Source organism: Camelimonas lactis (genome assembly GCF_004342915.1).
GTDB classification, from domain to species: Bacteria; Pseudomonadota; Alphaproteobacteria; order Rhizobiales; family Beijerinckiaceae; genus Camelimonas; species Camelimonas lactis.
Window position 1 is genome coordinate 1 of record NZ_SLWL01000010.1, and the last position, 56,842, is coordinate 56,842.

The 56,842-nt window shown below is 65.4% G+C and carries 49 protein-coding genes, 1 tRNA gene and 2 pseudogenes; 35 read left to right on the forward strand and 17 right to left on the reverse strand.

Features of this window, described 5'->3' with window-relative positions; all coding sequences use genetic code 11:
• Window positions 1-143 precede the first annotated feature (143 nt).
• Entirely contained in the window at window positions 144-1,037 is an 894-nt protein-coding gene (locus EV666_RS11640; RefSeq protein WP_132007905.1) for a glycosyltransferase family A protein, read from the forward strand.
• Window positions 1,038-1,180: 143 nt separating this feature from the next.
• Here EV666_RS11640 and EV666_RS11645 read toward each other — a convergent pair.
• A pseudogene (locus tag EV666_RS11645) lies at window positions 1,181-1,381 on the reverse strand (tyrosine-type recombinase/integrase); the annotation flags it as partial.
• Window positions 1,382-1,456: 75 nt separating this feature from the next.
• Here EV666_RS11645 and EV666_RS11650 point away from each other — a divergent pair.
• The 3 genes and pseudogenes from EV666_RS11650 to EV666_RS18450 form a co-directional block, all read left to right on the forward strand.
• A complete protein-coding gene (locus EV666_RS11650; RefSeq protein WP_245514377.1) occupies window positions 1,457-1,804 on the forward strand; it encodes a transposase in 348 nt (115 codons plus the stop codon).
• Window positions 1,770-2,102: an integrase gene (locus EV666_RS18445; protein ID WP_132007911.1), complete on the forward strand. Its 333-nt coding sequence runs from the start codon at window positions 1,770-1,772 to the stop codon at window positions 2,100-2,102. Before EV666_RS11650 ends, EV666_RS18445 begins: the two co-directional genes overlap by 35 nt.
• A 12-nt stretch (window positions 2,103-2,114) precedes the next feature.
• Window positions 2,115-2,591, forward strand: a pseudogene (locus tag EV666_RS18450) (transposase); the annotation flags it as partial.
• 209 nt (window positions 2,592-2,800) lie between these two features.
• On the opposite strand, the gene EV666_RS11665 reads toward EV666_RS18450, so the two are convergent.
• Window positions 2,801-3,508, reverse strand: coding sequence for a hypothetical protein (locus EV666_RS11665; protein ID WP_132007917.1), 708 nt, complete (start codon window positions 3,506-3,508; stop codon window positions 2,801-2,803).
• Between the two features lie 94 nt (window positions 3,509-3,602).
• Between EV666_RS11665 and dusA the strand changes: the two genes are divergently transcribed.
• Window positions 3,603-4,649, forward strand: coding sequence for a tRNA dihydrouridine(20/20a) synthase DusA (dusA, locus tag EV666_RS11670; RefSeq protein WP_132007920.1), 1,047 nt, complete (start codon window positions 3,603-3,605; stop codon window positions 4,647-4,649).
• A 150-nt stretch (window positions 4,650-4,799) separates the two neighbouring features.
• On the forward strand, window positions 4,800-5,300 hold the full coding sequence (locus EV666_RS11675) for a MaoC family dehydratase (protein WP_132007923.1): 501 nt from the start codon (window positions 4,800-4,802) through the stop codon (window positions 5,298-5,300).
• A gap of 191 nt (window positions 5,301-5,491) precedes the next feature.
• Here EV666_RS11675 and EV666_RS11680 read toward each other — a convergent pair whose 3' ends face one another.
• Complete coding sequence (locus EV666_RS11680) at window positions 5,492-7,351, reverse strand: autotransporter domain-containing protein (protein ID WP_132007926.1); 1,860 nt, start codon at window positions 7,349-7,351, stop codon at window positions 5,492-5,494.
• A 329-nt stretch (window positions 7,352-7,680) separates the two neighbouring features.
• Here EV666_RS11680 and cobT point away from each other — a divergent pair, with 329 nt between their 5' ends.
• From cobT to EV666_RS11700, 4 genes are all read left to right on the forward strand, one after another.
• Window positions 7,681-8,715, forward strand: coding sequence for a nicotinate-nucleotide--dimethylbenzimidazole phosphoribosyltransferase (gene cobT, locus EV666_RS11685; protein WP_132007929.1), 1,035 nt, complete (start codon window positions 7,681-7,683; stop codon window positions 8,713-8,715).
• The gene (locus EV666_RS11690) at window positions 8,712-9,260 is read left to right on the forward strand and encodes a thermonuclease family protein (protein WP_132007932.1); all 549 of its coding nucleotides are present in this window, start codon (window positions 8,712-8,714) and stop codon (window positions 9,258-9,260) included. The genes cobT and EV666_RS11690 overlap by 4 nt, the downstream gene beginning before the upstream one ends.
• Before the next feature lie 688 nt (window positions 9,261-9,948).
• Window positions 9,949-10,563, forward strand: coding sequence for a glutathione S-transferase family protein (locus tag EV666_RS11695; RefSeq protein ID WP_132007935.1), 615 nt, complete (start codon window positions 9,949-9,951; stop codon window positions 10,561-10,563).
• An 8-nt stretch (window positions 10,564-10,571) separates the two neighbouring features.
• A complete protein-coding gene (locus EV666_RS11700) occupies window positions 10,572-11,327 on the forward strand; it encodes an MBL fold metallo-hydrolase (protein ID WP_165909996.1) in 756 nt (251 codons plus the stop codon).
• 69 nt (window positions 11,328-11,396) lie between these two features.
• On the opposite strand, the gene EV666_RS11705 is transcribed toward EV666_RS11700, so the two are convergent.
• A complete protein-coding gene (locus tag EV666_RS11705; RefSeq protein ID WP_132007941.1) occupies window positions 11,397-12,275 on the reverse strand; it encodes an NAD(P)-dependent oxidoreductase in 879 nt (292 codons plus the stop codon).
• Window positions 12,276-12,644: 369 nt separating this feature from the next.
• Here EV666_RS11705 and EV666_RS11710 point away from each other — a divergent pair, with 369 nt between their 5' ends.
• Complete coding sequence (locus EV666_RS11710) at window positions 12,645-13,778, forward strand: Mrp/NBP35 family ATP-binding protein (RefSeq protein ID WP_132007944.1); 1,134 nt, start codon at window positions 12,645-12,647, stop codon at window positions 13,776-13,778.
• Between the two features lie 541 nt (window positions 13,779-14,319).
• Here EV666_RS11710 and EV666_RS11715 read toward each other — a convergent pair.
• On the reverse strand, window positions 14,320-14,871 hold the full coding sequence (locus EV666_RS11715; RefSeq protein WP_132007947.1) for a hypothetical protein: 552 nt from the start codon (window positions 14,869-14,871) through the stop codon (window positions 14,320-14,322).
• Between the two features lie 228 nt (window positions 14,872-15,099).
• Here EV666_RS11715 and EV666_RS11720 point away from each other — a divergent pair, with 228 nt between their 5' ends.
• Together EV666_RS11720 and EV666_RS11725 are read left to right on the forward strand one after the other, a co-directional pair.
• Complete coding sequence (locus EV666_RS11720) at window positions 15,100-16,191, forward strand: TRAP transporter substrate-binding protein (RefSeq protein WP_132007950.1); 1,092 nt, start codon at window positions 15,100-15,102, stop codon at window positions 16,189-16,191.
• A gap of 262 nt (window positions 16,192-16,453) precedes the next feature.
• On the forward strand, window positions 16,454-16,828 hold the full coding sequence (locus tag EV666_RS11725; protein WP_132007953.1) for a gamma-butyrobetaine hydroxylase family protein: 375 nt from the start codon (window positions 16,454-16,456) through the stop codon (window positions 16,826-16,828).
• A 181-nt stretch (window positions 16,829-17,009) separates the two neighbouring features.
• Here EV666_RS11725 and EV666_RS11730 read toward each other — a convergent pair whose 3' ends face one another.
• Complete coding sequence (locus EV666_RS11730) at window positions 17,010-17,594, reverse strand: L,D-transpeptidase (protein WP_132008293.1); 585 nt, start codon at window positions 17,592-17,594, stop codon at window positions 17,010-17,012.
• Between the two features lie 303 nt (window positions 17,595-17,897).
• Here EV666_RS11730 and EV666_RS11735 point away from each other — a divergent pair.
• Window positions 17,898-17,972, forward strand: a tRNA-Val gene (locus tag EV666_RS11735).
• A gap of 309 nt (window positions 17,973-18,281) precedes the next feature.
• On the opposite strand, the gene EV666_RS11740 is transcribed toward EV666_RS11735, so the two are convergent.
• On the reverse strand, window positions 18,282-18,920 hold the full coding sequence (locus EV666_RS11740; protein WP_132007956.1) for a MarC family protein: 639 nt from the start codon (window positions 18,918-18,920) through the stop codon (window positions 18,282-18,284).
• A 499-nt stretch (window positions 18,921-19,419) separates the two neighbouring features.
• Window positions 19,420-20,613, reverse strand: coding sequence for an ABC transporter substrate-binding protein (locus EV666_RS11745; RefSeq protein ID WP_245514388.1), 1,194 nt, complete (start codon window positions 20,611-20,613; stop codon window positions 19,420-19,422).
• Window positions 20,614-20,875: 262 nt separating this feature from the next.
• On the opposite strand from EV666_RS11745, the gene EV666_RS11750 reads away from it, so the two are divergent.
• On the forward strand, window positions 20,876-22,456 hold the full coding sequence (locus tag EV666_RS11750) for a DUF262 domain-containing protein (RefSeq protein WP_132007962.1): 1,581 nt from the start codon (window positions 20,876-20,878) through the stop codon (window positions 22,454-22,456).
• 59 nt (window positions 22,457-22,515) lie between these two features.
• Here the strand turns inward: EV666_RS11750 and EV666_RS11755 are convergent, their stop codons facing one another.
• The 4 genes from EV666_RS11755 to gph all read right to left on the reverse strand — a co-directional run bounded on the left by EV666_RS11755 (window position 22,516) and on the right by gph (window position 27,331).
• Window positions 22,516-23,715 carry an ABC transporter substrate-binding protein gene (locus EV666_RS11755; RefSeq protein WP_132007965.1) on the reverse strand — a complete coding sequence of 400 codons (1,200 nt, stop codon included), beginning with the start codon at window positions 23,713-23,715 and terminating at the stop codon, window positions 22,516-22,518.
• Window positions 23,716-23,985: 270 nt separating this feature from the next.
• Window positions 23,986-24,798: an enoyl-CoA hydratase/isomerase family protein gene (locus EV666_RS11760; protein ID WP_132007968.1), complete on the reverse strand. Its 813-nt coding sequence runs from the start codon at window positions 24,796-24,798 to the stop codon at window positions 23,986-23,988.
• Between the two features lie 80 nt (window positions 24,799-24,878).
• Window positions 24,879-26,480: a S1C family serine protease gene (locus EV666_RS11765; RefSeq protein ID WP_165909997.1), complete on the reverse strand. Its 1,602-nt coding sequence runs from the start codon at window positions 26,478-26,480 to the stop codon at window positions 24,879-24,881.
• A 155-nt stretch (window positions 26,481-26,635) separates the two neighbouring features.
• Complete coding sequence (gph, locus tag EV666_RS11770; RefSeq protein WP_132007974.1) at window positions 26,636-27,331, reverse strand: phosphoglycolate phosphatase; 696 nt, start codon at window positions 27,329-27,331, stop codon at window positions 26,636-26,638.
• A 218-nt stretch (window positions 27,332-27,549) separates the two neighbouring features.
• On the opposite strand from gph, the gene EV666_RS11775 reads away from it, so the two are divergent.
• The 7 genes from EV666_RS11775 to EV666_RS11805 all read left to right on the forward strand — a co-directional run bounded on the left by EV666_RS11775 (window position 27,550) and on the right by EV666_RS11805 (window position 34,499).
• Complete coding sequence (locus EV666_RS11775) at window positions 27,550-27,945, forward strand: hypothetical protein (RefSeq protein WP_132007977.1); 396 nt, start codon at window positions 27,550-27,552, stop codon at window positions 27,943-27,945.
• 182 nt (window positions 27,946-28,127) lie between these two features.
• Entirely contained in the window at window positions 28,128-28,823 is a 696-nt protein-coding gene (rpiA, locus tag EV666_RS11780) for a ribose-5-phosphate isomerase RpiA (RefSeq protein ID WP_132007980.1), read from the forward strand.
• Between the two features lie 2 nt (window positions 28,824-28,825).
• Window positions 28,826-29,380, forward strand: coding sequence for a GNAT family N-acetyltransferase (locus EV666_RS11785; RefSeq protein WP_207906402.1), 555 nt, complete (start codon window positions 28,826-28,828; stop codon window positions 29,378-29,380).
• A 161-nt stretch (window positions 29,381-29,541) separates the two neighbouring features.
• Window positions 29,542-30,048, forward strand: coding sequence for a DUF2059 domain-containing protein (locus tag EV666_RS11790; protein ID WP_132007983.1), 507 nt, complete (start codon window positions 29,542-29,544; stop codon window positions 30,046-30,048).
• 58 nt (window positions 30,049-30,106) lie between these two features.
• A complete protein-coding gene (locus EV666_RS11795) occupies window positions 30,107-31,399 on the forward strand; it encodes an O-antigen ligase family protein (RefSeq protein ID WP_132007986.1) in 1,293 nt (430 codons plus the stop codon).
• Between the two features lie 57 nt (window positions 31,400-31,456).
• On the forward strand, window positions 31,457-32,821 hold the full coding sequence (gor, locus tag EV666_RS11800; RefSeq protein WP_132007988.1) for a glutathione-disulfide reductase: 1,365 nt from the start codon (window positions 31,457-31,459) through the stop codon (window positions 32,819-32,821).
• Between the two features lie 292 nt (window positions 32,822-33,113).
• A complete protein-coding gene (locus EV666_RS11805) occupies window positions 33,114-34,499 on the forward strand; it encodes a class II 3-deoxy-7-phosphoheptulonate synthase (protein ID WP_132007991.1) in 1,386 nt (461 codons plus the stop codon).
• A 99-nt stretch (window positions 34,500-34,598) separates the two neighbouring features.
• Here EV666_RS11805 and EV666_RS11810 read toward each other — a convergent pair whose 3' ends face one another.
• The gene (locus EV666_RS11810) at window positions 34,599-35,177 is read right to left on the reverse strand and encodes a hypothetical protein (RefSeq protein ID WP_132007994.1); all 579 of its coding nucleotides are present in this window, start codon (window positions 35,175-35,177) and stop codon (window positions 34,599-34,601) included.
• A 179-nt stretch (window positions 35,178-35,356) separates the two neighbouring features.
• Between EV666_RS11810 and gltX the strand changes: the two genes are divergently transcribed.
• Window positions 35,357-36,691: a glutamate--tRNA ligase gene (gltX, locus tag EV666_RS11815; RefSeq protein ID WP_132008299.1), complete on the forward strand. Its 1,335-nt coding sequence runs from the start codon at window positions 35,357-35,359 to the stop codon at window positions 36,689-36,691.
• Window positions 36,692-37,043: 352 nt separating this feature from the next.
• Here gltX and EV666_RS11820 read toward each other — a convergent pair whose 3' ends face one another.
• Window positions 37,044-38,240: a DUF2865 domain-containing protein gene (locus EV666_RS11820; RefSeq protein WP_132007997.1), complete on the reverse strand. Its 1,197-nt coding sequence runs from the start codon at window positions 38,238-38,240 to the stop codon at window positions 37,044-37,046.
• 495 nt (window positions 38,241-38,735) lie between these two features.
• Between EV666_RS11820 and EV666_RS11825 the strand changes: the two genes are divergently transcribed.
• The 5 genes from EV666_RS11825 to EV666_RS11845 all read left to right on the forward strand — a co-directional run bounded on the left by EV666_RS11825 (window position 38,736) and on the right by EV666_RS11845 (window position 45,071).
• Window positions 38,736-39,305: a CreA family protein gene (locus EV666_RS11825; RefSeq protein WP_132008302.1), complete on the forward strand. Its 570-nt coding sequence runs from the start codon at window positions 38,736-38,738 to the stop codon at window positions 39,303-39,305.
• Between the two features lie 201 nt (window positions 39,306-39,506).
• Window positions 39,507-41,273 carry a cysteine--tRNA ligase gene (cysS, locus tag EV666_RS11830; RefSeq protein WP_245514389.1) on the forward strand — a complete coding sequence of 589 codons (1,767 nt, stop codon included), beginning with the start codon at window positions 39,507-39,509 and terminating at the stop codon, window positions 41,271-41,273.
• 9 nt (window positions 41,274-41,282) lie between these two features.
• Complete coding sequence (locus EV666_RS11835; RefSeq protein WP_132008000.1) at window positions 41,283-41,804, forward strand: GNAT family N-acetyltransferase; 522 nt, start codon at window positions 41,283-41,285, stop codon at window positions 41,802-41,804.
• Window positions 41,801-43,396 (forward strand): citramalate synthase, encoded by a 1,596-nt coding sequence (cimA, locus tag EV666_RS11840; RefSeq protein WP_132008003.1) that lies wholly within the window; start codon window positions 41,801-41,803, stop codon window positions 43,394-43,396. The genes EV666_RS11835 and cimA overlap by 4 nt, the downstream gene beginning before the upstream one ends.
• Window positions 43,397-44,726: 1,330 nt before the next feature.
• Window positions 44,727-45,071: a hypothetical protein gene (locus tag EV666_RS11845; protein ID WP_132008006.1), complete on the forward strand. Its 345-nt coding sequence runs from the start codon at window positions 44,727-44,729 to the stop codon at window positions 45,069-45,071.
• Window positions 45,072-46,161: 1,090 nt separating this feature from the next.
• Here the strand turns inward: EV666_RS11845 and EV666_RS11850 are convergent.
• Together EV666_RS11850 and EV666_RS11855 are read right to left on the reverse strand one after the other, a co-directional pair.
• Window positions 46,162-47,403, reverse strand: a complete 1,242-nt coding sequence (locus EV666_RS11850; RefSeq protein WP_207906403.1) for an ABC transporter substrate-binding protein — start codon at window positions 47,401-47,403, stop codon at window positions 46,162-46,164.
• Between the two features lie 227 nt (window positions 47,404-47,630).
• A complete protein-coding gene (locus EV666_RS11855) occupies window positions 47,631-48,281 on the reverse strand; it encodes an LOG family protein (RefSeq protein ID WP_132008009.1) in 651 nt (216 codons plus the stop codon).
• A gap of 100 nt (window positions 48,282-48,381) precedes the next feature.
• Between EV666_RS11855 and EV666_RS11860 the strand changes: the two genes are divergently transcribed.
• From EV666_RS11860 to yacG, 6 genes are all read left to right on the forward strand, one after another.
• Complete coding sequence (locus EV666_RS11860; RefSeq protein WP_132008012.1) at window positions 48,382-49,911, forward strand: LysM peptidoglycan-binding domain-containing protein; 1,530 nt, start codon at window positions 48,382-48,384, stop codon at window positions 49,909-49,911.
• 544 nt (window positions 49,912-50,455) lie between these two features.
• Window positions 50,456-52,378: an ABCB family ABC transporter ATP-binding protein/permease gene (locus EV666_RS11865; RefSeq protein WP_245514379.1), complete on the forward strand. Its 1,923-nt coding sequence runs from the start codon at window positions 50,456-50,458 to the stop codon at window positions 52,376-52,378.
• Between the two features lie 341 nt (window positions 52,379-52,719).
• Entirely contained in the window at window positions 52,720-53,418 is a 699-nt protein-coding gene (locus tag EV666_RS11870) for a phosphatidylserine decarboxylase (RefSeq protein ID WP_132008018.1), read from the forward strand.
• Window positions 53,419-53,434: 16 nt separating this feature from the next.
• Window positions 53,435-54,283, forward strand: coding sequence for a CDP-diacylglycerol--serine O-phosphatidyltransferase (gene pssA, locus EV666_RS11875; RefSeq protein ID WP_132008021.1), 849 nt, complete (start codon window positions 53,435-53,437; stop codon window positions 54,281-54,283).
• A gap of 49 nt (window positions 54,284-54,332) precedes the next feature.
• Window positions 54,333-54,965 carry a Maf-like protein gene (locus tag EV666_RS11880; RefSeq protein ID WP_132008024.1) on the forward strand — a complete coding sequence of 211 codons (633 nt, stop codon included), beginning with the start codon at window positions 54,333-54,335 and terminating at the stop codon, window positions 54,963-54,965.
• Window positions 54,966-54,986: 21 nt separating this feature from the next.
• Window positions 54,987-55,235, forward strand: coding sequence for a DNA gyrase inhibitor YacG (gene yacG / locus EV666_RS11885; RefSeq protein ID WP_132008027.1), 249 nt, complete (start codon window positions 54,987-54,989; stop codon window positions 55,233-55,235).
• A 68-nt stretch (window positions 55,236-55,303) separates the two neighbouring features.
• Here the strand turns inward: yacG and EV666_RS11890 are convergent, their stop codons facing one another.
• Window positions 55,304-55,564, reverse strand: coding sequence for a hypothetical protein (locus EV666_RS11890; RefSeq protein ID WP_132008030.1), 261 nt, complete (start codon window positions 55,562-55,564; stop codon window positions 55,304-55,306).
• 319 nt (window positions 55,565-55,883) lie between these two features.
• Here EV666_RS11890 and EV666_RS11895 point away from each other — a divergent pair, with 319 nt between their 5' ends.
• A complete protein-coding gene (locus EV666_RS11895; protein ID WP_132008033.1) occupies window positions 55,884-56,693 on the forward strand; it encodes an SDR family NAD(P)-dependent oxidoreductase in 810 nt (269 codons plus the stop codon).
• Window positions 56,694-56,842: the final 149 nt, after the last annotated feature.

Below are 56,842 nucleotides of genomic sequence, written 5' to 3' on the forward strand. Positions count from 1 at the left end.
GCCTCCGCCAAAAAACGGAGGTCTAGCAGGACTGGCATACTTTTATATCGGTGAGGCACGCCAGAAAATGGCGCACTTTATTCCCGGTGTTCTCAAAGGTAGCTATTGTTGTGCGTACGCAATTCAAGCGGCGGGAGTTGCTTTTGCGTACGCTTCAGACAATAGACGCATTCGTAGTTTCGTCTGGAAAAGGGGCGAAATTCAGTAAGTACATTGTGACGGATTCTTCGGATAATATTGATTTTTCATGGCCGGATACATCAATTATACGCTTTAGCCTAGCCGCCGCCGGTGATACGCGCTTCAAACTTGTGCGGCTTGCAGCAGAGTGCATTGACGCTGAATATTTGTGGTTTGTTGACGATGATGATTGGTTATTTCCAAATGAGGCGGGGCGGCTTGGGCTTATAATTAATGTGTCCCCAAGATCGGCTATTTTTTTTATCCGTACGCAACAGTTTCGAGAGGTAGCTTTTCCAACTGGCACGCCAGATGTCGTCGCACATTACACATCGTATCCTAGTCGCGTATTCGAGCCGTCCGATTTTTTTGACTCATTGAGCGGTCATAACCATACGCCTTTCTGCGGAGCCATTTTCCCCAGAGAAAGCATCTTGGAAATACCAAAGGCGGCGATACATTGCGTAACCTATTTCGAAGATTATCTTTGTATTCTGTGGGTGTTGCTTTCCGGGAAGGCCACGCCGGTGGTCTTCGATGCGCTCCTGGTTGGGATTTCAATTCGCGAATCCGGTAATTCTATCACGCTTACGGATCGTACCGAATGGAACAGATCCTTGGGAGAAATTGCTTCACTGGTGTGCAATTTGTCTGGAGGGCCAGATTTATTTTCCGCGTATATTAAATCTGGTCGGCAGACGGTGCACCAGTCCGGTGAGATCGAGGCGGTGAGGGCCGTACTTGCTTCCGTATATGCGTCCAGTTCTTGGCGCGTCACGCGACCATTGCGCGTAGTTGGACGAGTTGCAGCTGCCATTCGCAGGCGTCTCTTGGCGGGCGCATTGAAGCGTCATTGAGCTTGGTGCGCATGCATGGCAGATGCTTATAGGGGGCTTGCCAATTACAGGGCGGCCAAGACCTCTGGTTCCATGCGCTTGATGGCGTCGGTTGGGGCCGTCGATATCTATTGCGGCGGCTTCGCCACCACCTCCATCCATGGTCAGCCCTCATATTTGTCCGCGGTTTGGCGGATATGGGCGTAGCGCTTGAGCGTGTTCCAGCGGCGGTGTCCGCTAACGGTAGCGACGTTCGGGATGTTCCAGCCCATCTCGAACCGCCGCGAGATCCCCTCGTGGCGCATGTCATGGAAATGCAGATCCTCAATGCCCAGCGTCTTGCAGGCGCGGGCGTGTGATGAGGAATGTCGTGCGTCTGCTGCGCTTGCTGTGTAACGACCCAGTGAAAACCTACTCATGCTCCAATGGAGAAGGTAGCAATGAGTTTGACGATGGACGACGGCATTAAGCGCTGGACGGCGAAGCGTAAGACAGCGCTGGTGATTGAGGTCATTCAGGGCCAGACGACGGTGGCTGAGGCCAGTCGGTCATTTGACCTGTCGCCTTCGGAGATCGAGGGCTGGGTCGACGACGCCAAACGAGGGATGGAAAATTCCCTGCGCGCCAAACCGCTCGACATTCGCGAGCAATACGCGAAGCAACTGAAGGATCTGCAGGAGGCCTATGGTGAGGTCATGCTGGAGTTGCGCGCGCGAAAAAATACCAGGCCCTGCTGGATGCTGCGGACGACAAATGATCCAGAGCATCCAGCAGGGCCTTCTCGCTGAAGGCATCAAGGTTCCTCTGACCAGGCTTTGCGCCTGGTTTGGCGTGCCGCGCCGGACGGTTTATTACAGGGCCGCCAAAGCCGTTCCGAAGGTTGATCCGCGCTTTGCCGAGCCCATCAAGGCGATGATCGAGCAGGAACCGTCTTTCGGTTACCGGACCGTGGCCTGGCTCCTGGGGTTCAACAAGAACACGGTCCAGCGGGTATTTCAGCTCAAGGGATGGCAGGTTCGCAGGCGTCCTGTCGGCATGCGTCCGCGGATCGAGGCAATCCCGTCGGTCGCGACCGGGTCTAATTAGCGCTGGTCGACGGACATGTGTCGGGTCTGGGCAGGAAAGGACCGCTGGACCACGCTGGCGCTGGTCATCGACTGCCACACCCGCGAACTGCCGGGCTGGCATCTGTCACGCTCCGGCAAGGCCACGACAGCCGCCAGCGCCCTGGAACACGCGCTGATCAACAGGTTCGGTACGCTGGGTCGCGTCGCGAAGGAATTCCTGCTGAGATCTGACAACGGCCTTGTTTTTACCAGCCAGAAGTTCACGGCGCTGGTCCGCGGCTATGGCCTCAAGCAGGAGTTCATCACGCCGCACTGCCCGCAACAGAATGGCATGGTCGAGCGCGTCATCAGAACCCCGAAGGAGCAATGCGTTCATCGCCAGCGCTTCGACAGCATACAGCACGCTGCCCGCGCAATCGGGGACTGGACCGGCTTCTACAACCATCGCCGGCCGCATCAGGCCCTGAAAATGAAAAAGCCAGCACAGGCATTCGCCTTAGCGGCATAACCTGAGCAGATTCCGGTGGGGCATTACATCATGGAAATGCAGATCCTTAATGCCAAGCGTCTCGCAAGCGCGGGCGTGCGATGAGCCAGCAGATTCGCCATTCCATGGGAATATGCGCTCATCCGTCTTCGGCATCGCCTCAATAATGGCGCGCGCCTCGTCAGTCAGCGTCACGTGGGTATGGTTCCGCGCCTTGTTGCGCGGGTCTTTCATGGACCGGATGAGTATCCGGTTGCCCTCGTAGTCCTCCCAGCGGATCCGCGTAATTTCCTCGATCCGTCGCGTCGAGAAAATCGCGAAAGCGAGATGTGCGTCATGGGGGAGGCGTTGGCCCGCCGGTCCATGAAGTGCTTCATCAGTCGGTCGAGTTCGTCGAGGGTAGGGCGCCGGTCGCGCTCGTTGCTTCTGGCGATGAGGCCGAGACGCCGGGCCACCGCGAGGGCGTCGACCATGGCATGCTTGTCCAGAGGGTAGCTCCTTGCCGGCTTTGCGACTTCCATCACCGCAGACAGGCCGCTGGGATAGCCCGCGACTGTTGATGCCTTCCGCGTCTTTGCGAGGTCGCTCGCAAAGCCCACGATGCGCTGGCTTGTAATGTCATCGCACCGTGCCTGGGCGAATTCTGACTTGCTCAGGAAATCCATGACCTGAGCGCGCGACCGGCCGATGGATCGCTTGTTCTCGGCTGTAAATCTCTTGATGGCGTCGGCGAGCGTGATGACTGGCCGCGACGCCCGGTCGAGTGCTCCGGGTTCGCGCAGCTCCGTTTCCCGCTTGGCGATCCAGGCAGAGGCAACCTGACGCCTGTCAAATGTCTGGTTCTCGCGGTAGACGACCTCGCTCTGGCGTTTGATGGCGATCCTCGCCAGATAGGCGGTACTGCCGTCAGCGCGCTTCCGCGCCACGATGGTTCCCATATCGGTATCACACACCCCGCGCCAGTGTCACAATGTGATACCTAACCCGGAAGAATGCCCCCTGAAAGCCGAAAAATACGCAGCCATACGCACCATGACGGACGCCACGCACCAACCAGGAACCCAAGGAACGCCAACGATTCCCGCCAGTCCATCGCCCTGGCGGTTCTGCGTGGCTCCGATGATCGACTGGTCGGATCGGGAATGCCGGTTTTTTCACCGGCTGCTGAGCCGTCGCGCCCGTCTTTATACGGAGATGATCACCACCGGCGCCATCATACATGGCGACCGGGCGCGGTTGCTGGGGTACAGCCGGCAGGAGCATCCAGTCGCCGTCCAGCTGGGCGGCAATGATCCGGCGGCGTTGGCGCAGTGTGCCCGCGTTTGCGCTGACCTTGGCTATGACGAGGTCAACCTCAACGTAGGCTGCCCGTCGGATCGGGTGCAGGATGGGGCCTTTGGCGCCTGTCTGATGCGGCAGCCGGAGCTGGTGGGCGATTGCGTCGCCGCCATGAAGGCGGCGGCGCCCATTCCTGTCACCGTGAAGTGCCGCATTGGCGTCGATGATCAGGACCCCGAAGTTGCCCTTGAGGAACTGACCCGCGCGGTGGTTGCCGCCGGCGTCGACGCCCTCATCGTGCATGCGCGCAAGGCTTGGCTGCAGGGGCTTTCGCCGAAGGAAAACCGGGATATTCCGCCGCTCGATTACGATCGCGTGCATCGTCTGAAGCAGGCCTGGCCTGATCTGCCGGTCATCATCAATGGCGGCCTTGTGTCGATCGACGCCGCGAAAACGCAGTTGAAGGCGCTCGACGGCGTCATGCTGGGGCGCGCCGCGTACCAAAATCCGGGGCAGTTGTTGCAGGTCGATCCCGAACTGTTCGGCGAGGCGGCGCCTGTGGCTGGCGAGCGCGACGCCCTTGAGGCGCTCTTGCCCTATATTGATGAGCGCCTGCAAGCGGGTCTGCGTCTGTCGCAGATCACCCGTCACCTGCTGGGTCTGTTTCCCGGGCAGCCGGGCGCCCGGGCTTTCCGTCGCCATCTCGCCACGCACGCCACAAGGCCTGGCGCAGACCGGCAGGTGCTCATCGACGCCATGAACATGGTGCGGCCTTTCCCGGAACGTGTCGCGGCGCAGTAGGGCGGTTGCCGCTCGCCGGCAAGGCTGGCAGTCTCGCCAACAGGCATTGCCCGCGGCGATCATGTTCGCCTGTGGGGAAGTCGTCTCAGACAAAAATCAGGGTGATCCGGCGCTGAACGACCGGTTCGCCGGCGAAACAGGGAGAACGCCATGGTCGATGCAGCGCACGCCGATGCGGGGCGGCAACCGGAGTTCGATCCGCTATCGCGCCCGCTTGTTCCGCTGCGCGGATTTGATGAGCTGAAGGTGGGCGAACGTTATCCGTGCCCGGCGCGCACCATAACGATGGCGCACTTTTCCGCGTTTCAGGTGGTGAGCGGCGACAATCACCCGATCCACTACGACAGGGCCTATTGCCAGGCGACCGGCCACCCGGATCTGCTGGCCCATGGCCTTCAGGTGTTAAGCGCCACGGCGGCGGGGGCGGGGCTTTTCCCGCACGTGATAGGCCCGAAGCTGATTGGCTTTGTTGAGGTGCAGGCCAAATTTCTCAAGGGCGTGTTTCCGGACGACACCCTGTATCCGCTGCTGGAGATCACCGAACTGGTTCGCCAGCGCACCACGGGCCTGGTCCACATGCGCGCCACGGTGGAGAACCAGAAGGGCGAACTGGTGCTGGAGGGGCGGCACTCCTACCTGTTGCGGCTGTAGGGCCGGGCATGAACGGTGGGAGCGTTTCTGTCCGGCGCCTTGCATATGGCGCTTCACCAGGTCCGCGGATCTGTGTGCCTGTTCCGCGGGGCCGGACCGTGTTGCGCGGGCCGGCGCCGCCTGCTGGCCGCCCCATGATCTGGCGCCTCCGCTCCCTGCCGGCAGCGGGCGGCGCCATTGGGGGCGCGACGTCAGAAACGCATCGTCAGGCGGTCGGTCAGCGCCTGTTCCTGCCGCCCATCCCGGCCGATTGTTGTCGTCACGGAGAGGTCGTTGCTGATGAAGCCGGCGAGCATCACGTTGAGGCCGAGTTTCAGTTCGCCGAATGCGGCCCGTTCGGCGGGCGTCCGGTTGCGGATCACCAGGCCTGGCGCGCTGTGAAATGACGCGCTAACCGTATGCTCCGAAGCATCCGGCGCGATCGCGATGCGCAGATCGGCTGTTGGCGACACGACAAGATCGCCGAAAGCGGTCGTTGTATACCAGCCGCCCGACAGTTGCAGTCCCGCGTCCAGCACGGTGCGGTCAAGCCGGTCCTGCCCGACAGCCTGGGTCAGCAGGGGCAGGCCATGCTCGTCATAGCCCCTCATCCTGTAGCCGGTATGGCGCACGCCGGCGATTGGCGCCAGCGTCAGGCCGCCGCCGATATCGAAGCGCCGCCCCGTCTCCACGGCCAGCGTATAGCCTGTGCCTTTCGGGGCGCCGGTGATGAGATCGCCGGCCAGCAGGCCTGCGCGCGTTGTTTTCAGGTTGCTGTGGTTGACGCCAAGCACCGCGCTGGCGAACCAGCCCTGGTAGTCAACGCCGGCGAACAGCGCCGCGTGCAGGGCGTCGCCCTTCTGCCGGCTGATCGCCGCTGACGATTGCAGATCATCGCCGCCAAGGGCGATGCCCGCCCGCCAGTACTGGTTGAAGTCCACGCCGAAGCCCGCGGCAAGCGACTGGCGCTCGCCCCGATAACGCTCGCTGTCCCCGGCCTGCGGCGCGCGGGCGCGGGAAAGCTCGCCGCTGGCGAAGCTGAAAAGGCTCGGCCCGGCCAGTTGCGAGGGTCCCACCGGGGTAATTTTGCGCGCCGATCCCCACAATATGGAGCGGCTGAAAGCCTCGGCGGCCGCCACGCTGTCCCGTCCGGGCCGGTCAAGGCCGGCGCCGGCGCTCACATGGTTGGCGATGATCCGGGCGATGAGCCGGTGCGTCGCCGCCGTTGGGTGCAGGTCGTCGAAGAAGATATGCCGGTTCTGGACATCCGCGGGCGCCTTCGCGCAAGCCGGGTCGCCCATGCAGGCGTTTACGGTGTCGTCAAAGCCATAGCGGTGGGGATCCGCCAGGAACATGCGGAACGCCATATCCGCGTTGATAAAATAAAGGTTCATCCCGGTGCGGGCGTTGAGAAGTTGCAGCCCCTGCAACAGCGCCTGGTTGTGCGCGGCGCTCACGGCGTCAGCCAAGTCGCCCAGCGGCCCGCCATTCAGGATGGGCGCCTTGCCAAGCGGCGGCAGGCCAAGAATGACCGCGCGCCGGGCCCCAAGCGCGAACATGCTGCCGACGCCCTGGACGATATTTGTCGCCGCGCTCCGCACCACCGGCTCGAAAATGGCGCGTCGCTCCGCGTCGTCGCCAAACAGCAGATCCAGGATATGGGCCCGCGCCGCGTCGATATAGTCGTTGGCGCCAACCCATGTCACTGGCAGGTCGGAGGCGGAAAACCGTCCGCCGCCCGCGGCGAACTTCGCGATCTGCGCGGTAAAGCCGGGCAGGCCAGGCGCCTCATTGACCGTCGCGCCCGATGTGGCGCCGCCATAAGCCAGATCATTGCCAGCGCTCCAGCCCATGCCGAGGAGGCCAGGCAGGTTCTCGACAAAGGTTGGGCCATTGGAGTAGCGGCCGTGGAAATAGGGGGGCGACGCGGGCTCCCTGTCCCCGGTGGCGTGGTAGACATTGCCATTGTCGACAAGGCTGTCTCCAAAGCCGAATACCTGGCCAGGCGCGCGAGCCTGCGCCGCTGTCGCCGCCAGCGTGGCGGCGACGCCGATAATGACAAGTCGGAACATGGGAAACCTTCCAGCGGGTTATGAGCGTTCACTGGACGCTGGTTTCACGGCGCCGCCTATCCCCGGTTGGCGGCGCCCGGTTAACGCTATGTGATCAGGCGCGCTGTCGCCGACGGCAATGTGGACGGTGACGCGCGGCCGGCGAAACGTCATCCGGCGACAGCGCATCGCCCCGGCGGAAACGTCGTGCGCCAGCATGAGACTTCACCTCGCCGGCCCACGCGGGTATAGCTGCGCCCATCCGGCGCCAGTTGGCGCCCCCACTGTCATGCGCCCCGTCCCGGGCGCGCCGCGCCTGATTGTCTGGCGTGTTTTTCCGCAGGAACGCCATGGCCGCCAGCTTTACCGGACTTCCGTTCGACGACATCCGCCACATGATCCGCGAATTGCCAGGCCCGGACGTGGACGCCGCGGCCAACGTGCGCGAACGTGATGCGGAGCTGACCAAGCCGGCGGGATCGTTGGGGCGGCTTGAGTCGCTGGTGGAATGGCTGGCCGCCTGGCAGGGGCGCTCAAAACCATCGGTCAATCGCCCGGTGGTGTGTGTGTTCGCGGGCAATCACGGCGTGACCGCGCGCGGCGTCTCTGCCTATCCCCAGAGCGTCACCCGGCAGATGCTGGAGAACTTCGCCGCCGGCGGCGCGGCGATCAACCAGATTTGCGCCGCGTATGATCTTGGCTTCAAGGTGTTCGATCTGGCGCTGGACGTGCCGACCGGCGACATCACCTGTGAGGATGCGCTGGACGAGAAGTCCTGCGTCGCCACCATGGCCTTCGGCATGGAGGCCATCGCCGGTGGAACCGATCTGCTGTGTCTGGGCGAACTGGGCATCGGCAACACCACCGTCGCCGCCGCCATCTTCGCCGCGCTCTATGGCGGCGAGGCCGCCCATTGGGTCGGGCGCGGCAGCGGCCTCGATAACGCCGGCATGGCGCGCAAGGTCGCCGCTGTCGAGGCGGCCATGGCGCATCATGGCGCCAATCTGAAGGACCCGCTGGAAATTCTGCGCCGCATCGGCGGCAGGGAGATCGCGGCTACCGCCGGCGCCATCCTGGCGGCGCGGGCCCAGCGTATTCCGGTGGTGATCGACGGTTACGTCATCACCGCCGCCGCCGCCATCCTGCACGCGCTGGAGCCGACGCTGATCGATCATTGCGTCGCCGGCCACTGCTCCGCCGAGGGCGCCCACGCCGACGTTCTCGAGCGGCTTGGCAAGAAGCCGATCCTCGATCTGGGCATGCGCCTCGGCGAAGGCACCGGCGCGGCCCTGGCCGCCGGCGTCATCCGCGCCGCCGTCGCCTGTCACAACGACATGGCGACCTTTGCGACGGCCGGCGTCTCCGGCAAGGGCGACGCCGGATGAGCCGCCGGATGCGCCGGGGGGCGATTTTCTCCCCCAGGCGTTTCAGCGCCGCTGACCTGCTGCTTGCGGCGTCGCTGCTGGCCGCGTGCGCCGCTGTCGTCACCATGCTGCCCGAAAAAGAGAAGGGCGAACTGCTGCAGGGGCGGGCGCGCGCCGTTGATGGCGATTCCGTGCGCCTCAATGGCGTCGAGATCCGGCTTGCCGGGCTGGATGCGCCCGAACTGCGCCAGACCTGCGAACGTAATGGCCAGAGCTGGAACTGTGGCGAGGCCGCCCGCAGCTTTCTGGCCGCGCGGCTTGGCCGCGCCGATGCGAGTTGCCAAAGCCAGGGGCTGGATCGCTACGGCCGCACCCTGGCCGTCTGCTCTGTCGTCGGAGAGGAGGTCAACGCCGCGTTGGTCCGCGACGGCATGGCCGTGTCCTATGGCGCCTACGGGCGCGAAGAGGCGGAGGCGCGCGCCGCCCGGCGCGGCATATGGGCCGGGCAGTTCATGACGCCGCAGGAATGGCGGCGGCTGCATCCCCGCAACGACCGCAAACGTTAGGGCCAGTCGCCAGCGCCACCGCGTGCGATAGCCGTTGCCAGATCGGTATGCGTCCGATGCATGGCCTGAATTTGACTTCTGCATCGAGCGGCTACTTACCCAAGGTCATGTGCGCTGGCGCACGTACGTCAGGTCATGGGCGCCGTATGGTGGGTTCATCAAATCCCGACGACCTCCGTAGAGATTTGACACAGCCCCCCTGAAGGCGTCGCGTTCCCCCCACGCGGCGCCTTTTCTTTTGCCTGGGGCCGCGTTCGGCGGCGCTCGCCGGCGTGATGTACGAAGACCCGGCCCGCGCCGCTGGAAGCACGTATGCCCCAGCTGCATGCGCGCCAGGGAATGCCCCTGCCAGAAACGCAAAATTTTGCATTTCGGGCCATGGAAGTTTTCCGGTTTGGGGAACCTCATGGCGCTGTCGGCGTTAAGCATGGGATCGCAGGGATCATTCTGGTCCCGACCCCGATCTTGAGACCCCCCTGACTTCAGGGCATGTCACGGCATGGCGACCTGTCGCCTCGCGGTGCATGCCCTTTTTCTTTGCTTCCAGGGCCGAACGGGGCCGGCAGGCGCGCGGCGCGTCGCGCCCATGTGGGTAAAGGGGCAGGCGGGGTCCCGGGGCTTTGCTGGCCTGTTGACCTCACGTGGGCGTGATGCTCCCCTGACGCCAGAACCGTATTGGGAGCCAGGGATGAAGCTTTACGAAACGCCGCGCACGCCGAATCCACGCCGTGTGCACATTTTCATGGCTGAGAAGAACATCGACATCCCGCGCGTGGCCGTCAATCTGGCGACCGGGGAGCACAAGGGCGACGCTTTTCGGAAGGTGACGGCGGTGCAGCGGGTGCCGGCGCTGGAGCTGGACGATGGAACCGTGATCGCCGAGTCGGTGGCGATCTGCCGCTATCTTGAGGAGCTTCACCCCGAGCCCGCCCTGTTTGGCCGCGACGCCAGGGAGCGGGCGCTGGTCGAAATGTGGAGCCGCCACGTGGAGTTCTACCTGGCCCAGCCGATCTTCGCCGCCTTCCGCCACATCAACCCGGCCATGGCGAGCATGGAGCAGCCGCAGATCACCGAATGGGGCGAGGCCAACAAGCTCAAGGCCGTGGATTTCATGCGCGTGCTGGATCAGGAACTGGCGACCCGCGCCTTCATCGCCGGCGATGCGTTTTCCATCGCCGACATCACCGCCATTTGCGTGGTTGATTTCGGCAAGGTGGCGAAAATCACCGTTCCCGACGATCTGGCGAACTTCAACCGCTGGCGGGTGGAGGTTTCGGCCCGGCCAAGCGCCAGCGCGACCTGAACATGCGCGTGACGGTCGCCGGATGTGGCGATGCCTTTGGCGCCGGGGGCAGGTTCAACACCTGCTTCCTGGTCCACGCGGGCGGCCGGACGCTGGCGCTGGATTTTGGCGCGTCCTCGCTGATCGCCCTCAAGAAGCTGGGTCTGGCGTCGACCGATGTCGACGCCGTGGTGGTGTCGCATCTGCACGGCGACCATTATGGCGGGCTGCCGTTCCTGCTGCTGGACAGCCAGTATGAGGCGCGCCGGCGCCGGCCGCTGAAACTGCTCGGTCCGCCGGGCATGGGCGCCCGCCTGCCGGTGCTGATGGAAGCCATGTTCACCGGCACATGGCGGACGGCGTGGCGCTTCCCCATGTCGGTGGATGACCTGCCGTTGCGGACGCCGACGGAGATCGCCGGCTTCACCGTGGAAAGCTTCGAGGTGATACATCCCTCCGGCGCGCCGGCCACCGCATTGCGGGTGCGCCATGGCGAGCGGCTGCTTGCCTTCTCCGGCGACACCGCCTGGACCGACGCGCTGGTTGACGTCGCCGATGGCGCCGACCTGCTGATCCTCGAATGCATGGGCCGCGGCAAGGGCCGGTACGGCGTCGTGCCTTCGCACCTCGATATGGAAACCATTGAGGCGAAACGGAGCAGCCTGCGGGCGCGGCGCATCATGCTGACCCACATGGGGCCGGGCATGCTGACGGAAGAGGCGGCCGCCCATGCCCGCGCGCGCGGCTACATGCTGGCGCGGGACGGGCTGGTCGTCGAGGTGTGAGCCCACGCGAACTGACCGTCACCGGGCGAACCTGGGGCGTTCCCCGGTTCGCCAGGCAGGCCAGGTTGCTCAGGCCCCGCCGGCCTTCGGCAGGCGGGCGATGAGGCTTGAGGTGTCCCAGCGCGCCCCGCCCAGCGCCTGCACCTCGCCGTAGAACTGGTCCACCAGCGCCGTCACCGGCAGGCTGGCGCCGTTACGGCGGGCCTCGGCCAGGCAGATCGACAGGTCCTTGCGCATCCAGTCGACGGCGAAGCCGAAGTCGAACTGGCCGGCGTTCATGGTCTTGTGGCGGTTCTCCATCTGCCAGGACTGCGCCGCGCCCTTTGAGATCACATCCACCACGGCTTCCACGTCCAGCCCGGCGTGCTGGGCGAAGCTGACGCCCTCGGCCAGGGCCTGCACAAGACCGGCGATGCAGATCTGGTTGACCATCTTGGTCAACTGCCCGGCGCCGGCCGGCCCCATCAGCCGGCAGGCCCGCGCGAAGCTGGCGATGACAGGCTCCACCCGGGCGTATTGCCCGGCGTCGCCGCCGCACATGACGGTGAGGGCGCCATTCTCCGCCCCGGCCTGGCCGCCCGACACCGGCGCATCAATGAAGCCAAGTCCACGGGCCGTGGCCTCTGTCGCCAGCTCCCGCGCCACATCGGCGGAGGCGGTGGTGTGGTCAACGAAAATCGCGCCCGGCGTCATGCCATGAAAGGCGCCGTCCGCTCCGATGGTGACCTGGCGCAGGTCGTCGTCGTTGCCGACGCAGGCGAACACGAAATCGCAGCCGGCGGCGGCCTCGCGCGGCGTCGCGGCGGCGCGTCCGCCATGACGGGCGATCCACGCGTCCGCTTTGGCGGCGGTGCGATTGTAAACCGTCACCGCATGCCCGCTGGCCTGCAGATGCCCGGCCATGGGAAAGCCCATCACGCCCAGACCCAGAAACGCTGCCTTCGCCATGCCGGCCTCCTTGTTTGTCCGCCGGAGCAAAACCCGTTCGCGTGGCGCCGGAATCCTGCCCTGCCCATTGATTCAACGCGTTTGGTTTAGCGCATTTTCCGCGCGCAGGTGATATCCGCCCCGCCACCGGCGCGCCTTGGGGCCAGCGCCGTGACAATCCCGGGCAGGCTCGCCGGCCGTGAACGAAGAACAGGCATTCACCAGAATCAAGACGTGTTTCGCTGGTCGGGGCCTGGGGGCCTCATGCGCCTGCCCCTTCAAAGGGGCGTGCGCCCCTGAGACGGACGCCGGCGACGCCCGGACAGCACGCATCAGCCGCGCGCCACGGACGCATTGACCGCCCCGGGGACGGCGCCTCATACCAGCGCCATGATCACCAGGGACCAGGTGCTGGCGGCGCTCGCCCGCGTGCCCGGACCGGACGGCGTGACGCCGTTGCCGGAAACGGGCCTCATGTCGGATGTCGCCATCAATGGCGACCGCGTTTACGTGGCGATCCGCACGGAGCCGGCGCGGGCCGCCGCCATGGAGCCCCTGTGCCGGGCGGCCGAGCAGGCCATCGCCGCGTTGCCGGGCGTCGCCGGCGCCCTGGTGGCGCTCACCGCCGAGGCGTCGCCGGGCGCTGGCGGACGCCCGGCGCCCGCGCGCGCGGCCGGCCATGGGCCGGGCGCCTCGCGCGCCGCGGCCGGGCGCAATCGCGCCGCCGTTCCCGGCGTGCGCCATATCGTGGCGGTCGCGAGCGGCAAGGGCGGCGTCGGCAAGTCCACCACCGCCTGCAACCTGGCCCTGGCGCTCGCCGGTCTCGGCCTCAGCGTCGGCCTGCTCGACGCCGACATCTACGGCCCCTCGGCGCCGCGCCTGTTCGGCATTTCAGAAAAGCCGGAGATGCTTGAAAACCGCATGCTGAAGCCGCCGGTGCGGTGGGGCGTGAAGGTGATGTCCATCGGTTTTCTGGTCGACCCGGAGGCGGCCATCATCTGGCGCGGCCCCATGGTGATGTCGGCCCTGCAGCAGCTGCTGCGCGAGGTGGTCTGGGGCGATCTGGACGTGCTGGTGGTCGATATGCCGCCCGGCACGGGCGACGCCCAGCTGACCATGGCGCAGAACGTGCCGCTGGCAGGCGCGGTCATCGTCTCCACGCCGCAGGACCTGGCCCTGATCGACGCCCGGCGCGGCGTCGCCATGTTCGACAAGGTCGACGTGCCGGTGCTGGGGGTGGTGGAAAACATGTCCACCTTCATCTGCCCCGCCTGCGGAACCCGCTCGGACATTTTCGGCCATGGCGGCGCCCGCCATGAGGCGGAGCGTATTGGCGCGCCGTTCCTCGGCGAGATTCCGCTACACATGACCATCCGCGAAACCTCGGACGCCGGCCGCCCCGTGGTGATCTCGGAGCCGGAAGGACCGCACGCCGCGGCTTACCTTTCGATCGCCAAAGCGATCGCCAGTCGCTTGGCTGCGGGAGCATCGGCCCGCCAGGCGCCGCGCATCGTCATCGACTGAGGAGACGCGTCTGCCCCCATCTGCCGCGCCGGGACCGGGGCTGGACGGAGGGCGGTCTGGAGGGCGGTGCTGGATCGGTGCTCCTCCGCAAGTCACCGGGTCTGTCGCGCCGGGGCGAGGGGCGGGGCGAGGGGCGGGGGAGGCAGGGACCGGAGCTAAAGCGCGCCAGTCAGGGCAGGCGTGGGTAGCCCCGGTGCGCCGCGCTTCCCTGATCGCAAAGCCCGCCAGACCCGCCAGCATTCGCCCCAAACCCTGCCGGCATTCGCCGCCGGGCGCCTGGAGCCCATGGCATGATCGGGGAAATCCGGATCCTGGTTTCGTAGAGTGAAGCGCGGGCGCGCAATGCGCCAACCCTGGCGCGTTTTCCGTGAACCGGTGATTATCCAGGACGCCCTGGCGCCCGCTTCGCGCAGCCACCCCCATGAACACTGGCGGCGGACGCCGGACTGACGTGGCGCTCCCGGGCGCGTTGGCGGGAGCCCTGTCCGCGCTTCCCTTCAGCGTATCGCTCGATGGCCGCGCCCTGAATGATACATGCGTATTACACCGTATTGTCGCAGGTTATTTCTGAATGACCAACCTGTGACAGGAAATTTCTTTTCAGAATAATTATGATTTGGCGCGCGCAGATGTCGCGGCGCGCTCGATAGTTGGCGGCTTTACTGGCCGAGATGGTTTTCATAGCATGTGAAAGCAGGCGGCCCGGGCGCGAACGCCCTGGTCTTGCGGATACACGGGGCCTCGCGGCTGTGGGGAGCGTGGCCGCCAGCGTCAGATTCGCGTGGAAGAGGAGGCGCACATGCCAGGCCGCCACGATATTCCAGTTTCCGGTTTCAACCCGCCTGTCCCTGGCGTGAAACGTCGCCGCGTCTGGGCCCTCCGGCGCGCCGGGCGGCGGCGTTCGCCCGTGGTCGGAGCCGTTCTTCTGACGCTTGCCGGCGGTTATGGCGTTTTCACCGGCGAATCGCCGGGCGACCCGGCGCGCGAGGGGCTCGCTCCACATCCCGACGCCGTGGGCGTTCTCCGGGAGCCGCGGCGCACGCCGGTCGTGTTCCAGGAGCGGGGCGGGCGCATCCTGGCGGTCGCGCGCCATGGCGCCGCGTGGTCCCCCGTTCAAAACCGGTGAGAGCCAGCTTCTGGTTCACGGGCCGCGACATGGCGTGCGGATGAGGGGCGCCGGCGCGGCGGGCGGCAGCTTAATCCTGTACATTCCAACCAATGTATGATGCCGGGAATGGTAATTTCTGTTGCGTGATGCTGGGCGCGCTGGTTTTCTTTTGCACGTGAATGGTTCTGCGCCGATCCACGGGAGGAAAACGCGATGAAGCGTCGTCAGTTTTTGCAGGCCGCCAGCACAGGCGTTGTGGGCGCTGCGGTTGCTTCTCCAGCCATCGCCCAGTCTGCGCCAGAAGTGCGCTGGCGTTGTACGTCGAGTTTTCCCAAGTCGCTGGATACTATTTTCGGCGCGGCGGAAGATTTCGCCAGGGCCGTTTCGGATATGACCGACGGCAAGTTCCAGATCCACGTTTTTGCGTCGAATGAAATCGTCCCTGGTCTCCAGGCGCTGGACGCCGTACAGGCCAGCACCGTGGAGATGTGCCACACGGCTTCCTATTATTACGTCGGCAAGGATCCTACTTTTGCCTTTGGCTCGGCGATACCCTTTGGCCTCAACGCGCGCATGATCAACGCCTGGTTTCTTACCGGCGGCGGTCTCGACATGATGAATGAGTTCTACAAGAAATATAACGTGACCATGCTTCCTGGCGGCAACACCGGCACCCAGATGGGCGGCTGGTTTCGCAAGGAAATCAATTCGGTTCAGGACCTGAACGGGTTGAAGATGCGCATCGCCGGCATTGCGGGCCAGATTTTGCAGCGCCTTGGCGGCGTGCCGCAGCAGATCGCCGGCGGCGACATCTATCCGGCGCTGGAAAAGGGCACCATTGACGCCGCCGAATGGGTCGGCCCCTATGACGACGAAAAGCTCGGCTTCGCGCGCGTCGCCAAATATTACTACTATCCCGGCTGGTGGGAGGGCTGCGCCGCCCTGAACTTCTTCTTCAATCAGGCCAAATTCAACGAACTGCCGAAAACCTACCAGGCGGTGGTGCGCACGGCGGCGCTGATGGCCAACCAGCAGATGCAGGCGAATTACGACGCCAAGAACCCGGGCGCCATCAAGCGTCTGGTCGCCGGCGGCGCCCAGCTCCGGGCATTCCCACAGGACGTCATGGAGGCCTGTTACAAGGTTTCGAACCAGCTTTATGATGAGATTTCGGCCAAGAACCCCGAGTTCAAGAAGGTGTACGACGCCGTTCGCACCTTCCGCAACGACTCCTATCTGTGGTGGCAGGTGGCTGAATACACCTTCGACAATTTCATGATCCGCGCCCGCGCAAGGGGAGGGTAGGGCTGATTGATGATGGCCAGGCCATGGCGCCGGCCAGAGCAGGGAAAACGCCAGCTTCCTCGGGCTGGCGTTTTGCTTTTTGGGGCCGCGGGGGCCCGGAGCGCTGGCGCCGGATGCGCCGGATGTCTTGCACGGCGCCCCGGTGGAAAGGGCGTTGGCCTGACGTCAGCGTCGCGCGTTATGAGGCGTCCATTGGCGGGCGCTTTGCAGGCGGCGGGCGCGTCGCTATCTTCACCGCCCTGGTTCGGGTTGGAGAGCGGGCATGACTGGGCGCGGCGCGGGTGATGATGGAGCATGGCCGGAAGAGCTGCGGCTGCTTTCCGCCAGGGATGGGCTGGCCGTTACGTTTGACGATGGGGTCAGCGGCGTGTTGTCGGCCGAGTTCCTGCGCGTCTGGAGCCCGTCCGCCGAGGTGCGGGGCCATGGCGCAGCCGACCGCAAGACCGTTGGCGGCAAACGCGACGTGCGGATAGCGGCGCTGGAGCCCATAGGCAATTATGCGGTCCGCATCGTTTTCGACGATGGCCACGACACCGGCCTGTATGGCTGGCGCCTGTTGCGTCGCATGGTTGTGGAGCAGGACGCCATGTGGGCGGAGTACCTGGCCGAACTCGCCCACAAGGGCATGGGCCGCTAACCCGCCCGTCCGGACCGCCGGTTTGCCGTCATCGCCTTGCCGCGACGCGCGCCGGTTGGGGTGGCGAATGTTGGGCGGGAATGGATTGCCGGGACAGCCGCCGCCTGCGGTCGTTCGCCCACGAAAAAAGGGCCGGAAATTCCGGCCCTTTCTGCTTCTCTTGCGGCTGCCGGAAGCCGGCTCAGCGCATCACCACCACGCGGGTGCCAACGGGCACGCGGGCGTAGAGGTCAATCACATCCTCGTTCATCATGCGGATGCAGCCGGAGGAAACCGCCTGGCCAATCGTCTCCGGCTCGTTGGAGCCGTGGATGCGATAGAGGGTGTTGCCCAGATAGAGGGCGCGCGCGCCCATCGGATTGTCCTCGCCGCCGGGCATGAAGCGGGGCAGGTCGGGGCGACGCTTCAGCATGGAGGCGGGCGGCGTCCAGGTCGGCCACTCGCGCTTCATGGTGACGCGCTCGGTGCCGGCCCACGAGAAGCCTTCGCGTCCAACGCCGATGCCATAACGGATGGCCTTGCCGTCCGGCAGCACGAAGTACAGCCGGCGCTCCGAGGTGGAAATCACGATGGTGCCCGGCGCGTACTTGCCGGGAAACTCCACGACCGCGCGCGGGATATTCGTCGCCTTCGCCCTGAAGTTGGGAGCATCATAGACAAGAGGCTGGCGGGTGAGCGGATCGATCTCGGGATAGGCAAATGCAGACGGCGCGAACGACGCCAGTCCAGCCAACAGACCGACCATACCGAAAGTCAAGCGACGCATCATTGCCTCGTCCGGGGTGAAATGTGGCGTTCATATCGGGAAATACGCCGAAGGGGCGCAATGTTCCCTTGTTTGCGACAAAATGCTCAAGGTGGGGTTAACAGGCAATCCGGCGCGGCCTCCAGGGGGGCGATTGCCAGACGCGCGTGACGCATGGGCAACAGTTGCCGGCGGCCACGATGGGGCGCCAGAAGCAGCCATTGGGGAAACTGTGCATGACGGCGCGGCGGCCGCTTGACGGCATCCGCGGCGGCGCCTATGAGTGGCGCATTCCCGGCGACGGTAACGCGTCGCAACCGGTTAGGGCGGTTAGCTCAGCGGGAGAGCACACGCTTCACACGCGTGGGGTCACTGGTTCAATCCCAGTACCGCCCACCATTTTCCATTCAGCTGCATCCGTATTTGAAGGCTGGTTCCCGGATGGGAGCTGTCTGATTTCGCGCGAAGCCGACGCCATTCACATGGGTAGCGTCCATTGCGCCAGGGCGTGATGATATGGCTGGATGAGCCTGACCGATGGCAGGGCAGGCTTATGCGATGGCGGAGCATTTTCGCGGATTTTGTTCCGGCCCGTTGTCCTGTTTTGCACGCGCCGGCGGGGCTCTTGCTGATTTCGTCATGTTTGCGAACCGTCGTGTTCCAGTATGGCGGGGTGGGGCGGTATTTCAGGAAATGGCCGGTCCATGCTCAGATTGGCGGCAGTTCGAGCCAGCTGCCCACGGCCGCAAGGGTCGTATTGACCGCGACTGCTGCCAGCACCATGCCCAGAATGCGCCGCAGCAGATTGGCGCCGCCGTTTCCGATAGCGCGGGAGATACGATCGCCAAGCAGTAACGCGAGCAGCAGCAACGCCAGCACGGCGACCAGCACGCCCAGAACCTGCATGCGGCTGGCGTTGGCCGTGTTGTTCACGCCGTCCATCATCAGAACCATGCAGAGGAGCGCCGCCGGACCAGCGATCACAGGGACCGCCAGGGGGTAGATGGCGGTGTCAAACGGCGAGCCTGATTTACCCGCCCCGCTTTCGTGGGCGATCTCGCCGGAACCCAGAACCATGGTCATGGCGAACACCAACATGATGACGCCCCCGGCTATCTGGAACGATCGCAAGGATACGCCCATGGTTTTCAGCAGGGCCTGGCCGCCCAGCCCAAAGGCCGCGAGCACGAGGAACGCCGTGGCGACGCCGGTAATCGCGGCGGTCTGCTTCTGCCTGGGGCTGAAATGACCTGTCAGCGCAAGGAAAAGCGCCACATGGCTCAGTGGATCAAGAACCGTGAACAGTGTCACGAATTGTGTCGCAAGCAACTGTTGGTTATTATGCATTGTTTATCCAGTGATATATATGAATATATATGAGAATATTATCAGATTTTCCTGTATGACGTACAGGCATTATCATAAATTCAATAGGATTGTGTTCCTGTCATGACTCGCGCGCGGGCGCGCCGCCTGACGTCGGGGCGGGGCGGCCAGCCTGCGGCGCTCTTCTTGATCCGGAAAGCGCTCCTGGTCAGGCGCGCGTCACGCCAATACTTGCCCGCCGGGGCGCAGATATTGGGGCGTGTGCGCGCGTTGCGTGAGCGCGCGGTTACCGGAGGCGGAGCCCGACGGGATTCTGGCTGCCGGACGCGTGGCAAAAAAGATACGCGCCCGTGAATCGGGCGCGCGCCGGGGTTGGGCAGCCAGACTTCGCCCTGGGGCGCTTTCCCGAAAGGCCAGCTTCCACGTTTCGTGGGGGCAACGGGACAGGGCCAGCAGACCGCGCATCCCATGAGCCAGCATTCCTGAAGCGCGCCAGGGCGCCGGAGCTGTGCGGGCGAGGTTACTTCACCAGCGGACAGCCGCCGTCCTTGAGGGGGCGGAACGCCTGGTCGCCGGGCACTTCAGCGATGATCTTGTAATAATCCCAGGGCTTCTTCGATTCTTCCGGCTTCTTCACTTCCAGCAGCAGCATGGAGTGCACCATGCGGCCGTCCTGGCGCAGCACGCCATTGTCGGTGAACATGTCCTTCACCGGGGTTTCGCGCATCTTCGCCATCACCTTGTCGGCGTCGGTGGAGCCTACGGCCTTCACCGCCTTGAGGTAATGGGTGACAGCGCTCCAGTTCGCCGCCTGGTTCATGGTCGGCATGCGGCCGGTGCGCTTGAAGAAGCGGTTGGCGAACTCGCGGGTCTTCTCGTCCTTGTCCCAGTACCACGCCTCGGTAATCACCAGGCCCTGGGCGGTCTTCAGGCCCAGGCTGTGGATGTCGGAGATGAACATCACCAGGCCGGCGAGCTTCTGGCCGCTCTGCCCAAGGCCAAACTCAGCCGCCTGTTTGATGGAATTGATGGTGTCGCCGCCGCCATTGGCCAGGCCGACGATCTTCGCCTTCGAACTCTGGGCCTGGAGCAGGAAGGAGGAGAAGTCCTGGTTGTTGAGCGGGTGCCTGGCGCTGCCCAGCACCTTGCCGCCGGCCGCCTTGACGAATTCGCTGGTGTCGCGCTCCAGCGAGTGGCCAAACACATAGTCGGCGGTGATGAAGAACCAGGTGTCGCCGCCCTCTTTCACAATAGCCTGGCCGACGGTCTTGCCGTTGGCGTAAGTGTCCCAGGTCCAGTGGGCGGTGTAGGGCGAGCAGTGCTTGCCGGTGATGTCGGAGCTGCCGGCGCCCGTCACCATCACAATCTTCTTGCGATCATTGGCGATCTGCATGGTCGCCAGCGCCGTGGCCGATGTCGGCAGATCGAGAATGACGTCGACGCCGTCATTGTCATACCACTGGCGGGCGATGGCGGAGGCCTGGTCCGGCTTGTTGAGGCTGTCGGCCGCGACGAACGCGATCTTCTTGCCAAGCACCTCGCCGCCGAAGTCCTCGATGGCCATCTTGATGGCCTCGATGCCGCCCTTGCCGCCAATGTCTGAATACACCGACGCCAGGTCGCCCATCATGCCGATCTTCACCGGCCTGTCAGCGCCCTGCGCCGCCGCCGGCGCGGCGAACGCCGCCCCAAGCGTCGTTGCCCCAATAGCCATTGCCCCAACAGCCGTCGCGCCGAACAGCGCGGCGGCAAACGCCTTGCGGATAGTCGTCATGTTTCCTCCGGACCGTTTGTTCTGGTTCCGGAGGGATCATGGCGGAAGCTATGGAGGGGCGCAATGATGGGTATGAGAGGCTGGAAGCAGTGAATATTAGACTTTGGGATTATTTGGGATAGCTGTTGAGTTGATCAAGGTGCTATTGACATTCAGGCTGCCCTTCTGATTATTGAAAAATCAAATATATATTGGGGGGATTATGTCTGGTATCCATAAGATAACGCCATCAAATCCGCGCTTATCTGCATTGCTTAGCGATGTGGCGCGTGGCAATATTAAGATACCGGTCTTTCAGCGGCAATATGTATGGAGCGATGAGCAAATAATGAGTTTGCTTGATTCCATATATCGTGGATATCCAGTGGGGTCGTTGCTGCTTTGGTCGACTAAAATTACATTGGCTCATGAACGTAATGTCGGTGGTTTTCTTCTTCCTTCTACGCCGGCAGATTTTCCTGTAAGCTATGTGCTGGATGGTCAGCAGCGTCTTACGACTCTTTATGGGGTATTTAATTCAGAAGATGCAACTGCCGATGTCGAATTAGCGAGTCGATTTCGTGTTTGTTTTAACCCGTATACAGAAGAATTCATTCATGCTTCTGTTGCAGACCCGGAAAAAACCATAAATCTACGTGTGATTTTGGATACAACCAAACTATTGCCTGAGCTGGGGCGATTTGACAGTAGCGCGCAAGTTGTAATTGCACGTTTGACCGAGCGGTTTAAGGATTACGAATTTCCAGTTGTTACGATTAAGGATCGTACAAATCAGGAAGTTTGTCGTGTATTTCAGAGAATTAATTCTTCCGGTACGAGTTTGAGTACCTTGGAGTTGTTGGCTGCATGGACATGGTCTGATCAATTTGATTTACGTAAAGAAATTGAAGGGGTCGTAGATTCTTTATCGGATAAAGGTTATGAGGAATTGGACCAGACATTGCTTATGAGATGTTTGGCTGCGGTTTTGTTGAACAAAATTGACGCCGATGAGTTGGTTGACGTGGCTCCTGGGTTGCTTGTAGATGGAATGAAAAAGTTAAAAATTGGAGTATATTCTGCTGTAGATTTTCTCGAAAAGGAGTTAAAAATAAAAAATATTGTTTTTGTTCCGTTTCCAATTATGATTGTTCCGCTCGTTAAATTTTTTTCTCTGACGACGAAACCGACGGCGTCGCAACTTGTTGCATTAAAACGTTGGTTTTGGCACGTATCTTTTACGCAAAAATACAAGGCGGGCACTAATTCAGCAGTGATGCAGGATATCGATGCTGTGAGGCAGCTGGCCGATGGAAAGGGTGCGTTCGGAGATCTGAACTCGATTGTTGATCCCGGTTTATTTAAGAAAACTTGGCGAATTAATTCTGCGGTTGCCAAAGCTGCTATTTGTCTGTTGGCGCAGTTCTCGCTTCGTACATTTATTTCCGGTGCAGAGGTAGACCTTGGCAACGCGATGTCAGCATATAATAGTAGGGAATTTCATCACATTTACCCGAAGGCTTATTTGTTAAGAAGAGGCATTCCATTTCATCAGTCTAATGTAATAGCGAATGTGTGCTTTTTGAGTTCAGCTGATAATAGATCTATAAGCGATAACGCCCCAGCTATTTATATGTCACAAATTGACAGCAGCCATAGAACGGAAATTGCCAAAGCCAGCATCCTTCCTATCGATGCTATGGATGGTAATATGGAGTATGAGGATTTTATAAGGGTTCGTTCGCAAATGCTTGCTGAAACAGCAATGGCTTTGATTTCAAATGGAAAAATAGTCCACGCTTGACGGTGTTGGGATGTCGAGCGTTCGTCGGCATCCCGTACTGTTGCAACTAAGCTGCCGAATCACCCCTTCAACAGCTTGCACTCCGACTCCGAAACCGGCCGGAAGGCGTCCTTGCCGGCGATCGTGCCGGTGATTTCCATGTAGTCCCAAGGTTTCTTCGAGGCTTCAGGGGCTTTCACTTTCATCAGCCAGATATCGCGGACCAGCTTGCCGTCGGCGCGCAGTTCGCCATTCTTGATAAATGGCGCCTTGATCGGGCCGCTGCGCAGTTGCGCCAGCACCTTGTCGGTGTCCACGGATTTGGCTGCTTCCGCCGCGCGCAGCCACGCCAGCGTGCCGCTGTAGTTCATGGCCTGGGCCTCGGACGGCGGCCGGCCCATTTTTTTGGCGTAACGCTCGGAGAAGGCGCGGCTCTCATCATCCGCGTCCCAGTAGAAGATCGACGACACCGTGGTGTTCTGCGCCGCCTTCAGGCCCACCGAATGCACGTCGGACAGCAGCAGCGCCATGGCGGCGGCTTTGGTCTTGTCGTCGAAAATGCCGAACTCCTGGCCCTGCTTCAGCGCGTTCTGCTGGTCAGCGATGGCGCTGGCGATGGCGATGACATTGGCGCCGGAGTTCTTCGCCTGCATCAGGAAGGAGGAGAAATCGAGATTGTTGATCGGGTGGCGCACCGAGCCCAGCACCTTGCCGCCCATGGCCTCCACGTTCTTGCGGGTGTCGTTCTCCAGCGCATGGCCAAAGGCGTAATCGGCCGAGATGAAGAACCACTTGTCGCCGCCGGCCTTCACCACCGGGCCGGTGATGCCCTTGGCGAACTGGTAGGTGTCATAGCCCCACTGGATGGCGTTGGTGTTGCAATGCTTGTTGGTGAGTTCGCTGCTGGCGGCGCCGGTGGCGACGGAGAGGCGGTTCTTGTCTTTGGCGATATTCTGCACGGCGATGGCCACGGCGGAGCTGCCGAGATCCATGATCATCTGCACATTGCGGGTGTCGTACCAGTCACGGGCGATGGCCGCGCCGATATCGGCCTTGTTCTGGTGATCGGCGCCGATCACCTCGATCTTCTCGCCCAGCAACTTGCCGCCAAAGTCCTCCACCGCCATGCGCGTGGCTTCGACGGAGCCCGGCCCCTGGGCGTCGGAGAGCGGGCCAGCCATGTCGGTGAGCACGCCGATGCGGATGGTTTCCGCCTGGGCCGCCGCGACGCAGGTGATCAGGGCAAGCGCGGCGACGCCGGCTTTCAGCAGGTGCTTCATGGGTGCCTCCCGGGCCGGCGCCCGCCAGATGCAGGCCGCCGTCTCTTTGCATTTGTTGTGGATGCGCCGCGACATGCCGGGGATGCTTCCGTGCGGAAGCCGTCGGCCAGGCCGTGGCGGTCACATTTGTTTGATGATGAGGGTGGCCTGGGGCGGCGCCCGCCGTCAATGTCCGCCCCGTTTTTGAACACGGCTCTTTTGTACGCCGGCCTGTGGAACAGCGCGAAGCGCGCAAGCCTGTGGAGGGGCGCGCCTCGCTGGTCGCGGGCGTCAGCGGCCCTTGAACACCGCCGGACGCTTTTCCATGAAGGCCGTCATGCCTTCCGCCGCGTCTTCCGATTTGAACAGCGGCAGCAATTGCAGGAACACGTGGTGCACGTGGTCGTTGAACTGCTCGGAAAGGCCCATGCGCATCATGCGCTTGGAGGCCTGCACGGCGAGCGGGGCGTTGCCAGCGATATCCAGCGCCAGTTCGCGGGCTTTCGCCATCAGCTGGTCATCCTCCACCACATAGGAGGCGAGGCCCCATTCAACCGATTCTTCGGCTGAAAGCGTGCGGCCGGTGAAGATCAGCTCCGCCGCTTTCGACCAGCCGATCATGCGCGGCAGAAACCAGGTGCCGCCCGATTCCGGCACCACGCCGCGCCGGGTGAAGGCCGCCGCCAGCTTGGCCGATTTCGCCATGATGCGGATGTCGCAGCCCAGCGCCGTGTCCATGCCATAACCGGCCGCTCCGCCATTAACCGCGCAGATGATCGGCTTGTCCATGGCGTGCATCACCGTGGGCGGCGTATTGCGCAGGTTCAGGTTGGTGGGGGAGGAGGCCGAGCTCATCAGCCTGGCGCCGGCTTCCCCCTTGGGGCGCAGGTCAAGGCCGGCGCAGAAGGCGCGGCCCTTGCCGGTGAGGATGACGCAACGCACCTCCGGGTCCTCGTTGGCGCGCACCAGCAGCTGGGTCAGCTCATCCAGCATCGGGCCAGAGATGGTGTTCATCCGCTCCGGCGCGTTGAGGGTGATGGTCGCGACGTGGCTGTCGACCTCGTACAGAACTTCCTGAACCGTCGGCGCGGTGGCGGCGTCCATGGCGTGTCTCCCGTTGGGCGTTGTTTTCAGGCTTGCTTTGTCCCAGAAACAGCACGCCGCCCGCCCCCTGTCGAGAGGGGTTAACGCGCGCAGGTGACAAACACGCTGGCGCGCCGCGCCCGCTCCGCGAGATCGGCCGCCTCCAGCTTCCGTTCGCCCGGCCCGCCGGTGGCGTATTGAACCTGACGGGAATCCAGAAAACTCGCCGCCAGCGCCGATTTCACCGCGAAATTCACATTCTGCGGCAGGTCGCCGCTCGCCGCCATCACCTTGATGGCGTTGAGCTTGGCGGTGACGACGCCGACCAGATTGCCATACGCGTCAACCAACGGCCCGCCCGAGTTGCCGGATTGCACGGGCGCGGAAATCTGCAGGTAGCGGCTGTCGTCCCTCAGGCCAGACAGGGCGGTGACATTGCCGAGCGTGAAATTGCCGCTCGTCGCCAGCATGTCGCTATGGGGGAACCCGAATGCGGCCACCGCCTCGCCCAGGCGCACCCCTGGCCGCAACGGCAGGACTGCCGCTGATTCCGCAGGGGCGCCGGCGCGCAACAGCGCGAGATCGTTGGTTTCATCCCGCGCCAGCAGTTCTGCCGGCTGTGTCGCCAGATCAGCGCCGCGGATGGCGATGCTGCGGCAGCCGGACACCACATGGGCGTTGGTGAGGAAGTGGCCCGCCGTGGAAACGCCAAATCCGGAGCCGGTCGAGACGCTGCGACTGCTGTCGTCATCACGCTCCTGCGCCGTCGCCGGCGGCGCGGCTTGTGACGATGCGCGCGGCTCGCTGGCTGGGGAGTTTCCGGCAGGTGGAGGCGTCGCCGCATGGCTCCAGGGTTCGCTGGGGGAAGATTCTTGAGCAGGGGTTTCTTGTGCGGGAGTCTCGTCGCCCCGTGAGGGGGTGCGGAAAGGGCGATCGAGCCGGGGGAAGGGCGCGCCGGTCATCGACGCCCACAGCGAGCCGGAAACCAGGGTGGCCAGTCGCTCGCCATAGACCGGCGGTTCCTCGCCAGACCAGGTCATGTCGAAGCCAATCAGCCCGGAGCCGTCGTCATGATAGCGCACATAGCGCTGGTGTGGCCCCTGCCGGCCCGACACCACCATGAAGTCGCGCTTCAGCGTCTGGTACTGGATGCGGTCGCCGCCACGAATCATGGAGGTCAGGGTGGCTTCGTGGGCGCGGGTGAGATTCTGGCCGGGGAAATATTCAAAACGGATGCGCAGGCGGCTGCGCCAGGAGCGGGCTTCCAGCCCATCCGCCGTGCGGCTGAAATGGAGGTCAACGCCTGCCGGCAGCCAGATCCAGGCGCGGCGGGTGGGGTGGTCGACCCTGCGCATGTCCCAGCTGTGCAGCACCGACGAGGCGGAGCCGAGAATCTGCGTCACCTGGCTGCGCGTCAGCACGCCGGTTGGCGCTTCGCCCCGTTCCGCCTGAAGGCGTCGGGTCGCCTCGAACAGCCGCGTCGAATAGCCAATGTTGGGTACGGCTGGCCAGTGGCCGGCGCTGGTGAGAAAAATCTGGAACCACAGGCGCGTTTCCGGCTCCAGGGACAGAAACTGCCGCTGCGCTGTCCGGAAGTACGGGTCTTGCGGCCGCGCTTGCGTCTGGCCGCCGGCCAGCGCGATCCCCAGCAGCAGGGCGGCCGCTCCCGTGCGGGTCCAGACGGCCCTTCCAGGTCGTTTCATTGTCATTAGCCCCATCCGGCGCCGCCTGGCGTCCGGCCCCACCCGGATTGATCAGAAAGCGCCGTTTCCGCCGCAGGCGGTTCAGGCGCGTTTCGCTTCTGGATCGGGTTTTTTCCGCGCCGTTGCAAGCGGGTTCACCGCGCGCAGCGCCCCGGTCAGGCCCCTGCGGCTGCGATGCGGGCCGGCAACAGGCGGATGGCGGCGTCGTACAGGTCATCGAAGTGATCGAGCGTGGCGTCCGGGTTCAGTGCGACCACCGGAATGTCGGTGTATCCGAAGGTCATGCCGATCACCGGCACGCCCCCGGCCCTGGCGGCGTTGATGTCGGCGGCGCTGTCGCCCACCATCACCGCCCGCCCGGGTTCGCCGCCGGCCAGGCGCACCGTTTCCAGGATGTGTCCGGGATGCGGCTTGCGGAAGGCGAAGGTGTCGCCGCCGGCGATGGCGGCGAAGCGCGGCGTTAGCTCCAGCGCATCGAGCAGCAGGCGCGCCAGACCTTCCAGCTTGTTGGTGCAGACAGCCAGCCGCCAGCCGGCGTCGGAAAAACGCTGTAGCGCTTGCAGCGCGCCGGGGAATGGGCGCGAATGATCGGCGATATGCGCCGCGTAATAATCAATGAACGCGGCGAACAGCGCGTCCATCCGCTCTGGCCCGGCGACGACGCCGGCGGCCGCCATGCCGCGCTCAAGCAGCGCGCGGGCGCCGGCGCCGGTCATTGCCCGCACCTGGTCCAGGGTCACCGGCGGCAGGCGCTCGCCCGCCAGCACGGCGTTGAGCGTCGCCAGCAGGTCGGGGGCGGTGTCCACCAGCGTCCCATCCAGGTCCAGCACCAGGGTTGGCGGCGTGATCATGCGGGCTCCTGTGGAATTTGGCTGTGCGCCGGCCGCCGTGGGCGACGGCCTGCAAGGAGGGAACTGGCGGGCTTTTGGCGGGCGGGGCCGGGGCGGTCCAAATCGCGCCGGCCGAAATCGCGCTGGCCATGATATGGCCGTTTGCGACTCTGATACAGTAGCGCCGTCACGGTCCGCCAGCGGTCGATTCGTCGCTTCTTGTCACGGGGATTGGATTCATGTCGCAGAAGAAACGCGCCGCGTCGGCCAGTTTGCGGCGCGCGGTGTTCGCGGGGGCGCTGGCCGCATGCGCGCTGGGCGCCACGGCGGCGCGCGCCGGCAATTATGATTTCGCTCCAGCGCCGCAGGTCGATCTCAACCGCATTTATCGCGTCGAACGCGTTACCGGCGAGATGGGCGCCTGCCAGTATGGCCTGAAAGAGGGTTCTGTCGGCGTCACCCTGTGCTATGGACCGGGCGAAGGCGGCGGCGCGCAGACGCCGGGCGATTACCGGCTGGTGACCTCGCGTCACGAGCGGGAAGGCGGGGTGTTCCGCATCAACGATCGCACCGGCGAGATGAGCATCTGCTACGTCTTCAACGAAAAGGTGGTCTGCACGCCGCAGGCCAGGTAAGGCGCTTTGCGGCGACTGGACCCGGCCGATGTCGGCTCCACGTCGCGCGGCGGCGGCGCGAACGGCGTGCAAAGCCAGTGTTTCAGGGGCTGGAGCAGGCGTGGGTCTGGTGGACCGGGTTTTGCGCCAGGCGACCCGCCCCAGGCGGCAGGGCCGGGACAGGACGGCCGGGACAGGACAGGATGAGTTCAGAAGATCTGAAGCGCCAGGCGGCGGCGCGCGCCCTTGAAGCCGTGAGCGACGGCATGCGGCTGGGGCTGGGCACCGGCTCCACGGCCAGGCATTTCGTCGAACTGCTGGGCGACCGCGTGCGCGGCGGCCTCAAGGTGATCTGCGTCGCCACATCGGAGGCAACCCAGGCCCAGGCCGAGGGCGAGGGCATTCCCATGTCCACCCTGGACGAAACGCCTGAGCTTGACCTGGTGGTCGACGGCGCCGACGAACTGGACGAACAGCTGCGCCTGGTGAAGGGCGGCGGCGGCGCCCTGCTGCGGGAGAAGATCGTCGCCTCCGCCAGCAAGCGCATGATCGTCATTGCCGACGACAGCAAGAAGGTGGCCGTGCTTGGCAGGTTCCCGCTGCCGGTCGAGGTCAATCCCTTCGGTCTGGAGGTGACGCGCCGGCAGATCGCCGCCGCCGCCGCCCGCTGCGGCTGCACGGGGGAGCTGACGCTCCGCCAGCGTGACGGCAAGCCCTTCGTCACCGATGGCGGCCATTATATCATTGATTGCCACTTCGCCGTCCTGCCGCAGCCGGAGGCGCTGGCCGCGGCGCTCGTCGCCATTCCCGGCGTGGTGGAGCATGGCCTGTTCATTGGCCTGGCCACCGGCGTGGTGCTGGCGGCGCCCGGCGGGCTGGTTGAGCTCGGGCAGGTCTGAGCATGGCGGCGGCGGAGCCCGGCGGCTGGACCTGGCGGGCCATGACCGCCGGCGATCTGGCGGCGGTCATGGCGATCGCGGCGGAGGTTCACCCGGATTATCCCGAGGACGCCGCGGTGTTCGCCGAGCGCCTTGGCCTCTATCCACAGGGGTGCATGGTTCTCGAGACGCGGCAAGCCGCCGGCGCGCGCCCTGGCGGCTACCTCATTTCCCACCCATGGACCGTCGCCGCGCCGCCGGCGCTCAACAGCCTGCTTGGGGCGCTGCCGCCGTTCCCGGTCCTGTACTATCTGCATGATCTGGCGCTGGCGCCGGCGGCGCGCGGAACGGGCGCGGCGCGGGCGGCTGTCGCAAGGGCCGTCGCCATGGCGGAGCAGGGTGGCCTTGACCGGCTCGGTCTGGTGGCGGTGAACGGCGCGGAGGCGTTCTGGCGCCGGTGCGGCTTCACGCCGTCGGCGGATGAGGCGTTGCAGGCGGCGGCCCGCAAATATGACGCCGCCGCCACGTATATGACCCGCGATGTCGGCGCGCCGGGGCTGGATCCGGCGGATCGCTGAGACGGGCATGTTCCCTGGCGGGCGTCTTTCGGAACGGGACGCCAGGCGGAAAGGGGCGGTATTTCATTCCGTGTGATGGCATGTTGCCCGGGATGGTCGTATGAGATGGCGCCCCGGAAGCGTCGTTCCGGAGGCCGGAAACTGGTGAGCTGGAGAGACTGATGAACCGATTTGCCCGCCTTGCCGTCGTTGGCCTGATCGCGGTTGCGGCGCCTCTGGCCGCCGGCGCCGCCCTTGCGCAGGGCAAGGAGCCGACAGAAGCCCAGATGACCGTGGCCCGTGAGGTGGTGAAGGCTTCGGGCCTCGACCGCTCGTTCGAGGCGGTGATTCCCGGCCTGTTCGCCCAGGTGCGCGAGCAACTGGTGACGCGCCCTGAAATCAAGGCGGACGTCGAGGAAATCATCACCAAGATCACGCCGGAAATTAACGCCAAGACCAATGACATGGTCAACGTGGCGGCAAAAATCTTCGCCGAGCAGATTCCAGAAGCTGATCTTACGCAGATCGCCGCCTTCTTCACTTCGCCGGCCGGCGTGAAATATGTGCAGAGCCAGCCAGCCGTCATGCAGGAGATGATGACGCGCATGCAGGACTGGACCCAGTCCCTGTCGGGCGTCGTCGTCGAGCGCATCCGCAACGAACTGCGCCAGCGCGGCAAGACGTTCTGAGGCCGGGCGGCGGCAGGCCGTCCACGAAACGGCGAAAGACAGGGCGGGGACGCCAGACATGACGACAGCCGACGCCCCGAACCACACGCCAGCCTCTGCGTCCGGCCACTATCTGGAGCAGGCCGCCTGGGTGGTGCTGGCGGCCATGCCGCTGGCGCTGGCCTTCGCCGTGCGCTCATCGGCGGCGCTGATCGGCGTAGCCGCGCTGCTGGCTCTTGCCGGCGCCGTGGTTGCGGGCCGGGGACGGGCGCTCGCGGCCGACGCCTGGGCGCGCGCCCGGTCGCTGCCGGGCGCTTTTCTGCCCCTTTTCGCGGCCCTCGCCGCCGCTTCCCTGCTCTGGCATCCATTTCCCCGTCTGGGGCTGTTCGCCATGGGGGAGGCGTTCGCGCCCCTCGTCGCCGCGGCCATTCTTGGCCTCAGTCTTGGCCGGTTGCGGCGCCGCGCCGTGTTCATCCTGTTCGCCAGCCTGTTTGCCCTGGCCTGCGTCGAGGTGCTGGTCGAGCTGTTTACCGGCATGGCCTGGCGTTACGCCGTTGGCATGCGCCCGGCGTTGTTTGTCCTCAACAAGCCGGTGATCTGCTTCGTCGTGCTGTACTGGCCGCTGTGGAGCCTGTCGGAAGGCGCGCCGCGTCGCGGGCTGATGATGGGCGCGCTCGCCGTGCTGATGGCCGCCGCGGTGTTCAAATCCGTTTCCGGCGCCGCCATGCTGGCGCTGATATGCGGCGCCCTGACGTTTGGCCTGGCCCGTCTTGCGCCGCGTTTCGCCTGGGGGCTGGTGATGGCTGGCCTGTTCGCCGCGCTGGCGCTGGCGCCGGTGAAGGGCGATCTGGCCCAGCGCGCCGTGCCTGGCTGGGCGCTGGACCGTTTGCAATCCCTGCATGCCCGCGACCGCGTTGAAATCTGGCAGAGCTTTGGCGAGGTGACGCTGCTGCGGCCGTTCACCGGCGCCGGCTTCGGCGTCAGCCCGAAAATGGGCGACGCTCCGGTGGCGCTGCTGGTCCCCGGCGAGCATCGCACCCTGCTGGCCGTTGGCCATCCCCACGACATGTTCCTGCAGATCTGGGCGGAACTGGGCGTGCTTGGCGCGCTGCTGGCGGCTGTGGCTCTCGCCTGGCTGGGCAAGGCGCTGCTGGTTCTGCGCCGGCGCGAGGAGTTGCCGCCGGCGCTGGCGGCGATAGCCGCCGTCCTTGTCATCGCCGAGGTGGGCCATGGCGCCTGGCAGGGCTGGTGGCTGGCCATTCTCGGCGCGGCGGCCATCTGGTTTTGCAAATCCTTCGAAGCCGTGCGTTACGACACGGCGTCCGGCTCTCGCGCGGGTAAGAGTGGCCCCGGGCGGAACATTGACCAGTAGAACATTCTTGCGAAGCGGCCGCCGGCTTTGGGGCGCGCCGCCACAGGAGCTTGCCAGATGAGCGCGTATGACGTGGACCTGTTTGTCATTGGCGGTGGTTCCGGCGGCGTGCGCGCGGCGCGCGTCGCGGCGACCCACGGCGCCCGCGTCATGGTCGCCGAAGAGTTTCGCATGGGCGGCACCTGCGTCATTCGCGGCTGCGTGCCGAAGAAACTGCTGGTTTACGCCAGCCGTTTCGCGCACGAATTCGCCGACAGCGCCGGTTTCGGCTGGACGCTGCCCCAGGCCCCGGTGTTCGACTGGGCCAGCCTGATCGCCCGCAAGGACGCGGAAATCACCCGCCTTGAGGGGCTGTACCGCAACAATCTGGCCAATTCCGGCGTTGAGATTGTTGACGCCCGCGCCGTCGTCGCCGGCCCCAACGCTGTGCGCCTGCTGCCGGATGGGCGCATTGTCACGGCGGAGCGCATCCTCGTCGCCACCGGCGCCTGGCCGACGCAGCTTCCCGGCGCGCCTGGCGTCGAGCACGCCATCACCTCCAACGAGGCCCTGCACCTGCCGCGCCAGCCGCGCCGCATCATGGTCGTCGGCGCCGGTTATATCGCCGTGGAGTTCGCCGGCATTTTCGCTGGCCTCGGCAGCGCGGTGACGCTGGTGCATCGCGGCGACCGGCTGCTGCGCGGCTTCGATCACGACCTGCAGGATGGTCTCGTCGCCGCCCTCGGCCAGCAGATGGATCTGCGCCTCGGCCGTCAGCTGGCGCGCATCGATCGCACGGCCGATGGCCTGGACGTGGCGTTGACCGATGGTGAAACGGTTCAGGTCGACGCCGTGCTGCTGGCGATCGGCCGCCTGCCCAATACCCGCGGCCTCGGCCTGGAGGAGGCCGGCGTCAAGCTGGACGCGCTGGGCGCGGTGCAGGTGGACGACTACTCCTGCACCAGCGTTCCCTCCATTTACGCCGTGGGCGACGTGACCAACCGGGTCAATCTGACCCCGGTCGCCATCCGCGAGGGGCACGCCTTCGCCGACACCGTGTATGGCGGCCGCCCCACCACGGTTGACCACAGCCTCATTCCAACGGCGGTGTTCTCGACGCCGGAGATTGGAACCGTCGGCCTGACGGAAGAGCAGGCGCGCGCCCGCCATGGCGACCCGTTGATCTTCCGCACCGCGTTCCGCCCCATGAAGGCGACCCTCTCCGGCAGCGCCGAGCGGATGATGATGAAGATCATCGTCGATCGCGCCACGGACCGGGTGCTCGGCGTGCATATCCTTGGCGAAGGGGCGGGCGAGATGATCCAGGTGCTCGGCGTCGCCGTCGCCATGGGGGCCACCAAGGCGGATTTCGACCGGACCATCGCCGTGCATCCCACCGCGGCCGAGGAACTGGTCACCCTGCGCGCGCCGGTCAATCCGTAAGCCGGAACCGGAGAGCCAAACCTCCGTGATCCGGGGCGCCTCCGGGTGTTGGACGCCTTGAGGCCGCCCCGCCCGAAAGGCGCCGCGCAAAAGACTTCATTATTGTTAACTTAAGCGGTATAAGCCCCGCTTCTGGAGGTGTCCGTCGCGGCGCGGGACGTGCTGCGGGGTGACATTCCGACAATAACGGGCAGGGCGCCACAGCCAGCAAGGGCGGTCGCGTTGCAGACAAATGCCCGGGGGCAGTGCGGCGGCTGCCATCCACAAACGGCCCGCCGCGGGAGTGACGAAGATGAGTGAGCGGTGGACGCCCGCCTCATGGCGCCAGAAACCAGTGCAGCAGATGCCGGCCTATCCCGACGCCGCCGCCCTTGCGGCTGTCGAGGAGCAGCTGTCCGCGTTTCCGCCGCTGGTTTTTGCCGGTGAGGCGCGGCAACTGAAGCGCGCGCTCGGCAAGGTCGCTGCTGGCGAAGCTTTTCTGCTTCAGGGCGGCGATTGCGCCGAAGCATTTGCCGAACATAGCGCCGACAATATCCGCGACTTTTTCCGCGTCTTCCTGCAGATGGCGGTGGTGCTCACCTTCGCCGGCGCCTCGCCGGTGGTGAAGGTTGGCCGTGTCGCTGGCCAGTTCGCCAAGCCGCGTTCGGCCAACACCGAAACCATCGACGGCGTCGAGCTGCCGAGCTATCGCGGCGACATTGTCAACGACATCGGCTTCACCGCCGAAGCGCGTTCGCCGGACCCGCGTCGCCAGCTCATGGCCTTCCGCCAGTCGGCCGCGACGCTGAACCTGATCCGCGCCTTCGCCAACGGCGGTTACGCCAATCTGGACAACGTGCATCGCTGGATGCTGGGCTTCGTCAAGGACAGCCCGCAGTCGGGCCGTTACCAGGAGCTGGCCAACCGCATCACCGAGTCGCTCGACTTCATGCGGGCCATCGGCATCGATCCGGAAACCCATCCGGAGATGCGCTCGACCGAGTTTTACACCAGCCATGAGGCGCTGCTGCTCGGCTACGAACAGGCGCTGACCCGCGTCGATTCGACCACCGGCGACTGGTACGCCACCTCCGGCCACATGCTGTGGATCGGCGACCGCACCCGTCAGCTCGACCATGCCCACGTGGAGTATTTCCGCGGCGTGCAGAACCCCATTGGCGTCAAGTGCGGTCCTTCGCTCAGCGGCGACGAACTGCTGAAGCTGATCGACGTGCTGAACCCGGAGAACGAGCCTGGTCGCCTGACGCTGATCTGCCGCTTCGGCGCCGACAAGGCTGGCGATCATCTGCCGGGCCTGGTGCGGGCGGTGCAGCGCGAGGGCCGCTCGGTGGTGTGGTCGTGCGATCCGATGCACGGCAACACGGTGAAGGCTGGCTCGTTCAAGACCCGGCCGTTCGACCTCATCATGTCGGAAGTGAAAACCTTCTTCGACGTGCATGCGGCCGAGGGAACCTACGCCGGCGGCATCCATCTGGAGATGACCGGCAAGGACGTTACCGAATGCACCGGCGGCGCCCGCGCCATCTCCGAGGCTGGCCTGTCCGACCGCTACCACACCCACTGCGACCCGCGCCTCAACGCGGAGCAGGCGATCGAGCTGGCCTTCCTGGTCGCCGAGCGCCTGAAGCAGGAGCGGTCCGACAAGCTGCGCGACCAGCGCGCCGCCGCGGCCGAGTAAGGCCGGCAACGCGCCAGACAGGCAAAAGCCCCGGATCACGCCGATCCGGGGCTTTTTTGTGGTCAGGTTCTCCCGCCGGCTCGCCGGCTGCGGATGTTCTCAAAAATGGATAATGGCGAAATCCGCAATGTCCTCCAGACCCGTCAGATCGCTGGCGTGGCGTTCTTCAAACCGGTAGCCGGCGGATGGTTTGATTTTCCCGGCTATGGCGGCCCCCTTCTCCGCCCGGGGCATGGTCAGGGGTTCGGTGCGCAGGCGCTTCTGAAGCGCTCCCATATGGAATGGCGAGACGTACAGCACGCGCTCACCATCGGCGCGCACGCCCATGTTGACCATGACTTCGGTATCTGATCTGCGGTAACCTTCATGAAAAAGTTCGGAAAAATGCTTGAAATCTGAAATACTTATTGGACCATTTGCTTTTTCTATATAATCATTATGTATGAAATCATCCAGGTGAATGTGGCCGACAGATTTGTATCGCCTCTGATAGATGCGGTTAACGCCATCTTGCTGAAATGTCGTCATCGCCTTGTTCGTGTAAGCTTCTCGTGTGGCGCTGTCGGGGAAGGTCGGGGCTTTTGCCTGCAATGTCCGCATGCGAAGCGGCGTGCGTTGTTCGAGTGTTAATGTATTGGGATAGTGGAAATGTTGTGGAATTCTGGGGGAGAAGTTCATCGTTTTCGTTCCTGACATTTGTCCGGTAGTTTTGCAATTCTATACGGCTACGATGCGCTGGCCCCCATGATGCTGGAACGGGTGGCCTACGACGGCCAATGCTCATGGAGCGCGTTGCATCTGGTCGGTGGCTCGGTCATAAGCTGGCTGTGTCCGTCCAGCTTGAGCGCCATTTCCCCATGATCGTCCGTTTCGCCCCTTCGCCCACCGGCTATCTGCACATCGGCAATGCCCGCACGGCCTTGCTGAACGCGCTGCTGGCGCGGCGCGCTGGCGGGCGCTTTATCCTGCGCCTCGACGACACGGATCAGGAGCGCTCACGCGCCGAATACGCGGCGGCGATCCGTGAGGACCTCGCCTGGCTTGGCCTGGCCCCGGATCAGGAGTTCCGCCAGTCCGACCGCATGGCGGCCTATGAGGCGGCGGCGCAGCGTTTGCGCGACGCCGGCCGGCTGTATGCCTGCTACGAAACCGCCGACGAACTGGAGCGTCGCCGCAAGCGCCAGCTGGCGCGCGGGCTGCCGCCGGTTTACGACCGGGCGGCGCTGAAGCTGACCGACGCGGAAAAGGCCGATCTGGAAGCCCAGGGACGGCGTCCACACTGGCGCTTTCTGCTGGAGCCGGGCGTGGTGACCTGGACCGATCTGGTGCGCGGCGACTCGCGGGTCGAGAGCGGCTCGCTGTCCGATCCGGTGCTGATCCGCGAAGACGGCAGTTTCCTCTACACGCTGCCGTCGGTGGTCGACGACGCCGGGATGGGCGTCACCCATGTGGTGCGCGGTGAGGATCATGTCACCAACACCGCCGCCCAGATCCAGATTTTCGAGGCGCTGGGCGCGGCGCCGCCCCTGTTCGGGCACCATAACCTGCTCACCACGGCGAGCGGCGAGGGGCTGTCCAAGCGTCTTGGCCACCTCTCCCTGCGCGGCCTGCGCGACAGCGGCCTGGAGCCGATGGCGGTGGCCGCGCTGGCGGTTCTTGTCGGCACGGCGGAAGCGGTGCGTCCCGTCGCCGATCTCGACGCCCTGGCCGCCCTGGTCGATCTGTCCGGCATTTCCCGTGCGCCGGCGAAATTCGACGAAAACGAACTGGCCAGCCTTAACGCCCGGCTGCTGCACGATATGTCGTGGGCCGACGCAGCCCCGCGCCTGGCGGCGTTGGGGCTCCCCGCCAGCGAACCGCTGTGGCTGGCGGTGCGCGGCAATATCAGCCGCCTTGCCGAGGTCACGGACTGGGCGCGCGTCATCGCCTCAGGCCCGGATGGGACGGCGGATCCAGGCATGACCGACGCCTTCCGCGTCGCCGCCGCCAGCGCGCTGCCGGCTGAGCCATGGTCGACGGAGACGTGGAAACAGTGGACCAGCGCCATCCGCGACCAGACCGGCGCAAAGGGCAAGGCGCTGTTCATGCCGCTGCGCCTCGCGCTCACCGGCCGCGAACATGGTCCCGAACTGGCGGCGCTGCTGCCGCTGATCGGTCGCGCCGAAACCCTGCGCCGGCTTGGGGGCGCGTAAACGGCATGGCATCCGCCGTCTGTTGACCGCACGCAAACGCGCCGACGCATAACCGGCGCCGTCGTGGCCGGACAGGATCTGGCCCCATTCACATTGTGACGTCAGGCGAGGTGCGGCTGTATCGCATGAACGGCACACGCCACACGCTCTGGCGATGGCCGGCGCCGGCTGCTGGCTCACGGTGGTTGGCGCACAATGGCGGCGGTCATGAGCAGCCGATAGGCGGGCGATGGCGCGACTGGCGGCCTGCGGGGCGCGGCGACGGCGCGCGGTTGCCGCACGGTTGCCTGCAGCGCCGCGATGCGCGCTGTCGGTGATGTGTGCTGTGCTGGAGCTTGGCGCCCGGGCTGCCTCAGCGTTCCTTGCCTGGCGCGACCGGCTCGACAAAGATGTTTGGCGCCACCACGCGCACCTTGGCGCGCTGGCCGCCCTGGCCCACGGTTTCACGCACCTGGCCTTCGCGGGCGCCAACGGTCTGCTCCTCATTGATCGTCTGCGGACCGATGCCGGAGGACTCATTCGAGGCGGTGGGCAGGGTGGAGGGATCGACGGGGGCTTCCTCATCGGCCTCGGGGGCGGGCTCCGGCTTCCGGCTGGCGGCGACGGCCTTCGGCCGCGACAGCTCCTCGGACTTCTCTTCCGTGACGATCATGTCGCCCCGGCCGGATTTCAGCATGTTCTCGGCCGGCTGCAACGCCGTCGCCCAGCTCTCGTCCGCCTTGCGGCAGGTGCAGGCGGGATCGAAGGATTTCTTGTACTTCCCGGCGTTCGGCAGCTCCGTATAGGGTTTGCCCTCGCGGTTGCCGGCGCGTTCGATAACCCCGTCGCCGGACATGAAATACACCAGCGTCTGGGTGTTGGGGCACAGCGCCTGGCACATGTCCTCCGCGCCTTCGCGGCGGTTGGAGGGCAGCGGGAAGAAATAGCCGTCGCAGGCGCGCACGCAGACCACGCGGGAGCCGCCGTAGCGCGGCGAATTCTCGGTCGCCTGGCGGTGCGTGTTCATCTCGTACTGCTGCTGGTCCGGCGGCGGCGGCGCGGCCTGGCCGCCGCCGAACAGCCGCTCGAAGAAATTCGGTTCACGCTGGCCGCCGGGACTGCAATACCGGGCGATGGCCGCCATCAGCGCCTGACGGCGGGCGGGGTTGCCCTGGGCCTGGCTCTGGGCGTTGGCGTAGGCGCCCTGCAGCGCGCGCAGGCGGGCGTCGATCTGGCTGCATTGCGGCGGGCGGTCGCCAAAAAACAGGAAGCCGCGATCACAGCCAAATCGCGACCGTTGCGCCTGAAGCTGGATGATCTCGCCGCGAATCTGGCTGGCCTGGCCAGCCGCCTGCGGGTTGCCGCGCGACAGCGCCGAAAGCTCCGCCCGATACTGGTCGCAGGCCGGCGACTGGGCCGCCGCCACGCCGGCGCTGACCCCGAGCGCCACGGCGCCGGTGGCGATGAGCTTCAACACGCGCCGGCCCGTCGCCGACAGCCAGATACCGGCCCCGGAAAGGGCGGGGGCGTCGGTCAGGGCGTGGGAAGCAGGGGCGCGCCGCAGGTTCATCGAATCATCCCGCTAGTGCATTTTCAGGCGGGGCGTGCGCCACGCCGCATGGAGAAAATGCGCCAGAGCAAAAAGTTAGAGCATATGTCTGTCAGCCTGAACCTGATTTCAGGGTCGCTCGAGCCTGCAATCCGGTCAGTGTCCGTATGCTGATCATTCTATCTCGCCGTAAATGCGGCCGTTCGCAAGTTTTCCGGCCAGCCCGGCCCGCGCCGGAGGTTGACTGGCTGGCGTCCGTGGCCGCGCCGCCACGGATGAACGGCGGCGAACCCGTTGGCGTCGCCGTGCGATAACCGGTGGAGGGCTGCTTGCCGCCAGGGCGGGGCGTCGCCATCTGTGGTTCCGGCAGCCGCGCCGCCCCTTCCGGGCAGGCTGGCCGTTGGCGCCGAAGTTTTGCCCAGGCATTCTGGGTTAACGTATTTTCCGGCGACGGGGCGGGCCCCGGCCAGATGATGTCCCCCAGCGAGGAAACGAACGCACATGACCAGCGCCGCAATGACTTCCGACGATCAGCACGGCTCGCCGGCAGCCCGCCGCCGGGGCTGGACTACCTTGCGGGTTCTTGCCGCCGGCGTCGCCGCGCTCGCGGCGGCGGCCGCCGCCGCGCCAGCCGCCCTGGCCGACGGGCCGGACGTCATCCTGAAGAAATCCACGGTCTGGAAGTTCATGACCCCGGACGACAAGCTGGTGGTCTATGGCATCGACGACCCGCTGGTGGAGGGCGTCGCCTGCCACTACACCCTGCCGGAGCGCGGCGGCGTCAAGGGCATGCTGGGCGTCGCCGAGGAAGTCTCCGACATCTCGCTAGCCTGTAACCAGATCGGGCCGATCGCCATCAAGGAGAAGTTCACCCAGGGCGACGTGGTGTTCTCCGAGCGCCGCTCGCTGATCTTCAAGAAGATGCAGATCGTGCGCGCCTGCGATGCAAAGCGCAACACGCTGGTTTATCTGGTTTATTCCGACCGGTTGATTGAAGGCTCGCCCCAGAACGCCACCGCAGCCGTGCCGATTGCCCCCTGGGGCGGCCAGGGCGCGCCGGTAAAGTGCGCCGACTGGGTGAAATGAGCCGCGCCATTTGTCGGCCAGCGCTTGACGGCGCGCCCGCGCCGTCGCAAAACGGGCTCCATGACGACGGCCCGCATTATTATTGCGATCTGCATTATAACCGGCTAGCGCGCTGCGCGGCCCGGAGCCGTCCCCTTTTCAGAACCTGAAAATTGGATTGCACTCCCGGCCGCCGGCCTTGGGAGAGGTACGACCGTGCAAATCGATGCGCAGAATGACGCGCTGCGGCAGGCTGGCCCGGAAGATATCCAGGACAGGGGCCTGCGCCTGTACAACACCCTGACCCGCGCGAAGGACGACTTCCGTCCCATCGATCCGGCCAATGTGCGCATGTACGCCTGTGGCCCCACCGTCTACGACGACGCCCACATCGGCAACGCCCGCCCCATTATCGTCTTCGACACCCTGTTCCGCGTGCTGCGCCAGCTTTATGGCGCGGCCGCCGTCACCTACGTCCGCAACATCACGGACGTGGACGACAAGATCAACGCCCGCGCCGCCGAACGCGGCGTCACCATCCGCGACCTCACCGAAGTCACGGCGCGGCGCTTCCACGCCGACATTCGCGCCCTTGGCGTGCTGATGCCCGACCAGGTGAACGTGGAGGGCGAGCCGCCGCGCTTCATCGAGCCGCGCGCCACCGAGCACATCGTCGAGATGCGCGATCTCATCGGGCGCCTCATTGCCCGCGACATCGCCTATGTCGCTGAGGACCACGTGCTGTTCTCCGTCGCCGCCATGGGGCGCAAGGCGGGCATGCCGCGATATGGCGCCCTCGCCAACCGCACGCTGGACGAGATGCTGGCCGGCGCCCGCGTCGAGGTGGCGCCCTACAAGCGCGACCCGATGGATTTCGTGCTGTGGAAGCCGTCGAAGGAGAACGAGCCAGGCTGGCCGTCGCCGGGCGGCATCGCCGTTCCTGGGCGCCCCGGCTGGCATATCGAATGCTCGGCCATGTCGTGGAAGCACCTGATCCAGGGTTTTGCCGGGCGCATCGCCTGCGATCCGGCAGAGGCCAATGTCTTCGACATTCACGCCGGCGGCATCGACCTGGTGTTTCCGCACCATGAGGACGAGATTGCCCAGTCGTGCTGCGCCCTCGATGCGCCGCGCATGGCCAACTACTGGCTGCACAACGGCTTTCTTCAGGTCGAAGGCCAGAAGATGTCGAAGTCGCTCGGCAATTTCGTCACCATCCGCGACCTGCTGACCAGCGGCAAGTTCGGCGGCCCGTGGGCCGGGCCGGTGATCCGCTGGGCCATGCTGGAAACCCACTACCGCCAGCCCATCGACTGGACCGAGAAGCGCCTCGCCCGGGCGCAGACGGAGCTGGAGACGATCGCCGGCGCCATCGGCGCCCTGCAGGGCCGCTTCTTCGGCGGCTGCGACATCACCCTGCGGCGGTGGATCGCCGACCTGGACCAGGCGCCGCCGGCGCCGTTCCTCGGCTTCCTGATGGACGACCTCAACACCCCCGGCGCCATCGGCTGGGTGCGCGGGCTGATCGGCCGCATGGCCTCGGATCTGGAAGCCGCCGGCCAGGTGATCCGCGCCCTGTCGTTCCTCGGCCTGGTCAGCCGCCAGACGCCGCTGGCCCTGGCCGCGCCGCTTGGCTGCGGCCAGTTCAGCCCGGAAACCGGCATGTTCGGCTTCAGCATGAGCCGCATCTGGCGCACGGCGCACGTCAATGGCGACGCCCGCCTGCTGGAATCCACCCGCGAGGAGCTGGCGCGCAAGAAGATCGCCATCGAGACCGACGCCAATGGTCTGGTGTCCTTCCGCAGCGAGGCTGACGACGATCCCGCCCTGGCGCGGGTCAATGCGCTGGTCGCCGCCCGCGCCGACGCCCGCGCCCGCAAGGACTGGGCCGAGGCCGACCGCATTCGCGATGAACTCGCCGCCATGGGCGCCGTGGTCAAGGATACGAAGGACGGCGGCGTTTCCATCGAATGGGTCGCGGGGCAATAAGGGCCAGCCATGGGACAGCAATTCAACGCGGGCCTGCGCCCGTTTCTGCCCTCGGACGGCCCGGTGCTGGCCGAGATCTTTCGCGAGGCCATCCATGTGCTGGCCGGGGACGATTACGACGACGCCCAGCGCGACGCCTGGGCGTCCACCGCCGACGACGAAGAGGCGTTTGTCAGCCGCCTCGCCGGCAATCTCACCCTGGTTGCTGTCGTGGGCGGTTCGCCGGCCGGTTTCGCCTCGCTGCGCGGCAAGGACCACATCGACATGCTGTTCGTGCATCCGTCCGCCGCCGGGCAGGGCATTGGCGCGATGTTGCTCGGCGCCCTGGAGAAGCTGGCGACGGCGCGCGGCGCCGCGGCGTTGACCGCGGACGTCAGCGACGTCGCCTCGCACCTGTTCGGCAAGCTGGGGTTTGAGCCGCAGCGCCGCGAAACCGTGGATATCGACGGCGTCTGGCTTGGCCGCACCATGATGCGCAAGCAACTTGCCGGCAACAACGACAAAAACACTGCGCCTGGGGGGCGGCAATGACGCGGGAACGGCTGTATCTGTTCGACACCACGCTGCGCGACGGCGCCCAGACCACCGGGGTCGACTTCTCCCTCGACGACAAGCGCCAGATCGCCGGCATGCTCGACCGGCTAGGAATCGACTATGTGGAGGGGGGCTATCCAGGCGCCAATCCCACCGACACCGAGTTCTTCCAGGAAAAGCGCACGAAGAACGCGATCTTCACCGCTTTCGGCATGACCCGAAGGGCCGGCCGCTCCGCAGCCAACGATCCGGGCGTCGCCGCGCTGCTCGACAGCCGGGCGGACGCCATCTGCTTCGTCGCCAAGAGCTGGGACTACCAGGTGCACGTGGCCCTGGAAGTGCCGCTTGAGGAAAATATCGCCGGCATTCGCGACAGCGTCGCCGCCGCGAAAGCGGCCGGCCGTGAGGTCATGCTCGATTGCGAGCACTTCTTCGACGGCTACAAGGCCAACCCCGACTACGCCCTGGCCTGCGCGACGGCGGCGTACGAATCCGGCGCCCGCTGGGTGGTGCTGTGCGACACCAATGGCGGCACGCTGCCGGATGAGGTGGAGCGCATTGTCGGTGAGGTGGTGCGCCACATCCCTGGCGACCATGTCGGCGTCCACCCCCATGACGACACTGGCTGCGCCGTCGCCAATGCCCTGGCGGCCGTCCGCGCCGGCGCCCGGCAGATCCAGGGCACGCTCAACGGCCTGGGCGAGCGCTGCGGCAACGCCAACCTCGTCTCGCTGATTCCGACGCTGATGCTGAAAGAGCCCTACGCCTCGCGTTTCCAGCTGGGGGTGACGCAGGAGGGGCTGGCTGGTCTTACTCATGCCTCGCGGGCGCTGGATGAGGTGCTCAACCGGGCCCCCAACCGTCATGCGCCTTACGTTGGCGCCAGCGCCTTCGCCACCAAGGCCGGCATCCATGCCTCGGCGGTGCTCAAGGACCCGCGCACCTATGAGCACGTGGCGCCGGAAACCGTGGGCAACAGCCGCCAGTTGCTGGTGTCGTTGCAGGCCGGAAAATCCAACATCCTGGCCGAGCTTGAGCGGGTCGGCATCCATGTGGACAAGGATGACCGCCGCATTGGCCGCCTGCTGGAGGTGGTGAAGGAAAAGGAAGCCGCCGGCTACGCCTATGAGGGCGCTGACGCCTCGTTCTACCTGCTGGCCCGGCGCGTGCTGGGCGACCTGCCGCAGTTCTTCGACGTGGAGCGTTTCAGCGTCAGCATCGAGCGCCGCTTCAACGCCCTGGGCGAACAGGTGACGGTGGCCCAGGCGGTGGTGAAGGTCCGCGTTGGCGATGAGGAGCTGATTTCAGTGGGCGAGGGCAACGGCCCGGTCAACGCCCTCGACGTCGCCCTGCGCAAGGATCTGGGCAAGTACCAGCCGTTTATCGCCGGCCTCGGCCTGCGCGACTTCAAGGTGCGGGTGTTCCAGGGCGGCACGGATGCGGTGACCCGGGTGCTGATCGAAAGCGGCGACCGCAGCGGCGACAGCTGGGTGACGGTCGGCGTCAGCCCCAACATCATCGACGCCTCCTTCCAGGCCCTGACCGATTCCATCGTCTACAAGCTGGTGAAGAGCGGCGCCGGGGCATGAGCGGGTGACCGGCGCCGGGCTCAACGCGCCGTTCCAATGGGGCGCCCTGATTGAATGGGGCGCTCTCCCGATGCCGTCATTCGTAAAGTATACCGTCGATCAGACGAGCCCGGCGGGCTCCGTCAATGGCGGTGACCCTGCCAGCCCTGGCGATTTCCTCCGGCGCGGCCGCAGGCATGGATGAAGCTATCTGTCCTTCCGGACAGGCACGAGCCTGCGGTTCGTGCGCCAGATCACTGAGGGGAGACGCGGCGTAGTCGGCCGTCGTCGGAGGGGCGGGCTGGAGGGCATGCGGAGGGACACGAGGGCGGCCGCGCGGCGGCTTCGGCGGCGGTGCGCCAGGAATTTCAAGTAAGGCCCGCAGATCTTCCCGATCGGTTATCTCGGGGCGCCTTGCGAAGAGGTCGTTTGTCAGTTCGCCGCCCGAAGAGGCGGCGTCGCGGAGCGACGGGCCCAGGTTTTCATAGATCGGGCTGATGTTCCCATGGAGATCGCCTGCGGGAGTTGGAAATGGGCGATTGGAATCCTCCGCGCTTACGCCTGCTTCCTGCGAAGCCGACGGCTGATTCGGACCCATGAAAGTTGCTTTTGGTTGAACATGGTTCTCAGGGATTGCGCGGTTGACGCGCCGAATGCCGGTTGATGCGTCGGTCTGCCATTTTTGAGCATCTCTTCTTACAAGTCGCGTTGATCTGGCCATTTTTTATCCAAATCTATAAAATATTTATATATATTTTGATTAAACATTATGAAAAACGTCAGCATGCGGAGAATAAATCAGCTGTTCTACGTCTCAATGCCGGGGAAGTCCCCGGCGCTCGTAACTGGCCAGCCGGGTGACGGTCGGTGGCAGCCCCAACATGATCGACGCCTCCTTCCAGACCCTGGCTGGTTCCATCGTCTGCAGACTGGTGAAGTGCGGCGCCTGGGCGTGACCAGGCGACCGGCGTCAGGCCTGGGGCGGGCTTGCGGCTCGGGCTCACCGCGCGGGCTCCGATCGGACTGCCGTCCTGATTGAATGGGACGCTCTCCCGACTCCCGATGCTGCCATTAGAGGGACACATCCTCGATCACGTGAGAGATCCGGCCGCGGGCGCGCATGTAGGAGCTCCAACCACGGGGGCTGTCGGCCGCTGCGATTTCGCTCGGCGCGGCCGCAGGCATGGATGAGGGACCTATCCGCCCTGCCGGATAGGCCGGGGGCCTGCGGTTCGGCCAGATCACCGGAAGGCGGCGCGGTTGGGCGGGAGCCATGCGGAGGGATTGGCGGGGGGGCATGCGGAGGGACCGGCGGGGGAATTTCAGCACTGTCCAGAGAGGGAGGACGCAGATGTCCCGAAGCGGTTCTTTCGACGTGGATAACGACGCGGCCGCTTGCCGTTTCCTCGCCCAAAGGAAGGGCATCGCGGAGCTCCCGGACGACGTTGTCATAGGCAGGGCCAATGTTTTCATAAACAGGGTCGAGCGTCGCATAGGGAGGGGAGGCGCTGGGGGCAGCTGGAAGTGGGCGGCCGAAATTCTTCATGCTTACGCCCGCTACCGGCAAAGCCCCCTGCTGACCCATGAAAATTGCATTCAGCTCATTACCGACCGCAGGCCCGACGTGTTTGACATGCAGAAAATCGGTTGGAGGGCTGATTTGTTCTTTTCGAATTTTTCTTTTTACAAGTCTTGATATTGCTTCCATCTCAATGTTCCAATTCAGTTAATTTATAATAATCGTTGGTATATGTTGTTAACATTCTGTGGGGTGTTGTGGGTGCGATACGCGCGCCTGTCAATAAAAGGGGCAGCGCCGGCGCACGCCGGCCCTCCAGCGCCGTCAATCGAGGAGCAGGTCGTCAATCATGCCCTCCAGGGGGCGGCCACGCCGATCGTTCGCGACCGGGTCCCTGACCCTGCCGCCGCTCCTCGTTTCTTCCGGTCTGGCCGCCGCAGGCATGGAAGAGACCGCGCCTTGCTGGCTGGACGAGGCTGGAGGGCGGGGGGCGTCCGCCGGACCGGCAGCGGGTAGCGAGGGGCGGCCCGGAATGGAGACGGCGGGCCGTGGGAGGGCTGGGCCGGGAGGGCGGGCCCAAGGCTCCATCCCGCCATCAATCATATCCCTTTGGAGCCTCCCGGCGGCAGGCCCTCGTTGTTCTTCCCATGGAGGGGTGCGGAAAATCTGTTGTTGGGGCGCTCTTCCCAATTCGTCATGTGCGGTAGGGAAAGGGTCAGGGGGAGGAGGAGACGAAGAAGGCGAATGAGGGGCAGAGGGAGGAAACATCATCCCTTCTGGAAGGATCTGCCCATTGTCCAGGAGGGCGCCCCCGGGAAGCGCGGGCCGCTGAAAATCGTCGGCGCCACGATTGACAGGCTGCGGGTTGCCGCGGTTCCCATCTGGGGCAGGCGGGGCATATCGCCGATCTGGCGGGAATTCGCGCAAAATATCACTCCAAGTATAGTATATATTCTTGGTTAATATCTTTATGCCATCATCAACAATGATGTATCTTTTTTAAATTTAAAATTTGTATAAAAATATCTGTTATTAATTATAGTTGTTTTGCCAGTTGCTGGAAAGGTCAGGGGGAAGTCATCTGTTTCACGCGCTGGCCAGCTTTGGGCGAATTCCAGCGGGCCGTGGCTGGGAGATCCGCACTTTCAGATGCCCAGGTCCCAAAGGCCCGCCTGGCTGCGGGGCGGAACTCATGGCGCCACCTGCGCCGCCAACAAAAAAGGCTGGCGCGAGGCCAGCCTTTCCCTCCGCGTCGGACAGGAAGAACTTACTTCTTCCCGGCGTCCACCGGCGGGTCGAGGCGGGTGCAGCCGCCTTCCGCGATCGGGCGCATGATGTCGTCGGCCTTGACTACCTGCTTGACCTTCAGCAGGTCCCACTCGCCATTCTTGACCTCTTCGGGTTTCTTCACCTCGACGAGCAGCATGTCGTTCATCAGGCGGCCGTCGGCGCGGATCTTCGCGCCATGGGCGAAGAAGTCGTTGACCGGGGTCTCCTTCATCTTGCGCATCACCGTCTTGCCGTCGGTGGACTTTGAGTCCTTCACGGCCTGAAGGTAGTGCTTCACCGAGCTGTAGACGGCGGCGTGGGTGTGGTCGGGCATGCGGCCATCGTTGACGGCGGCGAAGCGTTTGGCGAACGCGCGGCTTTCGTCATCATGGTCCCAATAGTAACCCGAGAGGTACTGCACGCCCTGGGTAGCCTTGGCGCCAAGGGCATGGACCGAGGTCAGATAGAAGATCAGCACGCCGAGCTTCTGGTTGCCTTCGCCCACCTGGAACTCACGCGCCTGCTTCAGGCTGGTCACCGTGTCGCCGGAGGCGTTGGCGAAGGCGACGATGTCGGCGCCGGAGGCCTGGGCCTGCATCAGGAACGACGAGAAGTCCATGGTGCCGACCGGATGGCGCACGGCGCCGAGCACCTTGCCGCCATTGGCTTCGACCACCTTGGTCACTTCGTTCTGCATGGCGTGGCCGAAGGCATAGTCGGCGGTGATGAAGTACCAGGTCTTGCCGCCCTGTTCGACCACCGACTTGGCGAGGCCCTTGGCCAGCGAATAGGTGTCGTACAGCCACATGGCGCCGGTGGGCGAGCAGGCCTTGCCGAACACCTCGGCGGTGGCCGAACCGGAGTGGACGACAATCTTGCCGCGCTCGCGGGCGATGTCCTGCACGGCCAGCGAGATGGCGGAGTTGCCAATGTCGAAGATCGCCTCGACGCCTTCCTGGTCATACATCTGGCGGGCCAGCGAGGCGCCCATGTCGGTCTTGTTCTGGTGGTCGGGGCCCAGCACCTTGATCTTCATGCCGTTGATCTCGCCGCCGAAGTCCTCGGCCGCCAGTTCGGCCGCGCGCACGGAGCGCACGCCGCCAGCGTCGGAGAACACCGAGCTCTTGTCATTGAGAACGGCGATATTGAGCGACTTTTTCTCCTGGGCCGAAAGGCCGGCCAGGGGCGTCGCGACTGCGAGGCCGAGGGCCAGGCAGCGCACAAGCACGGAATTCATCATGTCCTCCCGAAATGACGGTCTCCGCGCCGGTTCCCGCGCCGCCATGCCGCCGGTCGCCCGTTATCCGGGCTGTCGCCATGTGGGCGGCGGCGCGGCGCGCGGGTCTGGCCCGGAGCTCCGTCTTGAACAGGGGTCTCTCCTAACCCGATGGGCGCAATGGCGCAATCACGCTGGCGTGAGCCTTTAGGATAGAGGGGGATTCGCGCGACCCAGGCGCGACGGCAGGCTCAGAACGGGCCCGGCGCTGGCGGCCGGTCGTCGCCGGGTTCTGGCATTGCGGCGCGGGTGGACGCGATGGCGGCGAGCAGGGCGTCGATGGCCCCGGCCGGTTCGGCGGCGATCATGTAGGAGGCGTCAAGACCAGGGCGGAGAAACATCGCCTGGCGCATGTGCCGCAACAGCTGGAACAGTGGGTCCCAGAATCCGAGGGTGTTGAGCACCATGATCGGCCGCGTGTGCTGGCCGAGCTGTGACCAGGTCATCTGCTCGACCAGTTCTTCCAGCGTGCCGATGCCGCCGGGCAGGGCGAGGAAGGCGTCGGCCCGCTCATACATCAGGCGTTTGCGCGTGTGCATGTCGGAGACGATGATGGTTTCACGGCCTTGTTCGGCCGGGTCCGGCATGTGCTCGCGCCGGATCAGGAAGTCGGGGATGATGCCGGTGACGCGGCCGCCATGGGCCAGGGCGCTGCGCGCCACCTCGCCCATCAGCCCGATGTCGCCGCCGCCATAAACCAGGCCAACGCCCTTTTGCGCCAGCAGGGCCCCCACCAGACGCGCGGCCTCCGTGAACTCCGGGCTGGCGCCGGCTCCCGAACCGCAGAACACGCAGATGGCGCGCGCCTCCCCGTCGGGGTTTTTGAAGTCAGGACTGGTCATTTGGCGTACGTTGCTTCCTCTGGGCATGATGTAAAGACGGCGAGGCCCTGTATACTCAGATGTGGTTGCTTCCGGGTGGTCGCATGGAGATGGAGCACGGATGAGCGAGCCTGCATTGCCGCCTGTCAACGTCAAAACCATTGCGCGCGTGGCCCTGGCGCTGGTCGCGCTGGCGAGCGCCGGCATTCTGATCCTGACATTCGGACCATTGCGTGACAGGACGCCGGATTCGCCCATTGCAGGCGCGGACGATCCCCAGCGATCCGCGCCGGCCGGGACAGTGGCGAAAACGCCGCCCGGCGACGCATCGGGCGGAACGGCCGCGCCGGGAAACATGGCCTCGGGAAGCAAGACCCCTGGAGAGGCGGCCCCTGGAGGGGCGATCCCCGGAGAGGCGGCTCCCGGAGCGGCGGCCTCTGGAAACACGGCGGACGAAGCGTCCAGGCGGGTTACCGCTTCGTCCGGCGCCGCTGCCGGGGTCGACGCCCCCAGCTTCGATGTTGTGCGGGTGGAGCCGAACGGCGAGGCGGTCATTGGCGGCCGCGCCAGGCCGAACACGGCCATCGAGCTGGTGATGACGCCGGCCGGCGGCGCGACGCCAGTGACGGAGCCGCGCGTATTGCAGCGCGCGGTGACCGATGCGTCGGGCCTGTTCGCCATGACCAATGGCCCGCTACCCCCTGGCGCGCACGTCATGTCCCTGCGGGTGCGGGCGCCCCACGGCGCCTGGACGCCCTCCCGCCAGAGCGTGAGCGTCACCATCCAGCCGCCGGGGCCGCCGCTGGTGGCCCTGTTGACGCCGGACAGGCCAACCGTGCTGATCTCGAGCCCTGACCAGGGGCGGGACGCGGCGGGGGCGGCCAGGGGGCAGGGCGCCCAGGACGCCGCCGCCAGGCCTGATGGCCAGAACGGCGCGGCCGTGGGCGCGGAGACGGCGGCGCGAACCGCCCAGACCGCGCGCATATCCCAGGTGGAAACGGACGACGACGGGCGCCTGTTCGTCGTTGGCTCCGCCAGGCCTGGCGCCACCGTGCGGCTTTACCTTAACGACGCCCTGTTGGCGTCGGGCGTCGCCAGCGCCAGCGGCGCCATCGAGTTCGCGCTGCAATCGCCGCTGCCTGAGGGCGACTATCGCGTGCGGCTGGATATGGTCGATCCCGCCACCGGGGCCGTGCTGTCCCGGGCCGAGGCGCCCTGGGAGAATGTTCGCGCCGCCACCGCGGATGGCGCGACAGGCGAACAGGCAAAAGGCGAACAGGCAAAAGGCGAGCAGACGGGAGACGGACAGGCAAAGCACGCGCAGACGGGCGCCAGGGCTCTGGAGAAGGCGCCCCGGACAGGGAAAAAACCCTCGCAGGACGCCATCCGCGCGGTTCAGGTGCGCACCCACGTGGTGGCGCGCGGCGAGACCTTGTGGAGCATCAGCCGCCGCACCTACCAGCTCGGCTCCCGCTATACGACGATCTATGACGCCAACCAGGACCAGATTACCGACGCCAACCGGATCTATCCGGGGCAGGTGTTCGTCCTGCCCGGGAAGGATCCGGCCGCGCGGCCAGACCAGGGTGGAGCCGCGCCGGGCCACGGCGGCGCGCCAGCGAAGGGTGGAACGCCTGGAGAACGCCAGTAGCCGAAAGCCGGCCATAAGGCGCGCCCGGTCGACGGCTGACCGCGAGAAGCGGCGTAAAAACAGCGGCATGGCGCGGCGATTTGAATCAGTTTCCGCACTGGTGGGGCTGGCAGGCCAGTCCTGGGAACGCTGCCGGGATATGCTGCCTGGAAACAGGCCGCAGCCCCTGACGCTGCGCGGCCGGACGCGCGATTGCAGCGTGCATTGCAACCATTGCTTGCATATGCCCATGGCCATCATCATCCTGGCGCCGCCATATTTGCCTGGTCATGGGCCCGCACACACGGGTTGTCCGCCGCAAAATTACGCCTTTTCAATATGATAGGCGGAAATTCCGAATCATTTTGGCAAGGTTTTGCGCCCGCCGCCGCGATGGCGTAAGGCTGCCCGTGAGATATTCGGGAAAAGTGCCGCCGCTGTTCATCCAGAACATGCGGCGGCCGGAGACAGGGCGTCGCCGGTGAAGCGGATTTCACCGGCGACGCTTCGACGGGAACAATGAATGCCTCCGCCGCTGGCGGACCATTCGCTTGGAAGGTTTTGGATGCCCCGTGGTTTCGGGCGTAATACCGGCGCGTTGCCCGCGCCAGATCCCTCCGTATCGTCCGGGGATAATGGCGGCCTGCTCGGCGCCGCCCGCCGGCTCGCGCCTTATGTCTGGCCGCCGGCCGATCGCGGCGACCTGCGCCTGCGCATCTACGCGTCGACGGTGCTCATCCTGGCGGCCAAGCTGGTCACCATCGGCATGCCCTACGCCTACAAATGGGCCACCGACGCGCTGGCCGGCGACCAGCCGCTGGCGCCAGGCTCCAGTCTCGCCTGGCTGTGGCAGGCGCCGCTGGCGCTGACCCTGCTTTACGGGCTGACCCGCATCGCCATCGCCGTCCTCACCCAGATGCGCGACGCCATTTTCGCCACCGTCACCATGGCGGCGGTGCGCCGCCTGGCGCGCGATACCTTCACCCACATGAACCAGCTGTCGCTCCGCTTCCATCTGGAGCGCCGCATGGGCGGGCTGACGCGGGTGCTGGAGCGGGGGCGGACGGGCGTGCAGGAACTGTCGCGTCTGTTCGTGCTGCAACTGCTGCCCACCATCGTCGAGTTCGCCCTGGTGCTGGCGGTGCTGACGCTGGAGTTCGACTGGCGCTACGCCCTCATCGTCATCGCGATGGTGTCAGCCTACATTCTCTACACCTTTGTCGCCACCAACTGGCGCATCGCCATCCGCAAGCGCATCAACGAGAGCGACAATCTGGTCCAGACCCGCGCCGTCGACGCGCTGCTCAACTTCGAGACGGTCAAGTATTTTGGCGCCGAGGCGCGCGAGGCGAAGCGTTACGACGAATCGATGGCCCGTTACGAGCACAATTCGGTGCGGAGCTACGTATCGCTGGCGGTGCTGAACGCCGGTCAGGTGGTCATCTTTACCCTGGGGCTCACCGCCGCCATGGCGCTCGCCGTGCATGACATCCGCGCCGGCAGAACCACCATCGGCGGTTTCGTCATGATCAACGCCATGCTGATCCAGCTGTCGATTCCGCTGAACTTCATGGGCATGATCTACCGCGAGGTGAAGCAGTCGCTGCTCGACATCGGCCAGATGTTCGCCGTGCTGGACCAGGCTCCCGAAATCCGCGACGCGCCGGACGCGAAGCCACTGGCCGTGACAGGCGGCGCCGTGCGCTTCGAAAACGTGCGCTTCGCCTATCACCCCGACCGGCAAATCCTGAAGGGCGTCAGCTTCGAGGCCCCGGCCGGCCGCACCCTCGCCATCGTCGGCGCCTCGGGAGCGGGCAAATCCACCCTGTCGCGGCTGCTGTTCCGGTTCTACGAGCCAACCTCCGGCCGTATCCTCATCGACGGTCACGACATCGCCGCCGTCACCCAGGACAGCCTGCGCGCCGCCATCGGCATGGTGCCGCAGGATACGGTGCTGTTTAACGACACCATCGCCTACAATATCCGTTACGGCCGCTGGGACGCGACCGACGACGAGGTGCGGGAGGCGGCGCGCCTCGCCCAGCTCGCGCCGGTGGTGGCGGCCATGCCGGCCGGCTACGACACCATGGTGGGCGAGCGTGGCCTGAAGCTTTCAGGCGGTGAGAAGCAGCGCGTCGCCATCGCCCGCACCATCCTGAAGGCGCCGCCGATCCTGGTGCTCGACGAAGCCACCTCGGCCCTCGACAGCTTCACCGAACGCGAGATCCAGGACGCCCTGGCGGCGGTGAGCCGCGGGCGCACCACCCTGGTGATCGCCCACCGCCTGTCGACCATTGTCAACGCAGACGAAATCATGGTGATGGACCACGGCGAGGTGGTGGAGCGGGGGACCCATGACGCGTTGCTGGCGGCGGGCGGCGTCTACGCCGGCCTGTGGAATCGCCAGCGCCGCGCCGAGCAGGCCCTGCAAACGCTGAAGGAAACCGGCGAGGAGGAAATGGCGGTTGGGGCCAGGGCCGCCGGTTGAACGGCGGGCTGAACCGACGTGACGCGGGGCCGTGCAACCGGCTGCGCAACGTTGGCGCGGGCCGCGCCCGAATGTCTTCTTGCGTCACAATTGCCGCGTTCACGGCTAGCGGGTTGTGGTACACTACGGCGTGCGTTACGCGGTCACTCCGCCCGCATGGGACGTGATCCCCGAAAGCCTGCCGGGTTTTCGGGGATCACGTTCATGTCTGGAGGGTCCGGCAGTCGGACCGTCCATCGCAATTTTGCCGGCGGCGGGGTTAACGCCAGCTCTGGTTCTGGTTCTACGCAATGCCCCTGGGGAAGCAGGATCGCTTCACCGGGGATGCTCAGGGAGCGCGAATGTCGATCTACAACTCGGTCCGTGAAACGCTGGTTCCGATCCACAAGGAGGGATACCCGTTCATCGCCATCGGGGTCGTGGCGTCATTGCTGCTGGGCTGGCTGTGGGAGCCGCTGGGCTGGATCGGCGCGCTCATCACCCTGTGGATCTGTTATTTCTTCCGCGACCCGGTGCGCGTCACCCCCCAGGACGAGGGGCTGGTGATCTCCCCGGCGGACGGCCGCGTCAGCAGCATCGTCGAGGTGGTTCCACCGCCGGAGCTGGCGCTGGGAACCGAGCCGATGCTGCGCATTTCGGTTTTCATGAACGTGTTCGACGTGCACGTGAACCGCGCCCCTGTCGCCGGTCAGGTGCGGCGCATCGCCTACACGCCGGGCCTGTTCCTTAACGCTGATCTCGACAAGGCCAGCGAGGATAACGAGCGCAGCGCCATGGTCATCGAAACCCCGCGCGGCCCGGTTGGCGTGGTGCAGATCGCCGGCCTGATCGCCCGCCGCATCGTCGGCTTCGTCCAGGAAGGCGACGCCCTGACCACCGGTCAGCGCTATGGTCTGATCCGCTTCGGCTCGCGGGTGGACGTGTTCCTGCCCACCAGCGTCACGCCGCTGGTCGGCCTGAACCAGCGCGCTGTCGCTGGCGAGACCGTGCTGGCCGACCTGCGCGCCGGCGGCCCGCGCCGCACCTTCGTCAGCGCCTGAGGCTGGAGGGCGCGCGATGGCCGATCTGTTTCCCCCTTTCCCGCCAGACAGTGGCGAGCCAAGACGCCGCGGCCTGAAATCGGTGCCGTTGCGCGTCCTGGTTCCCAACGTCATTACCCTGGTGGCGCTGTGCCTTGGCCTCAGCGCCATCCGTCTCGGGATCGAGGGCAAGCTGGAGCTGGCGGTCGTCGCCATTCTCGCCGCCGCGATTCTCGACGGCGTCGACGGGCGGGTGGCGCGGTTGCTGAAGGGCACGTCGCGCTTCGGCGCCGAGCTGGATTCGCTGGCCGATTTCGTCAATTTCGGCGTCGCGCCAGCCCTGCTGATGTACACCTTCACCCTCGATGGCCTGCGTTCGGTCGGCTGGATCGTGGCGCTGGTCTATGCGGTGGCCGCCGCGCTGCGGCTCGCCCGTTTCAATGTGATGCTGGATGATCCGGCGCGCCCGGAATGGATGAAGAACTATTTCGTCGGCATGCCGGCCCCCGCTGGCGCCCTGTGCGCCCTGCTGCCGGTCTATTTCCACCTGCTGGGCCTGCCGACCCGGGAGCTCGCCGGGCCGATCGCCATCTTCATGCTGGCCATCGCCTTTCTGATGGTGTCGAAAACACCCACATGGTCTGGCAAGACGCTCGGTCAGCGCATCCCGCGCGAATGGGTGCTGCCGCTGTTCGTCGCCTGCGTCCTCGTGGTCGGCCTGCTGGCCAGCTACACCTTCGAGGTGCTGTCGGTGATCACCATCGTCTATCTGGGGCTGATCCCCGTGGGCGTGCTGGCGTACCGGCGTAACCTGCAGCGTCATCCGCCTGCTCCGGTTGGGGCGACGCCATCCACGCCGCCCGCCGCCGATGATGACCAGGCCTGAGCCTTCGCCTGCTTCCCGCATCACGATCTGACCGCCGGAGACTGACTGAATGACGGCAGGAACTTCCCCGGCCCTGCGCCTGGTTCTCGCCTCGGCTTCGCCGCGCCGGCTCGCCCTGCTGGAACAGGCGGGCCTCCAGCCCGCCGCCCTGTTGCCGGCCGATATCGACGAGACGCCGCAGAAAGCCGAAAAGCCCCGCGATTATGCCCGGCGCATGGCGCGCGAAAAGGCGCGCGAGGCGGAGCGGCTGCTGCGGGAAACCGACGCCCAGGCCAATGCCTATGTGCTGGCTGCCGACACGGTGGTTTCGGTGGGCCGGCGCATTTTGCCAAAGGCGGAGCTGGTGGAGGAGGCGGACGCGTGTCTGCGCCTGCTGTCGGGCCGCACGCACCGGGTGTACACGGCCGTCTGCCTGATCTCGCCGCGCGGCGGCGAGCGCGACCGCATCGTCGAAACGCGGGTGCGCTTCAAAAACCTGGCGCGGGAAGACCTCGCCGCCTATCTCGCTTCCGGCGAATGGCGCGGCAAGGCCGGCGGCTACGCCATCCAGGGCCTGGCGGGCTCCTTCGTGGTCAAGCTCGTCGGCTCCTATACCGCCGTGGTTGGCCTGCCCTTATATGAAGCGGTCAATCTGCTGGCCGGCGAAGGCTATCCGGTGCGCGCCAGCTGGTCAGCGGCCTGAAAGGCCGCGGGAGGCTGCGACATGGCTCATGATGAACTGAAACAGGACAACCAGCCCCAGGGCGGGCCGGCGGCCGGCAAAAGCGCCGGCGGCCAGGCAAAGGGACCTGCGACGCCTCGCGCGCCCTGTCCGGTCTGCGGCAAGCCGGCCAGCGCCGCGCACGATCCATTCTGTTCGGCGCGCTGCGCCGATGTGGATCTGAACCGCTGGCTTACCGGCTCTTACGCCATTCCAGGGCGCCCGCTGGCGGACGAGGAAGAGGCGGACTGAGCGGCGCCCGCCAGGAAGGCGAACGCGCTGGACCCGGGCGCTCCGGCGAAGAGGAAGTCCGGTCGCGATCAGACCGGGATGCTCGGCAGAATGAACGGGAAGATCGCCAGGGCCGAGACGACGACGAGCACCAGGGCGGCGACCGCGGCGCGCACGCTGCCTTCATGGCTGACGTCCTGAGTCTGGAATGGCGGCAGCCCAGCCGTCGTTGCCCGCGCTCCGGAAACCCGTTGCCCGACTTGATTTGCCATCTTGCGCCTCTGGCCCCGCCGCTGCCAGCGCCGGGCTTTCTGTTGTTGCGCGCGGTTGTCCAGCCGGTTTCCGGCCATGCCAGACCGTTCCCGGGCCATGAAGCCATGGCTGGAGCAGCGCCAGTTGTCTTGATGGGGCGGGGCGGTGACTGGAGGGTCAGGCGGCTCGCCGTTGTCTGGCGTGGAAACGTCGGCTCTGGTCCAATGGTTCCCATGGCAATGGTCATTTCTGGCAATTTTTGTGACTGGCGCCGGCATTGCGTCCCACGCGGCCGGGTGCTGGCAGGCCGGCGCAAAAAGCCGTTCAAATTCCCCGTGTTTGCTCTACAACCGCTGTCGACAACAATTGCCGCGTGCCCGTGACGGTCGCGGCGGACCAGACAGGCAGGGAGGAAACATGGTCGGCTTCAGCGATATGAACGTTATTGTCACGGGCGCAGCCACGGGCCTTGGCGCGGCGACGGCCATTGGCCTTGCCCGCGCCGGCGTATCGCGCCTCGTGCTCAACTATTCGTCCAGCAAGGAAGCCTGCGAGGCCACGGCGGAAGCCTGTCGCGCCGCCGGCGCCCACGTCGTGCGCGTGGTCCAGGGCGACGTGTCCAGCGATGAGGACTGCCGCCGCATTGTCACCGCGGCCGCTGACTGGGGCGCTGTCCATGCCCTGGTCAATAACGCCGGCACGACCATGCATGTGCCGCACGGCGCCCTCGACCAGCTTTCGGCTGACGATTTCCATCGCATCTACGGCGTCAACACCGTTGGCCCGTTCCAGATGGTGCGCGCCGCGCGCAGCCTGCTGGAAGCCGGGGCCAACGCCTGGGGCATTCCCGCCTCGGTGGTGAACGTGTCGTCCATCGCCGGCATTTCCGGCATTGGCTCGTCCATCGCTTATGTGGGGTCGAAGGCGGCGCTCAACGGCATCACCCTGTCGCTGGCCCGCGCGCTCGCGCCGCTGATCCGCGTCAACGCCCTGTGCCCTGGCTATATGGACACGCCCTGGTTCGTGAAAGGCACGGGGCAGGACGCCGCCGACAAGCTGCGCGAGTCGGTGAAGCAGACCACGCCGCTCAACGCTGCCCCGACCCCTGATGACGTTGCGGAAGCCGCCGTGTTCCTGGCCGGGCCGGGCTCGCGCTTCATGACTGGCGAAATCGTCCCTTACGACGCCGGTTCACGACTCACGGGGCCAGGCCCGCGCAAGCGGTAAAGTGTCCCGCGCAAGCGGTGAAATGCCCCGCGCAAGCGGTGAAATGTCCGCGCAAGCGGTGAAACGCCCTGCGCGAGCGGGGAAACGCTTGTGCGGCGAAATATTCTGTCGCGCTGGCGGCGCCCCGTTTCGGGCGACGCGCGGCGCCG

Coding starts and splice junctions, on each gene's coding strand:
- EV666_RS11650 (WP_245514377.1), top strand. CDS start 1,457: ATGAGTTTGACGATGGACGACGGCATTAAGCGCTGGACGGCGAAGCGT.
- EV666_RS18445 (WP_132007911.1), top strand. CDS start 1,770: ATGATCCAGAGCATCCAGCAGGGCCTTCTCGCTGAAGGCATCAAGGTT.
- EV666_RS11665 (WP_132007917.1), bottom strand. CDS start 3,508: ATGGGAACCATCGTGGCGCGGAAGCGCGCTGACGGCAGTACCGCCTAT.
- dusA (WP_132007920.1), top strand. CDS start 3,603: ATGACGGACGCCACGCACCAACCAGGAACCCAAGGAACGCCAACGATT.
- EV666_RS11675 (WP_132007923.1), top strand. CDS start 4,800: ATGGTCGATGCAGCGCACGCCGATGCGGGGCGGCAACCGGAGTTCGAT.
- EV666_RS11680 (WP_132007926.1), bottom strand. CDS start 7,351: ATGTTCCGACTTGTCATTATCGGCGTCGCCGCCACGCTGGCGGCGACA.
- cobT (WP_132007929.1), top strand. CDS start 7,681: ATGGCCGCCAGCTTTACCGGACTTCCGTTCGACGACATCCGCCACATG.
- EV666_RS11690 (WP_132007932.1), top strand. CDS start 8,712: ATGAGCCGCCGGATGCGCCGGGGGGCGATTTTCTCCCCCAGGCGTTTC.
- EV666_RS11695 (WP_132007935.1), top strand. CDS start 9,949: ATGAAGCTTTACGAAACGCCGCGCACGCCGAATCCACGCCGTGTGCAC.
- EV666_RS11705 (WP_132007941.1), bottom strand. CDS start 12,275: ATGGCGAAGGCAGCGTTTCTGGGTCTGGGCGTGATGGGCTTTCCCATG.
- EV666_RS11710 (WP_132007944.1), top strand. CDS start 12,645: ATGATCACCAGGGACCAGGTGCTGGCGGCGCTCGCCCGCGTGCCCGGA.
- EV666_RS11715 (WP_132007947.1), bottom strand. CDS start 14,871: ATGGCGCGCGACCGCCAGGATGCGCCCGCCCCGCTCCTGGAACACGAC.
- EV666_RS11720 (WP_132007950.1), top strand. CDS start 15,100: ATGAAGCGTCGTCAGTTTTTGCAGGCCGCCAGCACAGGCGTTGTGGGC.
- EV666_RS11725 (WP_132007953.1), top strand. CDS start 16,454: ATGACTGGGCGCGGCGCGGGTGATGATGGAGCATGGCCGGAAGAGCTG.
- EV666_RS11730 (WP_132008293.1), bottom strand. CDS start 17,594: ATGCGTCGCTTGACTTTCGGTATGGTCGGTCTGTTGGCTGGACTGGCG.
- EV666_RS11740 (WP_132007956.1), bottom strand. CDS start 18,920: ATGCATAATAACCAACAGTTGCTTGCGACACAATTCGTGACACTGTTC.
- EV666_RS11745 (WP_245514388.1), bottom strand. CDS start 20,613: ATGGCTATTGGGGCAACGACGCTTGGGGCGGCGTTCGCCGCGCCGGCG.
- EV666_RS11750 (WP_132007962.1), top strand. CDS start 20,876: ATGTCTGGTATCCATAAGATAACGCCATCAAATCCGCGCTTATCTGCA.
- EV666_RS11755 (WP_132007965.1), bottom strand. CDS start 23,715: ATGAAGCACCTGCTGAAAGCCGGCGTCGCCGCGCTTGCCCTGATCACC.
- EV666_RS11760 (WP_132007968.1), bottom strand. CDS start 24,798: ATGGACGCCGCCACCGCGCCGACGGTTCAGGAAGTTCTGTACGAGGTC.
- EV666_RS11765 (WP_165909997.1), bottom strand. CDS start 26,480: ATGAAACGACCTGGAAGGGCCGTCTGGACCCGCACGGGAGCGGCCGCC.
- gph (WP_132007974.1), bottom strand. CDS start 27,331: ATGATCACGCCGCCAACCCTGGTGCTGGACCTGGATGGGACGCTGGTG.
- EV666_RS11775 (WP_132007977.1), top strand. CDS start 27,550: ATGTCGCAGAAGAAACGCGCCGCGTCGGCCAGTTTGCGGCGCGCGGTG.
- rpiA (WP_132007980.1), top strand. CDS start 28,128: ATGAGTTCAGAAGATCTGAAGCGCCAGGCGGCGGCGCGCGCCCTTGAA.
- EV666_RS11785 (WP_207906402.1), top strand. CDS start 28,826: ATGGCGGCGGCGGAGCCCGGCGGCTGGACCTGGCGGGCCATGACCGCC.
- EV666_RS11790 (WP_132007983.1), top strand. CDS start 29,542: ATGAACCGATTTGCCCGCCTTGCCGTCGTTGGCCTGATCGCGGTTGCG.
- EV666_RS11795 (WP_132007986.1), top strand. CDS start 30,107: ATGACGACAGCCGACGCCCCGAACCACACGCCAGCCTCTGCGTCCGGC.
- gor (WP_132007988.1), top strand. CDS start 31,457: ATGAGCGCGTATGACGTGGACCTGTTTGTCATTGGCGGTGGTTCCGGC.
- EV666_RS11805 (WP_132007991.1), top strand. CDS start 33,114: ATGAGTGAGCGGTGGACGCCCGCCTCATGGCGCCAGAAACCAGTGCAG.
- EV666_RS11810 (WP_132007994.1), bottom strand. CDS start 35,177: ATGAACTTCTCCCCCAGAATTCCACAACATTTCCACTATCCCAATACA.
- gltX (WP_132008299.1), top strand. CDS start 35,357: ATGATCGTCCGTTTCGCCCCTTCGCCCACCGGCTATCTGCACATCGGC.
- EV666_RS11820 (WP_132007997.1), bottom strand. CDS start 38,240: ATGAACCTGCGGCGCGCCCCTGCTTCCCACGCCCTGACCGACGCCCCC.
- EV666_RS11825 (WP_132008302.1), top strand. CDS start 38,736: ATGACTTCCGACGATCAGCACGGCTCGCCGGCAGCCCGCCGCCGGGGC.
- EV666_RS11835 (WP_132008000.1), top strand. CDS start 41,283: ATGGGACAGCAATTCAACGCGGGCCTGCGCCCGTTTCTGCCCTCGGAC.
- cimA (WP_132008003.1), top strand. CDS start 41,801: ATGACGCGGGAACGGCTGTATCTGTTCGACACCACGCTGCGCGACGGC.
- EV666_RS11845 (WP_132008006.1), top strand. CDS start 44,727: ATGTCCCGAAGCGGTTCTTTCGACGTGGATAACGACGCGGCCGCTTGC.
- EV666_RS11850 (WP_207906403.1), bottom strand. CDS start 47,403: ATGATGAATTCCGTGCTTGTGCGCTGCCTGGCCCTCGGCCTCGCAGTC.
- EV666_RS11855 (WP_132008009.1), bottom strand. CDS start 48,281: ATGACCAGTCCTGACTTCAAAAACCCCGACGGGGAGGCGCGCGCCATC.
- EV666_RS11860 (WP_132008012.1), top strand. CDS start 48,382: ATGAGCGAGCCTGCATTGCCGCCTGTCAACGTCAAAACCATTGCGCGC.
- EV666_RS11865 (WP_245514379.1), top strand. CDS start 50,456: ATGCCCCGTGGTTTCGGGCGTAATACCGGCGCGTTGCCCGCGCCAGAT.
- EV666_RS11870 (WP_132008018.1), top strand. CDS start 52,720: ATGTCGATCTACAACTCGGTCCGTGAAACGCTGGTTCCGATCCACAAG.
- pssA (WP_132008021.1), top strand. CDS start 53,435: ATGGCCGATCTGTTTCCCCCTTTCCCGCCAGACAGTGGCGAGCCAAGA.
- EV666_RS11880 (WP_132008024.1), top strand. CDS start 54,333: ATGACGGCAGGAACTTCCCCGGCCCTGCGCCTGGTTCTCGCCTCGGCT.
- yacG (WP_132008027.1), top strand. CDS start 54,987: ATGGCTCATGATGAACTGAAACAGGACAACCAGCCCCAGGGCGGGCCG.
- EV666_RS11890 (WP_132008030.1), bottom strand. CDS start 55,564: ATGGCCGGAAACCGGCTGGACAACCGCGCGCAACAACAGAAAGCCCGG.
- EV666_RS11895 (WP_132008033.1), top strand. CDS start 55,884: ATGGTCGGCTTCAGCGATATGAACGTTATTGTCACGGGCGCAGCCACG.